Origin of the sequence: Bradyrhizobium cenepequi, from assembly GCF_020329485.1 — a bacterium.
In the GTDB taxonomy this organism is placed as follows: Bacteria; Pseudomonadota; Alphaproteobacteria; order Rhizobiales; family Xanthobacteraceae; genus Bradyrhizobium; species Bradyrhizobium cenepequi.
Genome location: NZ_JAGKJI010000038.1, coordinates 1 through 55,023, shown reverse-complemented (window position 1 = coordinate 55,023; position 55,023 = coordinate 1). Strand labels below are relative to the sequence as shown.

Here is a 55,023-nt window from a genome sequence, read left to right as displayed (position 1 = left end):
GGGCACACGGGTTCAAGGGAAAGGAGAGCATCGCTCGTCTTGCGTGTCTGTGTACGCCCTTACTCAGCGTTTCTGCATCTCAATAGCAACGTCCATGCCAGCGCCGTCTGCGCGCATTAAACACATGATTACGCTTTGAAAAACCCAAGGCGCCCCAGGCGACCAGTGTTTTGAACCTGACGGGCTTTGTGCTGCTGTCAGAAATTGGACACGAATTGTCCGCTTTGCGCCGCCAGACGAGCCGGTTTGATTTGTGAGCCACCGCACGGAAAATGTTAATCCCTCTCCGGCACGATTAAAGGCGAGCGACGATGTAGATCGGACTCGACACAGCCAAGGCCGTGGACCGCGACGCGTGTTCATGCGTCGATGACGATGAAATCATTCGTGGGGCACTGCAGCTCGTGCTGAATGAGGGGACCGAGACCCATAAGCTGGAGACCCGAATAGGCCTTTGATAAAGTGGTCGACTTGCTGAAAACCGGATGCGGTCTATTTCCGTTTTCAATAGTCTCATTCGGCCACGGTTGGCCGAACGTGCGGTTGATCCGGCTTGTTGCCGCGGCCCGGTTTCCGGTCGTGGACAGGCCGTTAAACGATATGCGAACGTCAGAAGCGCCCAGCACGTCCATATCGGCGCTGAAGACCGGATGCTGGCGCCGTTCTTCGCAACCAGCGCATGCAGCGAGCGGATCTGGTCGATCGACTGCTGCGGTAACTACATACTGTACTGCTCGTCCCTTCCCTCGCTCCAGCCCGTGCCGACGGTGATATGGATCGACCCGCGAGGGCGGCTCGCGCAATGGGCCGGAATCGACGAGCGCGGCGGTGCCATCGCGAGACAACCCTGGGCGCGATGCGCCGCGGTGCCGCTATACTTGCGTCATCACCGAGCCCGACGAGGTTATGCCCTGGTTGAGGTCCATTGAAGGGCTCCGTCCGTGATCGAAGTTCGAGGCAGGGGACGCTCATATTACATGGCGCGCGGAACCGGCACGACGTTAACGCGCGGCCACATTAACCAGGCCCAAGCAGCGATTTGAAGAACTCGACACCCAAATGCCGCCTGATTGGCGATGATCGAGTCGTGTGCGCCATAAGACAGCTAGTACTCGTCATCGCGCCAATCAGTTCCTGCACCACAAACTGGTACTCTGTTATCAATTTTGCCGTCCAGCCGCGTGACCCGGGGTGCCTTCCCCTAGCCTTCTAGTCCATCCGTCCGCGGCTTTGCTCGACGGCCTCTTCAGACCCGTTGCGACGGCTTCGTTGCGCTTCGCTAACGCTTCGCCGTCATGCGGCTGGATAGAGGCTTCCACTTTCAAGCTGTTGTTCATACTCGGCAACTCATGAAAAACCGCCCGGCAAACCGGGCGTTTCTTCCCCTCGTCTTACGGGGCAGCCTTTTCAGACGTTATTCCGGGGCGCCCGCGAAAAGCGGGCGAACCGGCAATCTGGAGGTCGAGGCGAGAGGTTTGCGGGTTTGTAATCCAAGTCCGCTGCTGCCGACTTGGACTACGAACACTTGCGAATTCGGGTACACCCGAGTTCGACGCGCCCCGGCATGCCGGATGGAAATGCAGCCGCCTACCCCGTCGTGTTCGCGGTCTCGCCGTCGGTGGAATCGATTTCCTGGTTGAGCCGCGCATGCAGAGTGGCCTGGTCGAGTTCGCCTTCCCACCAGGACACGAACACCGCGGCAATACCGTTGCCGGTGATATTGGTAAGGGCGCGCACCTCGCTCATGAATTTGTCGATCGAGAACACGATTGCCATGCCCGGCACCAGCGCCGGATTAACCACTGACAGCGTCGCCGCGAGCGTGATGAAGCCGGCCCCAGTGATACCGCTTGCGCCTTTCGAGGTCAGCATCGCCACGACGAGAATGGTCAGCTGCTGGCCGAAGCCGAGATCGACCCCGAGCCCCTGCGCGATAAACAGCGTTGCCAAGGTCATGTAGATGTTGGTGCCGTCGAGGTTGAAGGAGTACCCCGTCGGCACCACGAGGCCGACCACGGGTTTGGAGCAGCCCAGCCGCTCGAGCTTCACCATCAACTGCGGCAGCGCGCTTTCCGAGGACGAGGTGCCGAGCACGAGCAAAAGCTCGTCCTTTATATAGGCGAGGAACTTGAAGATCGAAAAGCCAACGAAGCGCGCGATCAGACCGAGCACGACCGCCACGAACAGCGCGGCCGTGGCATAGAACAGCGCGATGAGACCGATCAGATTGCCGAGCGCCGACGGTCCGAACTTACCGATCGTGAAGGCCATGGCGCCGAATGCGCCGATCGGCGCTGCCTTCATGACAATGGCGATGACACCGAACACAGCGTGCGCCGCGTCGTCGATCATGTCGCGCAACTTCTCGCCGCGCTCACCCAGCGCCATCAGCGAGAAGCCAAACAGGATCGCAAACAAGAGCACCTGCAGGATGTCGCCGCGCGCCAGCGCGCCGACCACGCTGTCGGGAATGATATTGAGGATGAAATCGACGGTTTTCGAGGCTTCCGCCTGCTTCACGTAGTTGGCGACGGCTGCGGCATCGGGCTTGGCCGCAAGGCCGTGGCCGATCTGGAAAAGATTGCCCATCAGCAGGCCGAGTACCAAGGCGAAGGTGGAGACGATCTCGAAATAGACCAGCGCCTTGAGGCCGACCCGGCCGACCTTTTTCGCATCCTGGATGTGCGCGATGCCCGAGACCACGGTGCAGAAGATGATCGGCGCGATCACCATCTTGATCAGCTTGATGAAGCCGTCACCGAGCGCCTTGACCCAGTCGTTGGTCGCGAGCGACGGCCACAGCCAACCGACTACGACGCCAATCAGGATCGCGATCAGCACCTGAACATAGAGGATTTTGTACCAAGTTTGCGGCGCCCGCGCGGGCGCCGCAGTTGCGATGGTGGTCATGACGTTCCTTCCCAATACGAACTCGAATACCCAGCCGCCGCGCGTTGAGAGGCGACGGCATCAGACGAGCCTGTCATGCCAGTCGTGTCCGATTGAAGACGACGATGTCGGAAATCCGACAGCCGGCAGCGTCATTCCAAAGGCAGCAGGCAGTTACGCTTATTTTTTCTCTCGTCAAGCAAGGCGCGGACCAGGCGCCGAACCCACGGCCGTTCAACCGGCCAGACGGTGGACCGACTGTCTCCTGACTACATCTGCCTGAATGCCAGAACCGCGTTCGTGCCGCCGAAGGCAGAGGCGTTGCTCGGCGTCACGCGCACCTTGCGCTCCGCGCGGCACATGGGCGTGACGTCGAGATCGACGAGCTGCTTGCGGTCGATGTCATGCTCCGGCAGCGCTTTGAGCTCGGCGCCGATCCGGACCTTAAGCTCATAAAGCTCGGAATTGATGATCGGGCCGATGGCGGAGCGACCTTCGCGCACCTCTTCCCAGGTGGAGGCGGCGGCGCCCAGCCCGTACAGCCCGCCCATTCCGGTAATGACGACGCGCCTCTCCATTCAGGCCTTCTTAGCGAGCAAGCTGCGGACAGCTTCCACCGTGTCGTCGAGATTCTTGAGATTCGACCAGGCGTCATCCGTATTCATCTCGATCTCGATACCGTAGGATTGCTCCAGGCCGCAGATAATGTCTGTCAACTCCAGCGATTGGATGCCACGCAAGGTCAGTTCCGTGGCGGTCGTTATCTCGCGGCCGCCTACGGCGTATTCCTTGATCTCGGCGATGATTTCCTTCGAGTTTGATCTGCCATCCTGTTGCTTCCATCAGGCGCTTCGACGCGAACGCGGCGCCATTCCTCAGCCGAGCCGCGTCGCGCGATAGAAGCAGTGACGTGATCGGTGCGCGTCAGGTGCTGTTGTCAATGCAACATTCCGTAACATTGGTAAAATTGATTTTTTGGATGGCAAGCATCCACGCTATGGACATGTGGAGACATGCTCTTCAAGGGCCTTGATATAACCTGCCCTCGACGTTATCCGGCCTCGGTTATTCGCATAGCTGCAAACGACAGCCCTCGATGTTCCTTACCAGACGATCTACGCCGAGCTCCAGCAGCGCCTGGACGAGACGTTTGCCTCAAAGTTCTCATCGAACCGACGCTTCGTAGCGGCAGACGTGAAAACAAACAATGCTGGTATTTCGACACGCCCAGGCCCGGCGGCGGTCGCCAAGAACGCCGTAACGTTGGGCCGGATTATCCGGAGATCACTCGGACGTCGAGGCGTTCAAAGATCAAACGGCGGATATCAAGGCGCGCCGCAGCCAACGTTGCACAGAGCATCTCCAGCATTTTTGCTCGAGAGGTGGAGATGTTTCCTTGAAGACGCCGAAGTCGGAAAGCTGACAAGGCGCTGCAGCCATTCCGCGGCAATTCAACAGTCCACGCTGGCACCTAAAACGTGTTTCGCTGCCGTGGCGCAAGGCGCGCATCATATCCGGCGAGCGGCACGCCGATTGCTGGGATCAGGCGCAAGGAGCCGCCGCGGCCAAAGTGGTCGCAAGCCGCGCCTATTCGAGGACTTCCCAATGAGGCTTGCCCGATTGATCCTGATCAATGTGACTCTGTTCCTGCTTCTGCTCGGAAACGCAGAAGTGGTGAACATCAGTGCGACGGTTGCCACGAACTTTCCCCCTGCCGGCCAAAGAGATTGCAGCGCCGTTCAATCAGACGACCCGGCTCGAGGCCGTGTTGAGCTTTGGCGCAAACGGACAGTCTTACAGCTAGATCACCGAACCCGCGCATTTTCAGATCAGTCTGTCGGCCGACCAGTCTCGCCCGAGCAAACAGATCGAGACGGTCTCCCGTTTTCGGAAGACCGCTTCACATTAAGAGCGGCGCGCTCGTGCTGTGGGTTTCGGATATGAAGTTGGCGAATCGCGCGGAGGCTCTTCAGATGCCCTCTGTCGCAAAATCATCGACCTGCAATCCGGCCGACGCACCTTATGGCGCAACGGCGGTGCAGGTAATGGAAGCGCTCGGCCTCCGTGAGGCGATTCAGCCGAAGCTGGTCGATGCGGCGAGCATCACACACGAATATCAATTCGAGATTAGCAATGCCGAGCTCGGCTTTGTCGCTCCGACGGAGCTCACAAACAGCGAAACCGGTTCGCGCTGGCTGATGGCGCCGGAGTTTTGTGGCCCGATCCGGCAAGACGCCGTTCTGTTGGAGACCGGCGCCGACAATCAACCGACGCGCGCCTTCGTCGATTTTCTCAAAGGGCCGAAAGTCCACGCGATTATCGCGCGGTATGGCAACGTGCAAGGCTAGAGTTGACGCGCATGGATAGCTTTTCGCCAGAGATCTGGCAGTCGCTCGGGCTCACGATCGAACTGGCGAGCGTGACGACGGTGATCCTGCTGATCGTTGGTACGCCGCTGGCGTGGTGGCTAGCACGCTCGAAGAGCCTTTGGACTGAGACGGTGGCCACGATCATCGCGCTGCCGCTGGTGCTGCCGGCACCAGTACTCGGGTTCTGTCTGCTGGGCCTGCTTGGCCCGAAGGGCCCGGGCAGCCTTCTCGCCTCTCTCTGGGGCGGGCGGACGCTCGCCTTCACCTTTGCCGGGATCGTGGTCGGATCGGTTTTGTCCGCGCTGCCTTTCGTGGTGCAGCCCATCCGCAACGCCTTCGCTGCCATGGGTGACCGCCCGCTGGAGGTCGCGGCCACTCTGCGCGCCTCACCGTTATATGCCTTCTTCACGGTCGCCCTGCCTCTGGCGCGACCAGGTTTTCTAACAGCCGCCGTGCTTGGCTTTGCGCACACGATCGGCACGTTCGGCGTCGTGCTGATGATCGGCGGCAACATTCCTGGGCGCACCAAGGTGCTGTCAGCCTTTCTTTTCGACTATGTCCAAGCGTCGCGCTGGCGCGAAGCAAGCTGGCTTGCCGGCGCCATGGTGATGTTCGCCTTTGCGGTAATCCTCACCTTAACCTTGATCGACAAATACAGCAGAAGGAGAAGCACGTGAGGCACGTGAGGCACGTGAGGACAGCCACAGCAGGCCGGATTGAAATTGCCTTCAGCGGCAGTATCGGTAGCTTTCCGCTCGATATGCAGTTCAGCGTACCGGCCAAAGGTGTGACGGCGATTTTCGGCCCCTCAGGCTGCGGCAAGACCACGGTGGCGCGCTGCATCGCCGGACTCGCGCGTTTGCCGAGCGGTTTCTGCGCCATCGATGGCGAGGTGTGGCAGGATAACACTACCTTCCGCCCACCGCATCTGCGTCCCATCGGCTATGTGTTCCAGGACGCGAGTCTTTTTCCCCATTTGTCGGTCAGGCGCAACTTGCTGTACGGCGTGCCCAAACCCAAACCGACGCCGATCGCGTTTGATGAGGTGGTCGAACTGCTCGAGATAGCGCCGCTGCTCGACCGCTCTCCCTCGCATCTCTCCGGCGGCGAGAGGCAGCGCGTCGCCATGGGTCGCGCGCTTCTGTCTCAGCCCAGACTGCTTGTGATGGACGAGCCGCTTGGCGCGCTCGACCGCTGCGCCAAACGTGAGATTCTGCCGTTCGTCGAGCGCTTGCCCGAGAAGCTAGCGCTGCCGATGATCTACATCGGCCATGACATGGCGGAGATCGAACGCCTTACCGATTATCTCGTCATGATGGAGCGCGGCATGGCAACTGCGGCTGGGCCATTGCATGTCTTGCAGAGCGATCCCACGCTGCCGCTTGCGGCGAGCCGTGAAGCCGCCGTCAGCCTTGATGCCGTTGTAAGCGGCTATGATGGACGCTATGGGCTGCTCATTCTCCGCCTCAAAGGTGCGCGCCTGTTGGTGCCGGCGCCGCCGCTTGCCCCCGGCGTGCACCAACGGCTGCGCATCGCGGCCAGCGACGTCAGCGTCGCGCGCGAAGCGCCGCGCGTAGGCTCCATCCTCAATGTCTTTCCGGCGCGCATCAGAGCCTGTTTGCCGCTCGGCGCGGCTGAGATCACACTGGTTCTTGCGCTCGGCGCCGGCGGCTCGGGCACGGAGATTTTGGCACGCATCACGCGTTTCTCCTTTGATTCGCTAGGGCTCAAGAATGGAATGGACGTGTTCGCCGAGCTCAAGCACGTCTCGCTGCTCTCGGCCTCTGAACCGCCACTGCAAACTATAGCGTCTTCCACGCCAACAGCGGATCCTGGAGAGGCAAGCGCCGCGGCGTGAAACGAGCAAGTTCGGCACGAGAGGCGAGCGGCATCACCTTAAGCCTCCACTCTTGTCGTACCACGCATGTCCAGTTGAAGACGCCGATATCGGAAGCCCGACAAGGCGACGCAGCCATTCGACAGGGCACGCTGGCACCTATGCGCGTTTCACTCTCGTCAAGCAAGGCGCGCACCATATTCCCGAACGGCACGCTGATTGCTGGGATGAGCAGCAAAGAGCCGCCTCGGCCAAAGCGGTAGCGACCCTATCCCAGGAATTCCCGATGAGGCTTGCCCGATTGATCTTGATCGATTCAATTCTGACGCTGCTTATGGTCGGAAATGCAGAAGCGGAGAACATCGATGTGGCGGTCGCCGCGAACTTCACCGTGCCGGCCCGGGAGATTGCAGCGTCGTTTAAGCAAAAGGCCGGACACGAGGCTGTGTTGAGCTTTGGCGCGAGCGGACAGCTTTACAGCCAGAGCACGCACGGGGCACCATTTAACGTGTTTCTCTCGGCCGACGACCCCCGTCCGAGCAAACTGGTCGAGAATGGTCTCGCGGTTCCGGAAAGCCGCTTCACCCTTGCGATCGGTAACCTCGTGCTGTGGAGTTCGACTCCGACGTTCGTGAACGACGCGGAGACTTTCGCAAAACTGTCGATCTACAATCCGGCCGCGGCACGTTGTGGCGCAGCCGCGGTGCACGCTATGAAAGCGCTCGGCGTCTGTGAGTCGACGCAGCCGACGCTGGTCGCGGGATTGTCGCCTTTCTCTGGGGCGGACGCACGCTCGCCTTCACCTTTGCTGGGCTCGTGGTCGGATCGGTTTTGTACGCGCTGTCTTTCGTGGTGCAGCCGCTCCGGAACGTCTCCGTTACCAAGCTGGCTTGCCGCCGGCATGGTGATGTTCGGCCTTGCGGTAGTCCTCGCCGCAGCGTTGATCGAAAAATGCAGCAAGGAGAGCACGTGAGGACAGCCACACTGGGCTGGATCGAAAATCGCCTTAAGCGGTGCGACGCGCTAGCCTTGTGATCGATGCGTAGTTCAGTGTATCGGCCAAAGGTGTGGCGGCGATCTCCAGCACGGGGCGTATGACGGGCCGCTCGTTATGCGCTAAAGCTCAACTACGGAATGGACGTATTCGCCCAGCTCAAGGCGTCTCACTGGTTCACGACCTCTGAACCGCCACAGCAGGGCATCGCATCTACGCCAGCAGTAAATGCTGGATAGGCAAGCGCCGCGGCGTGAAACAAACAGGAGCAAGCCGATGATCACCAACTTCGCCGAGATCGATCCCAAGCGCGTCGCGGCAATCCTCTACCAGCCGGAACACGACGCGGATACGCTGCTCGCCGACTTAGCCCAGGATCTCACGCGGCAAGGCGTGCGCGTCGGGGGGATCGTCCAGCGAAACTTCAATGATGCAAACGGCACGAAAACCATGCTCGCGCTCGACGTTGCGACGGGGCACCAGATCTCAATCTGCCAGCCACTCGGCAGCGGCGCCATGTCCTGCAAGCTCGATGCTAATGGGCTTGCCGACGCCGCAGTCGTCGTGTCCCGCGCGGTCAAGCGGCACGTCGATCTCCTCGTGATCAACAAATTCTCCAAGCAGGAGGCGTCCGGCCGGGGCCTGCGCGACGAATTTGCTGATGCGATCATCGCTGGCGTGCCGCTCCTCACGGCCGTCCCCGAAAAATGCCTCGCCGACTGGCGGACTTTCACCGGGGATGTCGGCATAACGCTGTTGTGCGAGCGCCAGGTCGTGGAGGGATGGTGGCGTGACATCGCCCGGCGCCTGTGGCGCATCCGCGCGCATTCAATCCCGGCAGCGGCTATTTAGCGATGAACACATCCGACAGCTTAATCACGGGCGGGAGCGCATCGACAATGTTGAGCCCGGGAACGTCCGCCGCCTCATTGGCATCGATCAAGACACCGTCAGTCCCGGTTCCCGCTTCACCTCGCATGAGCGGTTCGCGCGCGCGTCGTGAAGGCGATCAGTGGCTTGGCAGGAACATTGCCGCGCGCTGGTTTTCATCTATCGAGCGCCCAAGATTTATCGAGCGCCCAAGATTCTCCGGCATCATACCATCATAACATACAAGAACAGTTGACTTGGGGCTAATCGTTCAAAGGCGCGCAACCGGTCGCACGAGCAGGGCATCATGCTCAGTTATTGACGTAACGACGACAGGACCATTCGATCGACACCGTGGTTTTCAGATGCCTCCACGCCAAGCATCCGATTGTTGCATTTACAGTTGAACCGCGAGATCACCTGGCATATCGCTTGCTTCGCGTGAGGCCGGAATCATCGGTTTCCGCGCGAAGCAATCTTGTGAGGACAATATGCTTGGAATTGGAAGTAAGTTGCCGTCGTTCAAAATCACAGGCGTGAAGCCCGGTTTTCACCTGCACGAGGAGAACGGGCAGAGCGCGTTCGAGATGCTGACGGAAAACAGCTTCCCTGGGAAATGGAAAATCATCTTCTTCTACCCTAAGGATTTCACCTTCGTCTGCCCAACCGAGATCGCCGAGTTTGCCCGGCTGTCGAAAGATTTTGCCGATCGCGATGCGGTCGTGCTGGGCGGCTCGACCGACAACGAGTTCTGCAAGCTCGCTTGGCGGCGCTCGCACACCGACCTGCACCATCTGCCGATCTGGCAGTTTTCCGACACGGAGGGCGGCCTGGTCGATGGCCTCGACGTGCGTTCGCTCGACGGCGTCGCCCATCGCTACACATTCATCGTTGACCCCGACAATACGATCCAGCACGTCTACGCGACTAATCTCAATGTCGGCCGCAGCCCGAAGGACACGCTGCGCGTGCTGGATGCCCTGCAGACCGACGAGCTCTGCGCCTGCAACCGCGAGATCGGCGGCGAAACCCTGAAAGTTGCTTGAGGCATGATGGCGATTGAGCAGTTGAAGGACCAGATCCCCGATTTCGCCAAGGACGTCAGACTCAACTTGGCGTCGGCGATGTCGGATGAGACGCTATCACCGCAGAGCAAATACGGGCTGTTGCTAGCAGCTGCGATTGCGGCGCGCAATCCCGTGGTGATCGCCGCGATGGAATCTGCGGCGGCCGTCGTGATGACGCCGGCCGCGGTCGCGGCGGCGAAGTCCGCAGCCTCCGTGATGGCGATGAACAACGTCTACTACCGCTTTGTTCACCTCGCCTCGAACCCGGAATACAAGACGATGCCAGCGCGGCTGCGCATGAATGTGATCGGCGATCCCGGCGCGGACAGGGCCGATTTCGAGCTGTGGTCGCTGGCGGTAAGCGCCATCAACGGATGCGGTGCCTGCATGGACGCCCATGAAAAGGCGCTGCGGGAAGCCGGCGTCAGCTCGGCTACGATCCAGACCGCCGTGCGCTTTGCCGCGATCGTACAGTCGGTTGCGGTTGCGATCGGGGCGGCCGGGTACGGCGTGACCGAGGCGGTGGAGTGATCCACCCCTTCGCGCTCTTGTCGGGGAGGGGTGCTTCTGCAATCAAATTCCGCTGGGTCGTCCGTGAAGAACCCGGATTTCAGCGCGGGACGAACTGAAGTTGGAGGATGAGCTGGACGAGGATTTGACGGAAGTTGCAGCCGCCGGCAGCGAGGATGGCATTGATGGCGTCGCCCTGGCGGTGCCAGAGATAGTTCCGGCCCATCCGATGTTCGGACTTGAGATGTCCGATGACCGGCTCGATGGCCGAGCGGCGGCGCCGCTCGCGTTTGATCTCAGGCGTCACCCACCGCTTCTGACCTGATGTGATAAGACATATCAATTCCTCGATCGGGTATCCGCGGTAGGCGATCCGCCCCGGGGCAATCTCGCATATGGAGGTGCGCCATCAATGGGCGGCGTGCTCTCGCAGGTCTGTTTCGCTCATTCTGTTTTCCAATCTCGTCAGCCTCTATCCGGCTGACCGTCACTTGCGCGCAACTCCCTACCCGTCACGGAGCGCCATCCGCGCCCGGCGAACCAGGGGAAAATGCGCCTCTCCTTGGCGCGGCATTCCGGCGGCACGCGCCTAGCCCCGTTCTACAGCTTTACCGGGTGGCCCTCTATTGGTCCCGAACTACTTGCGCACCATGATCGAACGCACTGAAACCCATTGAGCTGGATTCCGAGCGCGTTGTCCCCGATAGGGCGTACTGGTCAGCGGAGATGCTTGGGTGATTGGCCGAGGAGTGGTCGATTCGAACCGCACATTCCAGTGTTCGATAAATCGGTCCGTACGGACGGCACCCTTCTCGCGCGAAGAATTCACTATGACCAACAAAGCGGCGTGTACATCTGCCCGGCTGGCAAGGTGCGGGCTTCCACTGGGACGCTGTGATCGATGAGCGACACTGCTCTCGAGACGAGTTGCTCCTGGCTGCCACGCCCAGAACCTACGCAAGCTCGCAAAGCTGATCCCGCTGCCTACGCTGCAGCCCATCTAAGCACATCAGAACCCACAGCGCCCATTGCTCTGTACCATCCACAAAGCGCTGGTTCATCGACTTGTTCAACAGACGCGTCGTTCTCATCAATCGCCTTTTTGGTAGAGCGTCGGCCTGCTCCAGCGTAGGCAGAACCTGGTCTATTCGCCGCACACCGAGTGCGGCGCCCGCTAAACAGCTCCGCCTGCTCCAGCTGCAAGCACTCTTCGCGCGTCGAGGGTGCCCGCGGCTGCGCTGGCGCGCAACTGCTGCCCGCCGGAGACGTTACCGTTGGCGATACCGGGTCCGAAGATCCCGAGAGCTGAGACGACGAACCACGCCGTCTTGTTGTCCTGGTTTGGACGATCAGTTGGTGTTCATCAAAAGATATTCTCGGGACCCTGCCATTTGTGCGGGACGCCGGTCGTCAGACCGCCATCGATGACGATCTCGGAACCGGTAAGGTAACTGGACTCGTCGCTGAGCAGGAACAAGACTGCCTGCGATACTTCCTGCGGCCAGCCTGCCCGTCCCAGTGGAATGGGGAAAAGGGAGGGATCGAAGCTCTCGGTCATCGGCGTGGTGATGAAGCCGGGATGGATCGAGTTGACGCGGACGCAGGAGGCCGCGGCCTCCAGCGCAGCAGATTTGGTTATGCCCCGCACGCCGAACTTGGAAGCGACATAGGCATGAAGCCCGGCAGCGCCCCGCAGCCCATCGACGGACGAGATGTTGACGATCGAACCTCCGCCCACGCGCCGGATTGCCGGCAGGGCCGCCTGCATTCCGAGAAACGCACCGGTTAAATTGACGGCAATGGTCTTGTTCCACTGATCGAGCGGGAACTGCTCGATCGGGGCCATGCTGGCGATGCCAGCATTGTTAACCAGCCCGTGCAGCGCGCCGAAGCTGCTCTCGGCGGTCGCGACCGCCCTGGCCCACTCCTCCGGCTGAGTGACGTCCTGACGCACATAGATGGCGGAACTGCCTAGTTCAGCCGCGAGAGTCTCTCCCTCTGTATGAAGAATATCAGTGATTACGACCCTGGCGCCCTCAGCTACCAGCAGGCGCGCATGAGCTGCACCCATCCCGCGAGCTCCGCCGGTCACCAGAATGACCTTTTCGTTCACACGTCCCATGACATGATCCTTGCTTCGCTCCGTTGATCAGTGGCGGTGCAGCGGGGCGATCAGCTCGAGCCCATCTTTCTCGCTCAAACGCAAACTGAACACCTTGACGATCTCGCCGCCCGAAACCAGGCGCGCCTTGTCGCCCGAGAAGAACTCCTGATGGTATTCCATCAGTTCGTCCTTCGCCGACTTGGCCGGACGCCTGATCGAGGGACATGGAGGCTGTCTCGATGCCGGGGGCCCCCCAAAGTTCGAGCCTTGCTCGAATTTCGGTCTCTCCGCGCAAGCGGTGCGAGGCGAACCGATCTGTCGTGAGATCGACTCAATCAACGGCGAACATACGCCGCCTTTCGTTCAGCCCTCACCCAAACTTGAACAACACCCCATATCCGCCACGCGGATAGCTCCATTCGATGTCGCCGGTGGGCTCGCCGATGACGCGGCAGGTGCCGCACTCGATACAGCCGTCGACGGTGACCTCGACCTGCCCCTTGTCGTTGAGCTCATAGCAACGTGCCGGGCAGACCTTCAAAAGTGCAAGCAGCTGCGGCGATGGCTTCGTGTGTGCGCGCACTTTGATGTGGGGACGACCGACGTCGACGAGATAGCGGTTATAGAACAGCTTGTCCTCGACGCGCACTGATGTCTCGACATTCATACTTCAGCTTCCTTGGCTTCGATTTTGGCCTGCTTAGCGCCAAGCGCGGGCGAGGCGGAACGCATCGCCAACTAAACCGGTCCATGACCGCGCATTGACAAAGGATTTCAATGTCACCTTCTCTTTCTCAGCCTTCGGCGTACCGTCGACGCGTACATAGTTCTGCATCGCCCTGGAGACGAGCTGGGGATACGTGAGAAAGAAGTTTTTCGAGTTGGTATGCATCAGCATTGGCATATCCTTGTGCTTCTTGAGATCCCTCATCACAAAGGAGTCGTCCAGCATCTTCTTGTAGAGCGACAGATTTGCCGCGGTCATGGGATGGCGCCGCGATTTCACCTGGACGATAGCTTCCGCCGCAATGCGGCCCGAGGTCATCGCGAGGTTAGAGCCCTCGCGATGAATGGCGTTGTTGAGCTGCGCCGCATCGCCCACCACCACCCAGCCCTCGCCATAGAGCTGCGGGATTGCCTTGTAGCCGCCTTCAGGGATGAGGTGCGCTGAGTACTCCTTGACTTCCGAGCCCTCTATCAGCGGCGCCACGGATGGGTGACGCTTGAAGCGATCGAGCAGCCCGTATGGCGTCTCTCCGGTGCGCTGAAAGTCCGCGACAAGACAGCCGATGCCGACCGAGATGCACTCCTTATTGGCATAGATGAAGCCCATTCCGGTCATGCCACGGGAAATCGTGCCGGCCGCTTCGATGACGACCCCTTCGTCGCCCTTGAGATTGAAATGGGCTTCGATGGTCTCACGCGGCAAAAAGTGCATTTCCTTAACCGCGAGTGCCACCTTGTCAGGCTCGGGCCGCTCGCGTAGGCGCCCACGCGTACCGAGCAGGCCATTAACGCCTTCGGCCAGCACCACAACATCTGCGTGGATTTCGCCGTCGCGGCGATCTGTACGAACACCGATGACTTTTCCATGGGCGTCCTGCGCGAGCTCAGTGACGGTGGTCTCGCACAGCACGGTCGCGCCGGCCTCGCGCACTTTCGAGGAGAACCATTTGTCGAACTGCGCGCGGATAATCGTGTACCGGTTCGGCCGTTCCTCGTTGAAGTCTTCGGAGCGGTAGTGCACGCCGACATGGGAGCGATCGTCCATCATCCAGAACCGTTGCTCGACCAGATGACGTTCGAGCGGCGCGTCATCGCGGAAGTCCGGTATCAGCTTTTCGAGCATGTCGGCATAGAGGATGGCGCCCTGGACATTCTTCGATCCGGCATATTCGCCGCGCTCGAGCTGCAGCACCTTCATGCCGCGTTTGGCCATGGCCAGCGCCGCCGCGTTGCCCGACATGCCGGCGCCGACCACGATTGCATCGAACTTCTCCTCGATCATAACAACCTCCTCTAGCTCGCGAGCCGGTCGCGCGAGTGCGGCGAAAGCCGTGCACGAAATGCGGCTGTCAGCGCCGGTAACAAGTGCATAGCGTCGTTGACGATGCCGATATGGGCAAAGTCAAAGATCGGCGCGTTCTTGTCGGTATTGATGGCGACGATCAGATCGGCGCCCTCCACCCCGACCCGATGCTGGATCGCGCCGGAAATGCCTGCGGCGATATAGAGCTTTGGCCGGATGGTCTTGCCCGTCTGGCCGATCTGCCGGTCGGAGGTGACCCAGCCCTTTTGCACCAGCGGACGCGAACAGCCATATTCGGCGCCGAGCACGGCGGCGAGCTGCCGTACCAGCTGGAAACTCTCCGGCGAGCCCAGCCCCAGCCCACCGGCGACGACGACGTCGGCATAGGCGAGATTGGATTTGGCGGAATCACGGTCCGGCACGAAGGACAGCACCTTGGTGACGATGTCTTCTTCGACCAGGTGGAGCGGATGGATGATGATGCGGGCGGCATCGCGCGCGACACGCTCTGGCATCGGCATCACGCGCGGGCGGACGGTTGCCATCTGCGGCCGGTAATTCAAGGTGTAGATCGTGCAAAGCAGTGATCCGCCAAAAGTTGGACGCGTGGCCGCAAGCGAACCATCCGCGTCGACGTCGAGCTCGGTGCAGTCGGCGGTGAGACCCGTCAGTAGCGTGGTGGCTACCGAGCCCGCAAGATCGCGACCGAGCGTGGTGGCGCCGAGCAGCAGGATCTCTGGCTTATAGGTGTTGACGAGATCGGTCAGCGCCTTGGTGTAGGACTCGTTGCGATACTCCGACAGCACATTATCGGTCACGAGATAGGTCAGGTCGGCGCCGTAGCAGAAGGATTCGAGCGCGGCGTTGCGCGTGGCCTCGCCCTCCGGGCCGATGACAACCGCGGCGAGATCAACCTTCAGCTTGTCGGCAAGCTTGCGGCCCGCACCCAGGAGTTCGAAGGAGACGGGATGCACCTGGCCGCGCTCCTGCTCGACGAAGACCCAGATATGCTTGTAGGCCTTAAAGTGCTCCGACAACTCTTTTTTAGCTCCTGCGCGGCCGCCCGCGGCCGGCGTGGGAGCTTTGGTGATGTTGCTCATAGCTTTGAATTCCCCTTAGAACCCGCGCGCCTGCGCCACAAGATCGGTCTCTAGCCTAGGTTGGCTATTCAAGATGGGTTTCATCAGCACCTTCGTCGGCTGTTCGGCGGCTTCCACCAGCCCCGCCTTCTCCGAGCCCGGCGACGGCGCAAAGACGCGCTTGACGATGGTCGGCGAGCCGGGCGCGCCGCATTTCGAGATGTCCTCGACCACCGCCTCCTGCGCGCTCCATTTCACAATCGGCGCCCGCCCCGCGGGCAGGACGTCGGTCACGACGCCACGCCGAGTCTGGTTGTTCGCTTCCAGCATGCTGATCAGGCAGGGCAGCTTTGTGCGCAACACCTGCACTCCGCCTTCGGCGCGGCACTCTGCTTCAATCGTGCGGGAGATGAGATCGAGCCCGACGATTTTGGCGACATAGGTGAGCTTCAACAAGCCGAGCCGCTTGGCGATGCCAGGCCCGACCTCGGCAGTCTCGCGGTCGATGCTCTCATTGCCAGTGATGATGATATCGGGCCTACAGAACGTCTCACCGATCTTCCGGATCGCGGTCGCGAGCACGTAAGTCGTGGCCAGCGTGTCGACGCCGGCAAAGAAGCTGTCGGTGAGTAGCACCGCGCGGTCGGCGCCGAAGGTGAGCGCCTTGCGCAGGGAGTCCTCGGCCGAAGGCGGCCCCATGGTGAGCACGGTGATCTCGCCGCCGAACTTGTCACGCAATTCGAGCGCGGCTCCCAGCGCGAACAGGTCGTAAGGGTTGATCTTGGTCGGCACGCCCTTACGCACGATTGTGTCGGTCACGGGGTGCACGCGGATCTGTGCGGGGTCGGGGACCTGCTTGATGCAGACGACACTGTGCATGCGCTCTCCAGAATTAGCGTGGACTTGTTGCGTGGACTGGCAGGATAACAGCAAGTGTCGTACCAGTTGGGGCGCCATTGAAAATCAGGCATCAAACCAATGATCTGAGAGAAATTGGCCAACATGACCGCTAAATCGCTGACAATACAATTCCGACATACGTCGGGAATGCGACAGCGCCGCCTCGCGCGTGGCTTTACAGAGTTGATCTGTATGAAGAGGAATATGGCGCAACGCGCCGCACCGACGTGGCTTGACCTGAACTGATACGTGAGGCTATTTCAGCGAGCTCAACGGCACGAAGGCCGCCGGTTTCTGGGGCTCCGCGACCGCATCCTTCAAGACCTTGAACACCCGCTGGTCGATCGGCGAGGACGCCACGAAATCGGCATAAGCCTGCTCCAGCACCGCCTTGCACCGCGCCGTGACCTCGGCCTCCGTGCTACCTTCGAATTGTTCCTTGGCGAGATATTGCCCCATGCGCTTTAAGATATGCAGGCGCGCGACATTGACGATCTTGGGGTCGTAATCGACGCCAAGCAGCGCAAAAAAATCTTCGGCCGAAGAGGCCTTGTTGAGCTGATCCAGGATGCCGGCTGCCGCCTGTGCGTTGCTCATCGAAGAATCTCCCTTGGGTTAGGCGGCCGACCTGTGGTCGGGACCCGGCACTGCCTGGTCATGTCCCCTGCGACGCCGTTTCGCGCAGGCGACGCTGTGTATGGCCCACACAGCCTATGTCTTTGCGGATCAGCGCGAGCAGCGAGGGATTCCGCGGCGCGGCGGCAGTTTGGTTCGCAGACATCCCGCCAGATCGCTACCACCGTCTCGCGCGCGACCGGCCGCTTGTGCTGGAGGGCATGTTTTCGCACCCGCGACAGGATGTGTTTTGCCTCCTCGGCGCTGGCGGCGAGCTGCAATTGGTCAAGCAGCGTCGTGATCGCGGACAGCCCGGAATGTTTGCCGATCACAATGCGGTTGGAGCGGCCAAGCAAATGGGGATCGAGCGACTGGTATGTGCGTTGATCCTTCAATAAACCATGGACATGAATGCCGGATTCGTGGGTGAACACATGCTCCCCAACGATCGCCTTGTTCAGAGGAATCGCACGTGCAGCCGCGGCTGCCACCACCGTGGCGACGTTCTGGAGCTCCGGCAGCACAATGCCCGTGTCGCGCCCGTAGAGCTGTTTGAGCGCGACCGCGACTTCTTCCAGCGGCGCATTGCCCGCCCGCTCTCCGAGCCCGATGACGGTCACCGAGGCGTGGCTCGCGCCACCCTTGATGGCGGCGAGCGTATTGGCGGTCGCGAGCCCGAGATCGTCATGGCCGTGAAATTCGAGCTCGAGATCGGTGGTCGCGCGCAAACGAGCGATCAGCGCATAGGTGGAGTCCGGATCGAGCACGCTGAGCGTATCGGCAATGCGAAAGCGCCGTGCGCCCACGGCTTTTGCGGTGGCGATCAGCGTGATGAGAAAATCGATATCAGCGCGGGAGGAGTCCTCGCCGCCGACGGCAACCTCAAGCCCCCGCTCGCGGGCATAACTGACCACCCGCCTCACCTGCTCCAGCGCCAGCTCGCGGTCACCGCCAAGCTTGGCGGCAATCTGCACGTCAGAGGCCGGGGTCGAGACATTGACCATCGACACCTTGGCCTCGATTGCCGCATCGACATCGGCTTCACGCATCCGGCACCAGCCGATGGTGGTGAGCGGGAGACCGGCCTCGACAATGGCGCGGATGGCAGCGATCTCTTCACGGCCCATCGCGGGCGTCCCCGCTTCGATCTCGGTGACGCCGGCCTGCGCCAGCGCTTGCGCGATCACCATCTTTTCGTCCGTGGTGAAGGCAACGCCAGGCGCCTGTTCGCCGTCGCGCAGCGTCGTGTCATTGAGCACGATCGGACTTCCCCATGCCGTCTCGGACCATGACGGATTTGCGCAGGTGGCGGCGACCATGGGAGCTCCTTGTCCTTGGCAAAGATAACGCCTTGAGCAACCCGCATGCCACCTCGGCACCCGCCTCAAGCTATTGAACAGGCGCCAGTTTTCGGCACAATCGGATTGTCGCAAACGCGACAGCGTGGCAAAGTCGACGCGCCGGCTTGCCGCGATGGGTTGGCATCAACTCGGCTTGCGGCTCAGATGGATGATCAGATCGACGCGGGAGACGTCGTGGCCCGGCAGCGGCTCGGGCACATTCACAAGGAGGAGATCCGCTTCGGGAATATCGAGCAAGATATCCTCTCGTTGCAGATAATAATGCGGATGCGGCGTGGTGTTGGTGTCGAAAAACGATCGCGACCCGTAGGGAGCGACCCGGCGCAACAGGCCCGCTTGCGTGAACCGATTCAAAATCTTGTAGACAGTAGTCTGCGAGACCGGAAAGCCGGCGTGGCGTGCCTCGCTAAACAGCATCTCTGCGGTGACATGCCGCTCGCCCCTGACAACCAACAGCTCGCTTAACATCACGCGCTGGCGCGTCGGGCGCAGCCCGGCTTTGAGCAACAGATTCTTGCAGCCGGCATCGGGACATTGCCCGCCGAAATGGGGATCGGCCGCATCCAGCTGCACCTCGTCGAAGCCAGCGCTACCTGCGCGGTCATCGGTCGGAAGTCTGGCCAACGGACGATTCATCAGGGGTCGCTCACATAGGCCGGCCGCCGGCCGCAACCGGCGCAGCCGCCTGCAATAGAACGCCGCGCCGGCGCTCGGCCATCCGGCTCTCGCCGCTTTCATCGCCAAAGCAGAGGTCGAAGTCGTTGCATTGCGTGCACACCGGCGTTGTGCACATCACGAGGCCGTCGTCCTCGCACAGCGTGCGATAGAAGAAGCGCTTCCAGCGCATATTGTTGACATTGCGCGCGGCGAGCGGTGCGAAATGGCGGCTTAGGAGCCGGGATAGTTCGCCACGATCGCGCAATCCGAGATCTTCCCACAAGTGATTTGGCTCGATCGCGCGACGTGCAATCATCGCAGCCAGCCACTTGCCGATGTTCCCTTCGGTCGATCGTTGCGCGAGCAAGAGATCGCGCAACATTGCGACCTCCTCGCTCTCATTGGGCTCGAAAGGCCAAAGCAACTGCTCGGCTTTGATCCGAATCGACGGGAAGTGCTGCTCCAGCAACGCCGCTAGCTCGTGGCTGGACAGGCCGGCTTTCTCGGAAACCAGACAACCATCCATCGTGGCGGCCGCCAGACTGGACGCTAGCACGTGGCGATCGAAATTGCTATCACTGGTTATGTCGGCATCTGCGGGGTGCGCTCCAGTGAGCAGGCGGTAGGTCGCAATTCCCCTATGCCGCTCGCCGTTCGCATCAGTCGCTCTGGCAGCCATAAGCGGAAAGAATTGCGCTTCGAACATGGATTGCCGACCTTTCCACCGTGATCAAGTATGCTCCGCTGCATCGTGATGTCGCGAGATCTTTCGCTGGAACGCCGGCCTTCCTTATTGAGCATGGGAAGGCCGGCCTTCATCGATGTGCCCTTTACTCGGCGGCGAGTTCGGCGGCGGTCTTGCCGATGATGGACTCGTCAACCGCCTTCATGATGCCGTGCTCCATCAGCATGTCCTCGAGCTCATCCATGGAGATCGGGGTCGGGATGATGCCCTTGCCGCCATTGTTGTGGATCTTGGTCGCGAGATTGCGATAGTGATCGGCCTGCTGGGAGTGCGGCGCATACTCCAGCACGGTCATGCGACGCAGCTCCGCATGCTGCACGACGTTGTCGCGCGGCACGAAATAGATCAGCTTGGTGCCGAGCTTCTTGGCCAGCGCCTCCGCCAGTTCCAGCTCCTTATCGGTCTGCCGCTCGTTGCAGATCAGGCCGCCGAGCCGCACGCCGCCAGAGCTGGCATATTTCAGGATGCCCTTGGAAATGTTGTTGGCGGCATACATTGCCATCATCTCGCCAGACATGACGATGTAGATCTCCTGCGCCTTGTTCTCGCGGATCGGCATCGCAAAACCGCCGCAGACGACATCGCCGAGCACATCGTAGGAGACGTAGTCTTTGTTTTCATAGGCGCCGTTCTCTTCCAGGAAGTTGATCGAGGTGATGACGCCGCGGCCGGCGCAGCCGACGCCCGGCTCCGGACCACCCGACTCAACACAGTGGATGTCTTTATAGCCGATCTTCATCACGTCCTCGATTTCGAGGTCCTCGACGCTGCCGGCACTCGCCGCCAGGCTCAAAATCGTGTCCTGCGCCTTGGCGTGCAGGATCAGGCGGGTCGAATCCGCCTTGGGATCGCAGCCTACGATCAGGATCTTGTGACCCATGTCGGCCAGCGCCGCCAGCGTGTTCTGCGAGGTGGTCGATTTGCCGATGCCGCCCTTGCCGTAGAACGCGATTTGTCTCAGTGAAGACATGTTGCTCTCCATCAACCGATTTGCCAAAGATTGCGCGCAACTCACGCGCGAGCTTGTTTCTCGCTCAGAAACGAGGCACGCGGGTTCAAGGGAAGGAGAGCATCGCTCGTCTTGCGCGTCAGCGTGCACTCAGCCCTCACTCAGTGTTGCTGCATCCTAAGAGCAACCGCCGTGCCAACCCTGTTTGCGCTCTTCTAAGCTTCTGATTACGCTTTGAAAAACTCGCAAGCCGGCGAATGAAACCAGGTGTTTTGAACGTGACAGGATTTGTGCCGCTGTCAGAAGCCGGACAAGGATCCCAAGCATCAAACGGGCAAAAGCCGGCTTGGCGCGGGCCATTTCGACGCGTTCATGCGCGGAACGGAAATTGCAAATCGCTCTTGCAAGCCGCTTTGTCGGCGCGATTTTCAGGAGAGCGACAGTGCAGATCGGTGTCGAAACGTCGAAAGCGGTGGACCTGCGACGGGTGTTCGTGGTCCATGATGACGACATCACCCGCGCGGCCCTGCAATTCATGCTGCACGACGAGATTGAGACGCACGAGCTTGCAACGCCGGAAGAGGCTTTTGCCAGGGGCGTCGATTGGTTGAAACCGCATGTGGTGCTGCTCGGCGCCTCCTTTTTGAAGCAAAAGGGGCCGACCCTGATCGGCGAATTGGCGGCTCATTTTTCCGACGTTCGGATCCTGATCGTCTGCGACAAATCCGACGAGGCCACCGCGGTCGAAGGCATCAAGGCCGGCGCGCACGGCGTGCTGGTCAAGCCGCTGACCTTGGAAGCCGTCGGCAAGAAGGTCGATACGATTCTCGAACGCGGCGGCGCCGCGCCGATCGTGCAGCTCAGCGTGCTCAAATAGGCGCGCCATGGCGACGATCGTCTTCTATCAAAAGCCCGGCTGCGCCACCAACGCGCGCCAGATGCAGGCGCTGAAGGCCGCGGGCCACCACGTGATAGCCAGGGATATCTTGAAGGAACCGTGGCGTGCGGAGGAACTGCGCCGCTTCTTCGGCAATACGCCGGTCGCATCCTGGTTCAACCGCGCCGCGCCCCGCATCAAGTCAGGCGAAATCAATCCCGACACAAGCAACGCGGCGAGCGCACTCGCGCTGATGCTGGGCGACCCGTTCCTGATAAGGCGCCCGCTGATCAACGCCGACAGCGCAAGATGCGCGGGATTCGATCATGAACCCGTGCTGTCGCTGCTTGGGCGGAGCATGCAACATGATCTCGAGGGATGCTCGCGCGAGGGAACTGGGAGGCACTGCCCGAGCGGGTGAGCTGCAGAACTCGTAGCTCCACCGAGAGGCAAGTTACCGAGAGGCAAGTTAACGAAGTTTTCCCCGCTCGTCGTTCTTCACGGGGCGCGAGGAGCAAAGCTCGCGCTGAAGACGGTCGGGGGCTCTACACGCGCGTGCATGAATGGCAGATTCAACGGCGCTTCGGGTGTCCCGCCGTCCGTCCACCAGAGGTCTTGACCCTTGAACGCGCGGCTCTCATGAGGCGGCAGCCCGGCTCACCGCGCAGCATCGAAGTGCCGGTCGCTCCTGAGCAGCTATCCCTTGCGTCAATCCATATATTGACACGATAGCGTCGTTCGCAAACTTATAAGTTGACAAAACTCTTCGGCAATACGCCGGTCGCATCCTGAACTGCGCCGCGTATTTGCGCTTCGCGCAAATACGATCTCTCCTGCGCATGCGCGGAGCATGACAGGCGGCGCAGCTTCGCAGGATGTTGGATCGCGCGTTCCGATGCGGCTGGATTGCATCAGAGCATGATCCTTCAAACGTGGAAACCGGTTCTTCCGAAAAGATCATGCTCAACAAGATATTGAGCGGATGACGATTCGAAGAAAAGTCATCACGCTCGAAGACCGTGATCCTTTTGCAACGCGGCGACTTAATCGCGCCATGACCCGCCCGATTTGATCCGCATCAGATCCTTCGCCATCCCGCTTGTGGTGTGACAGAGGCGTCGCGCGACTCCTCGCGCGGACTTGGGAATGGAGAACGTGATGAGAGCAAGAACAATTCTAATAACGGCGTCGCTGCTCGTGCTCGCGGCGGCGTTCGGTGGGGCCGCCATGTCGGTACAGGCTGCGGATCTGGCGGCGGCGCCGGTCTACAAGGCGAAGGCGCCGCCGCCGGTCGACCCCTTCAATCCCTGGATGATCCGCCTGCGCGTGCTTGGCGTATTGCCGGATGCCCGAGGCAGCTCGGTCAATGTCGCCGGTGTACCGCTCCTGTCGTCGTCGAATTCGGGCCTCTCGATCAGCGATCAAGTCATCCCGGAGCTCGACATCTCCTATTTCTTCACTCCGAACATCGCCGCCGAACTCATTCTCGGCGTGACCAGGCATCACATCAGCGGCACCGGGACGCTCGACGGGCTCGAGATCGGCAAAGCTTGGCTGTTGCCGCCGACGCTGACGCTGCAATATCACTTCACCGATTTCGGCGCGTTCAAGCCGTATATCGGCGCTGGCATCAACTACACCGTATTCTTCAACCAGTCTGCAGCCAATACGCCGTTTGCCGGCCTGGCGGTGACGGATTTGCACATCAGCAACCAGGTTGGCGCCGCGGTCCAATTCGGCTTCGACTACATGCTCGACCGTCACCGGGGGCTCAACGTTGACGTGAAGAAGTTGTGGCTGCGGCCCGATTATTCGGCGACCGTCAACAACGCGATTCCCGTCACCGGGCGCGCCAATATCGACCCATGGCTGGTCGGCGGTGGCATCACCTACAAGTTCTGACGCAAGAGCACGATCCGGAAAAGTGGAAACCGGTTTGCTCAAACAAAAAGATCGAGCGAGCTGACGATTCGAAGAAGCGTCATCTCTCTCGGCGCCGGAGCCGGGCCCGGCGCCGCATTCGCGGCGATATTCGCTTCGATCCCCTGGTGTCGGTCGGCGCGAAGCCGAACATCGAACTCGCCGGGCCCGGAAATTTGATCGTCCAGGCTGGGGGCAACGTCGATTTCCCATCGCAGCGTCTCGCGAGCTTTCCGGAAAGCGGCATCCGCACGCTTGGAAACGCGATCGACGCCTCCGCCAGTCTCTTCTCCCCGTATCAGCCGGCTGTGCAGTCGCCCGGCTTTGGAAATCCATTCCTTCCGACCGAGGGCGCTTCGGTCACCGTGTTGGCCGGGGTCGGCAAGGGCGTTAACTACGCCGCCTTCGCTGCGGCCTATCTCGACCCGGCCATGGCAAGCACCACCGAGTTTCTCGATGCGTTCGCGGCGGCGGTGCCTCTTACGAGCAGAGCATCGGCAAGGCGGCCGCGTTCACGCCTGACAGGGCTTGGGCAGCCTACCAGGATCTGCCGGAAGCGCGCCGCAACCTCATTGCCACACAGGTCTTCTTCGCGATCCTCGACCGCACCGGCAAGGACTACAACGACGCCGGCAGCGCCTACTACCATCAATACGCGCGCGGCTATCAGGCCATCAACACCCTCTTTCCAGCGGCTTATGGCTATACCGCAAACAGTCTCGAGGGCGGCGCCAACGGCGCCAACACGCTCGTAGCCACCGGCAATCTCGACATGCGCGGGTCCACGATCCAGACCCAGCGTGGCGGCGATATTTCGATCCTCGCGCCGGGCGGTCGCGTGCTCGTCGGCTCATCTGCCGCCGCGCCGGCCGTCGATCCGGCCTCGGAAGGCATCATCACGCTGGAACGCGGCAACATCGCAACCTTCACCGACTGCGACGTGCTGGTGGCGCAAAGCCGCATCTTCACCGAGCAGGGCGGCGATATCATCATGTGGAGCTCGAACGGCAATCTCGATGCCGGTCGCGGCGCCGGCATCGCGACCTTGCAGTCGCTGCCGGATGTTCCGCCTGGCCGGGGCAATCTGATGGCCCCGCGCGGCAGCGTCGATTTTGGCGCAGCAGGGGGACGGTTCTCGGGCGACCTCAATGTGGCAGCGCTGCTGGTGCTCAACACCTTCAACGTCCAGGTGCAGGGCGTCACGGTCGGCATTCCGACCGTCGCGGTCCCCAATGTCAACGCCGCGCTGACGGCGAACAACACCACCGGCGCCATCCAACAGGTCGCGACACCGGCGCAGCCGGAGGGCGGCGACCGGCCCTCGATCATCCTCGTCGAGTTTCTCGGCTTCGGCGGAGCCGGCGGAAGCGATGAACCAGCATCCAATGATCAGGGACAACAACGCAAAATGCCGGATCAGCACAGCTAAAACACCGATAGCCCACTTCAATTGGTTGGCAATGGTCCGCTGACGGATGCGCAAATGAAAGTGCTGACTGAAGAAGAAAGGAAGAATATCGGCTCGCCATAGAACCGGTCGGTGAGGCAAGGTTCCCCCCAGGAATAAAGGACTATGATCGTGCCCTCGAGGACCGGTGCCGCCCGGCTGCGCGCAATTCAGCATCCGGGAGGTCGCTGTCGGCTCCCTCAGTAAAGCCACCACGGCGGAACGATGTGAACGACAGTTCTCCTCGGAGACCGGCGGACCGGATGATTTCCTTCACCACATCACGAAGATAGCGGAGATCCTTCTTTTCGGTGATCCGGGGCGGTGGCGTACGAGATCTACCGTGCGCGTGGTCCCGCCGGAAAACGAGGCCTGAAACTGTCGTCTTCTTGATTTCGTCGAGTTCGGCCATCAGCTCCGGGAAGAGCGCTTCACCGGCCTCATCGAACAGCGGTCATCATGCTTCTTCGCCGTTTTTGGGGTGCACGGACCTTCTTCTCTTCTGTGCGCTGACCGACGCACCAAGCCCGCCGGCAGGCGACCATCGCGGCGTTCGCGAAGCGGCGGCGCTCTCGCCCTACGATGTTGCCATACGCGTCCTTTTCCTCGACGACGAGCAACTTCGCATAGACCGCGTCGACGAAACCTTTCGTGACATCTTTCGAAGCCGTGGAGGCAAGTCACGTCGGGGTCAGGGTTCAAAAACCAAGTGGTGAACCGCGGGACCAGGCAGAAATGGGCTCGGATCGCCACGCACCCATGCCTTGTGGCCAGCAAGGAAGAAAGGCGACAATGGATGTCCGCTCTGTCCACCGGGCATCTCAAAAATGCCGGTCTCCTCGTGACCCGCTGCCACCACCATTCGCTCGGATGCACCAAACTCCGGCGCCTGCACACGTGGCATATTGATGTCTCCCGGCAACGGGTCGGGCGGCACGGCTAGCCATAACCGGAGCGACGACAGAATGCGCGCCAACGGATGCGCGATCGCGGCCCGGTTTGTGAGGCCCCATTGCGCGTCCTGAAGCCGCGCTCCATTTCGTGTCATGCGCGCGATGGACGTGTCGATCCGATCGAGTACGAAAGCACGCCAATCGGTAAATTCGGGCGGGGCCCATGCGTGTTGTGCGGCCAACGTTTCCATCACGGCCTCTGTGCGTCCACTCGCCAAACGATAACTAGCAGTCGGATAGAGGCGACCTAGCTCGGCATCAAGGCCGCCAAACCATGCGTCATACATCGATCGATAGAAGCTGCGCACCAGTGCGTAGCCGACAGCATCCGCGTCAGCGCGGCCATTCCACTCCGCCACCAGCAGCTTCAACTCGGCGCGACGAGAATGATCCGCCAGCGCCGCCTCATCAAGTGTATCGAGCAGAAGCTGACGCCAGAAATTGGTCCACAACGCGCGATCGTCGAGTTGTATGGCCAAGAATGATCGTTCGTCAAAGCTATCGCTCGCGAGCAAATCATCGCGGATCTGGCTAGCCCGTGCGCCCAGATCCGCATCCTTGCCGCCGATCTTGTCCTGATCCGCATCGCTCAGTTGGCGGTTGTTGGCCGTCCACAAGCGTCCAAGGGGAGGATCGAGTTTTGCTGGATACTCGTCCTGTGTGAGATAGTCGGACCAAGTTCGATCGTAGCGACCGGAGACCGGAAGCCCGTCAGTCGGTGTCAGCCGCCTCGGCAACGGACCGGCAAGCGTCCAGCCGATGTGGCCACTGGCGTCGGCGGCGATGAGGTTCTGGGTTGGGATGCCGCTTGCTTGGCCGACCTTGATGGCGGCCATCGCGCTATCGGCATCTTCCATGCGCAGGAACCGGAGACTGATCGCATTCTGATCGTGAGCTATCCAATGGATGGCATAGGTTTTCTTAGCCAGCTGAGTGACCGGTCCCCAGCGCGTCTTGACAACAGGTAAATCGACCGCAGGGCCTCCTTTGACCGAGATCCTTTCCACCTCGCGGACCGCTTCCTCCGAGCCGCCGCCGAGAACATGATAGCGCAGACTTCCGATTGTATCGTCGTCGAGGGTGACTAAATCTAGGTGGTTTCCCGAGCTGTTGGTGAAACCCCAAGCAACTCGGCCGTTGCTACCAACAATTATGGCCGGCGTGCCCGGTAGACTGGCGCCCGTGACACGACGGAGCGTTCCATGCGCATCGGGATAAACGAGTGATAGACGGTACCAGATATTCGGCAGCCGCAGGCCAAGGTGCATATCGTTGGCTATCAAGCCCGCGCTTCCGCGACTGTGGGTGCCAGAGACAGCCCAGCTATTGCTGCCTGCAATCGCGCCGCTTTCGACACCAGAAGGCGCAAGAGGGACCTGCCAATCCGGGTTTGTTGCCGGCAACGCGGGCATTTCCATTGTTGGACTTGTCGCCTCATCCAGCGGCGCGTCCCAGTGACTGACGTCAGGTACCAGAAACGAAAATATATCGTTTGGTAACCGTTCACGCATAAGCGCGCGAGCCAGCGTGGACTCCAGTTCCCGGTACTGCAGCTCGAAATACATTGAATAGATGACCAGAATGGAATCTTCCGGCCGCCAATACGAAGGTGTGATCCGCAGCATAAGGTATTCGAATGGTTTGACGGACAGAGCGTGCAAGCCGTCATTGACACCGCGTGTATAACGCTCGACGAGACGACGATCGTCCGCAGACGCGGCTGCAAGCACGGCAGCTGCACGCTTTCGGAATTGATGCAATCGGTGGCGGCGATCCAGATCGAGTGCAGAAGACCCAAACAGCTCCGCCAGTTCACCTGCCGCCGTCCGGCGCAATAGATCCATTTGGAAGAAACGATCCTGGGCATGCACAAAGCCTGTTGCATAAGCCAAGTCGCCACGGTCGACACCGGCGATTGTGGGTACCCCAAGCGCATCGCGATCGACGGTCACCTTAGCAGACAATCCACTGCCTCGCACAACACCATCGAGGACCGGCAGACTTGCCCGCAGCATCATCCATCCAATTGCGGCGGCGATCGCAACCAGGCATACACAAGCCGCCCCGACGCTGACCACCCAACGGGGCAGTATTCCTCGTACCATTGCTCGTCTCTTCGCGCGCCAAACCGATCGAGTATGGCGGCGACTTGGTCTGAAACGCGATCCGTCCGCAACCAACGCGAGCTTCCGGACGGATGGCGTGGGGCCCATGCGTCCCCGCGAGCCATTCTAAGGATTAGGCGGCACGCGCTACCGAACGATGTCTCGTCAGACTGAAATGGTTACATCTGTAAGCTGAACCAAACTGGCTACGAACTATTGGCGGAGTCAGCATGAGGTGACGGACGCGATCGAATTGGGTTAGGAGTGATCGATTAAGTCATCTTCTCATCTCGGGCACGCGTCGCGGAAAGCGCCACATGGACATCAAGGTCACGGATTCGGCACGCCGCTAGGGTGACAGCGTAACGCTCGTCCACGGTGATCAAGCGCGGCACCGTGATCAGGAACATCCATCTCACGAAGATCACGATGAAATCGAAGGTCACACCGATAAGATCAAGGGCCTGGTGTTGCGCACGAATTCCTTGAAGAAGGGCGTGAGGTCACCACCACTCATCATCCTGGCGAAAGAGGGTAATCCAACATTCCGACAGACGTCAGTCGCTGGACGGATAAGCCGCGCCGTACTTGATAGCCCGCATAAGCGGTGCTCACCGAGCCTTTAGCTCCGCTTCAACACCATCACCAGGCGGTCGACACGTTTGCCTTCCTTGAGATGGGACTCGATGATTTCGTCGATGTCCTCAGGCGTGGTCGGGCGGTACCAGACGCCGTCGGGATAGACCACCATCAAGGGACCGGCGTTGCAAAAGCCGAGGCAGCCCGCCGCCGTGAAGCCGATATCGGTGAGCCCTTGCGCTTCGATCGCCTTGCTCATCCTGTCCCACAGGGCTTGTGCGCCGGAAGCGCCGCAGCTGCCGCGCGGATGAGTGCGCGGACGCTGGACGTGGCAGGCAAAGACGTGATGCCTGTAGAGTTGAGGAAGCTCGAATTCCGTTTCTGAGTTCATGCGCCTGCCACGCGATCGATTGGGTTCATCTGAAGAGAGAAAAGTCCGAGCGCATCGCCCCTGGGACGGCGGTCTTCAGCGCGAGCGCGTGAAGCTCATCACCCATTTTCCCATTGAGCGCCGCAAGACCATCTATGCTGCTTGCCCGGGCTCTTACCTGCGAAGACACGCGAAACGACCCGGGCGCGATAATGATCGCTGTCGCCGGCAAGATCAGTCATGGACAGCGTCCGGAAAGGCCTTCCTGATCAGGGCTTCAATGTCTGGTCTCATCATCGCGATTTTCGTTGCTCCCGCTTTGCTTGCTCCACCATCTTGCTTCTCCATGCAAGCTTCGAACCAAGATGCGCGCCGCGCGCTTCTGCGCCGATCCATCTCATTCTGCCGACGTGCAACTGCCAGTCATTGTCACGTTTGCTACAGCAACGGTCTGTTCTGTTGCGGACGTGACAAACATCAAGCCGGGCACGCGCGCCCTCCAGCTTTTCCGCAGCGAGATCCAAAATAGCCGAAGAATCCGGCCTCCTTCTGCATGGCCCGGCTCTTGCAACGTTATCTCGCGGAAGGATGTAGCGATCGTCATGACTGTCGTCTTCTTGGAGGAGCCCATCAATTTCGGCGATCCGCCTGATGAGATCGACGCCTTTGCTGCAGCAAGGGGTGATTGCCTACCGGCACCATCAGGCGCGAACCGACTGCATCTTTGGGTGAGCGGTCGACGCTGCGACGAGAGGCGCGTGATCACCGAGCGCGGCTTGCGCGAGGCAGCAAGCCAAGCCGGCTGGTACCCCCACTCGCGCCAATGGCAAACCGCAATCAGCGATGCCAGTGGCGCCAGCGCTTCGCGCTCTACACCTTGAAGGCGCTCGCCTTCAATCAGTTGATTCCCGGGGCGGAGACCTCGATTCCAAGGCTACGGTCAATGGATATACCCCTTGAATTGATGCGTGTGACTGGGATTTGTACTTCGCAGGATTGTTCCCCCTCCCTGCACGGCCAACTTGGTTCCAGCGAACCAAGAACTCCTGATACAGGATCGTTATCTCAATCCCCTAACGGTCCTGTTACGTCTGGGTCTACACCCCACCCCGCCCAGACGGAGCCCTCGGCGGTGTTGTGGCCGCCGGGGGCTTTCTTTGTCTCAAGAGCGCTTTGGATGTCACGAGCACCTGCTCGGTCTCGGCGCCTCCACAAGCGCAGTCTCATCGGAAGCGAAGCCCGCACCCGGCTTCACCCGTCCAAGCAGCGCTGAGGTCGATGTTCGCCCCCTTGCCGGCCTGCGTCACTCCATAGACGGCGTGAAGCCGTGCAGCTCGCGCTCGCCCGCACGCGATTCTGGATTTAGCAATGTGGAGAGGCAGCCGCCGATCCTCCTAAAGAACGCCGGCGTTTATCGCAGGCCAAGAGCGAACGGAAAGGAAAAGGCAAGCGGGAGGTTAGCGCCCCCACCTAGTCTTGCGGATGCGCCGCCGCCTTTCATCATACGGCTTGCCGGCCTGGTTGCGCCTGCAGTCGGCGAGCGTTGACAGCGCGAAATCGAGTTCGGCGCGCGCGATTTCGTTGGCGATCGTCTCCTGCGATGCCGCCGCACATGCCGGCGAGCCAGGCGTCGAGCTCAGCGCCGCCGACGAGAAAAACCGAGCTGGCGCAGCCGCTGGAATGGCCCTTCTCGGGCGTATAGAGCTTTGGCCCACCAGTCCATTCGCTGAGCCAGCGCTTGAACACCTCCTTGGTGCCCCCGCGATCAGCCGGATGCACGACGCGAATGATCTCCGTTTCGGGCAATGCGTCCTTACGCGATAAGAGCTGTCGACCGGCCGGTTGATCCTCGCAACGCCGCCAATGCGCTCGAACATCGAAATGGCTGCGCGTCTCGCTGTTCGAGTGTCCCCGTACCGTTCATTCATGCTGGGCTACAGGATGACTTCCGCCGGCGTGCCCCGGCCCTTGATCGCTCCAGTTCGAACGCAGCGACACGCCTGCACCGATGTTCATGAGAACGACGACGCTTTCCCGAAAGGGCTTCTGAGCCACGGGTCATGAGATCATGCCTGTTAATCCGGGTGGATCATGATGTCCATGGTTTCGTCGCTGTCTTCGAACGGATCGGGAAATCCGTTGTCCTCCACCAGCTTCACGCCACACAGGCAGACGTCGCCGCCGATTACGGCGAGCGCAACCGGCTCAAGGGCTTTTCCGTTGCAGGGGCCGTCGATGCAAAACCCGCTGTCGATCTCGAAGGTCGCACCGTGCCGGCCGCATCTGAGAAAGGCGCGGTCCGAGGAGAAAAATTCGCCGGAGCCGATGTTGAGCCAGACGCCGTCATGCGGGCAGCGGTTGACATAGCCGTGATAATCATTGTCGAAGGTCCGCACCACGACAATCGGAAACGGCCGGCTCTCGCCGCTCGCGTCGATCCGCGACAGGCTAAAACCCTGCGCGCCGCCCCGCTCGATTGCATCGGCGTGACAGACGGTGAACACCTCAATCTCTTGGCTGCCCATGTCGCGGTGCTCCCTTCGCTCATGCTGTCGTCGCGTTTTCCTGACTGAAAGGCATTGACAGCGGCACGGGTCAGCCGAAGCACGCCAAGTCCCCGGGCCAGCTCTGGTAGGCATCGACGCCGCTGAGAACATCAAGCCATTGGTGCGGCATGAGGCCGGCCGGGCGCTCACTAAGCTCGACCACTGTCCCGTTCAGGGAACAATGACCCGTTGCGCAATCCATTTGCCTTCCCCGCTATTTAACGCCGAGCCTGAAGAAGCCCGAGCCGAAGCCCAAGGGCTCGATCATCAAGTTTCCGGTTCCGAACACCTTGGCCTCGCGGGCGAGCCGCAACGTGGAGCCGACGTCTCCGATCGTATTGAGCTTCTCATTCTCTTCGCGCGCCACCCTCGAGAGTTCCTTGCGGTCTTGCTGAACGAAGATGTCGGAGGATCCGCGTTGGCTCTGCCCTTGCATTTGTCTGGAACTGCGATCTCCGGGTTCTGCAGCACCGCCAAGAGTGACGTGGCTTGAATGACCTCGATTATCTTGCCCCACGGCGAGACCGTGACTGTCGACATTCAAGCCTTCCTTTTGCGTCCGAATGATGATTCCTCGGTTCTAATAAATTGCTGCGCCAGCGCCGATGTTGATAGACGCGTCCTTCATCGTCTCCACGATGAACGCGACCTGGTCGTCGGTAAGGTGGGTGTGAAACGGCAGTGCCAGGGCGCGATCGGCGATCTTTTCCGTAACTAGGAAATCGCCATGACGATAGCCGAGTTCGAAATAATGCCGCTGCAAATGCAACGGATGGCAATAGGCGGCGGCCTCGACCTGCTCGATGCGCAGGTCATCGACAATGGCGTCGCGGCTGGATCGCGTGAAGCGGGTCCCGAGATGGACGAGATAGAGGAACCAGTTCACTTCGGTCACATCGGGGCCCACATAGGGCGGCTTGATACCCTCGAAGGATTGCATATGCGCATTGTAGAGCTGTTCGGCGAGCTGGCGCCGCTCCAGGATTTCGTCGAGGCGCTTCAGCTGCGCAAGGCCCAGCGCGGCTGCGAGATCGCTCATGCCGGCTTGGTGGGGCGCTGCGCTGCTGACGACAACGGAGGAGCGCTCATCCAGCCGATGCGCGCGATGGCGGCGCAAGCCAACGGCCACATCGATGTCGTCGGTCACCACCATGCCCCCTTCGCCGCAGGTCAGGGCCAATGGCTGGGCGAAGTCGAACACGGCGATATCGCCAAAGCGGCCGACGAGTTCGCCCTTATATCGCGATCCGATCGCCTCGGTTGAATCCTCCAGGAGCGGCAGCTGATGGCGCTGCGCGATCGCCCGCAGCTCCGACCATGGCGCCGGATGGCCATTGGGATTGCCACCAACAATAGCCCGCGTGTTGGCCGTGATACGCTCTTCGATCTTCGAAGGAGCCAAGGCTCCCGACCAATAGTCGACGTCGGCAAATACGGCCCGCGCGCCCACGAGACTGATAGCATGCACCGTTTCGCGAAACGAATAAGGCGAGGCGATCACCTCCTGCCCGGGTCCGATGCCGAGCGCTTTTAGCGCAAGCAGAAGCCCGATCGTGCCACTGGGGACGGCAACGGCATATTCGCGGCCAAGATAGGCGGCGAAGGCTTTCTCGAAGGCGTCAGTGATCGGCCCATTGGAGATTCGCGGCGAACACAGCAGTGCTTCCACGGCAGAGAGCTCGGCCGAGGTGATATCGGGATCGGAGAGCGGAATGAAGGATACATCGGCATCGACCGCGTCCGCGCCATGTTCGCGATGCCCTGTGAGTTCCACGCCGGTCACCGCTCAGTACTCCTTGCCGCCAGCAGGATACCAATCGCTCGTGCCGGATCGGCCGTGATCTGCACGCAGCGATCGCAGCCATCGATCAGATGCAGGTCGAAACGCGGAAAGCTTCGGAACGGCTGCTCGGCCACATCAGACGCATCACAGCGCGTCAAGGCGAGGTGCGGAAAACGGCGCCGCAGCCCGAGGAATGGGCTTGCATCGGCCTCCGCCGCCGCAAGCACCCGTTCGATTTCGATCAGTTCGTCTGTGCCAAGCGCCATCGCGGCTCCCATATAACTGCTCCTCAAATCAGCTTCATTGCCAGAACAGCCGCTCGGGATCCGTGTTCAAATCCTCGATCGCTGAGGTCAGTCGGTGGTAGATGCTGTAAAATTCCCAAATTCCATGCGCGTGGTCCTTGCGAAACAGCTTCCACATCCCGTTCACCATGTCATAGTGGATCAGCGCGACATCGATCAGCTCGCCGTCCTTGTCGATATTGCGAGAGCAGCAGGGACTCTCAATTAGATAGCCACCCCTCACCGGCTTCACATTCGGCAAGACATAGCGATAGCGCTTGCGCGAGCTCAAAGCGCGCTCGATCCGCTTGCGATCGAGCTCGTTCGGGTGAGGGATCAGTCCGATTGCTACTTTTCTCATCACCGCAGCATTCATCCCGCCCCCCTCAAAGCACTGTAATTTCTTCTTCAAGACAGCCGACGACCAGCCGCTCGCCGAACTCGACGAGATAGATTGGCACGTTCGCTTCGGTATGCCTGCCGACCTGCACGATCTCGCCGAGCCCTCCGGCGCCGATCAAGAGTCCATCGGCCGGTGCTTCGGGAAAGGAGCCGTCGTTAATGAGGTCGACCGCCGCCTTGACGCGCTGGCCCCATTGGTATTTCGGCAGCCTCGGGTCGATCATGGCGCGGCCTCTTCCGGCAACGGCAGGTCCTCAAGCTCCTCGCGCGCCACCTCCGGCTCGAGCTCCTTGCGCTTCATGCCGACCCGGTTACCGCTTTCGAGAAATTCCACGCCATAGATGTAGAACTGCTGCAGGAAAGTGCCGATTGAAACGACGTAACCCACCTCCCCCTTTTTGGCGAGGATCTCGCCAATTTCCTTACCGGCATAGGTTCCGTCATTGCGGATGGTGCGGTTGGCCCGCACCTTTTCGCCAAAGCTGAAGAAAGGCGGCCCCGTCAGCTCGACCACCTCGCTGTCGCGAACGATGTTGCTCATGTCCCACTCCCTCTCGGTCGTTCGGGCCGGACTGCCACGCGCGCGCGGGCGACTTCCTGCACCATCGAGTCCTCGTCCTCGGTCAACTCCGCCAGCTCGGCCGCCGTAACGCGGCTTGCCACCTCATGGCGGACGCGCCAATCCGGATCGCGGCGCAGCACGCTGAGCGAATCCGGAGACAGCCGCCGTGCGATCTCGAGCCGCACGATCGGATCGCGATCCTTGACCATGGCGAGCAGCCAGTCATAGGGAATGCGGAGCGCAACCACGCGGCGCACATCGGGCTCGTCATCGTTCATGAGACGCCCAAGCAGCGTCGGCGCGATCCGGCTCGCCACCACCAGGCGGACGTAATAGTCCTGATCCGACATCATCGGCGCCAGCTCCGCGCCATCCAGCAAGGTCGCAACCCGCATCCTCACCTCCCGATGCGGGTCGCTACGCAGTCGCAGCACAAAGCGCTTGGGCAGGCGGCGCGCCGTGTTCCAGCGCACGATTTCCTCAGCATCGTCGAGCAGCATCGGCAGCAGGAACAGGTTGGCGTGTTTGGCCGCGATCGCGCGCACCTCGAAATGCGGATGTGTGAGGTAAGCGTCGGCCAGCACCGGATTCCAGTTGAAGAAGCGGTCGATGCGGCGGGCGTAGCGGTCGTTGACGCAGGCATGCATCAAGCGGCAGCCGCCACTGGCCCTGAGTCCGAGATGCGTGCAGGTGCCGCAGTCGACCTCGTTACCCAGCCAGTCGCGGGCCACATCGATGTCATCCGTCATCGTCCTGCCCCATCCGCTCCAGCACGTCCAAGAGCACCTTGGCGCCGATTTTGTCGGTCGGGTCGAGCTCCATGAGCTCGCTGGCGGCCGCGTGCCCTTCATCCAGATCCCCGAGCCGCATCTGCAGGTAGGCGTAGGCCTTCAGCGAAAATAGATAGAAGCGCGGCAGGATGTTCTCGTAGCGATCGAAAGCAGCGTCGGCAGCGCTGACCCGCCGCCAGTCGTCTGCGAGACCGTTTTCACGCGCTGCCGTGGAAATACAGAGCTTTGCGACCTCCAACGCCTCGGCCAAGCGACCTTTGTAGAAATAGAAGCGGTAGAGTCCGATCAGGACGGCGGCGTGACCTGGCGCCAGCGCCTGCGCTTCGCGCAGGTGTTTTTCTGCGATCTCGTCCAGGCGATAGGACAGCCCGGCCTGCCACAGATGATCCTCAGCTTCGCGAGGCAGGCCTTCGCCGAGTAGCGTGTGCGCGATCAGCGCCTCCTCGCTCCCGGACAGCGCGTTGCCTGCCACATCCAGGTTCATCGGCAGCTTTCCTCTTCTAATGGGCAGCCTTTTTCTAATGGACAGCCTTTGCGGTCTCGCTGGAGCAGCGCATCTGCTTCTGGGAAGATCAGCCCAGTCTGCGCAGCGGTGTCGGTCAAATCGATGGTTATACCGCCAAGCATTAGCTGGCTCTCGGCATTGAGAAGTAACTTTAGGCGATTGCGCTCGACGCCTTGCTGACCGGGCGGCGGTGCCGGCGCAACACCTGTATCAGCGGACAATCCCGAGCAACCACCGGCCGTGACGGCGAGCCGGAAGCTGGGGCCAGCGGTGCCATCGGCGCGCAGCACGGAACTCGTGACTTTTTCCCCGGCGGCCGTCAGCGTGAAGGTCATGGGCTCGCCCCTTTACGCCCGCGCCTGGTAGCGCGGCAATGAGGTGTCTACGACGCAGGTGTTGTCGACCGGACAGACCGCAACGCATTGCGGCTCATCGAAATAGCCGATGCATTCGCTGCACTTCTTCGGATCAATCACGAACGTTCCGCCCTTCTCCGAAATTGCGACATTCGGGCATTCGGGTTCGCAAGCCGAGCAGCTCGTGCATTGCGAGGCGATGATCTTGAACGGCATCGATATTTTCCTTACGCCGCTGAACTCAGCGCGCCCTGGCGGATCGCCGCATCGCCCCGCTGGGTATGCTGGGTCTCGCCGCTTTGCATCTTGTCGAGATAGGACTTGAACCAGGCAATCGCTGATTTTTCGATGAACTCATGGGCGTATTGGTCGACCGGCTCGATTCCGGCTTTCAACAGATTGCTCTTTGGACAGCCGCCGATCTTGGCCACGAACACCGCATGGCAGTCGTTGATGGCGCGGATGACGCTGGCAAGGCGCCCCTCCTCGCCATAACCCCCCTGGCAATAGTGATCGACGCGGCGATGGCCGACGAATTTGGCACCCGCCATGGAGAGCTCGTACACCTGGAACTCCTTGGCGTGACCGAAATGCTCGTTGATCAGGCCCGAGCCCTTCGTCGCCACCGCAACCATGAGCTTGATGTCGCTCATCTCGCTGGCAAGCTCGGCGACCTCTTCCTGCTTGGCAGCAACCTTGGCAACGCGCTCCTCCTCGACCTTGGCCTGATAGGCCTTGCGCATCTGCAGGTCATATTTGACGTCCATGGCCATAACCTTCTCGCTAGTGAACTCTGCGCTGCGGTCCTCGCCGAGCAGGCCGACAGCGTCGGCGCGGCACTGCCGGCAGTGCCGCATCACGTTCATCTCGCCTTCGCAGGCATCCTGCAGTGCCTTCAATTCCTGCGCGGTCGGTCCCCGTTGTCCGTTGAGGCCGAACACGGTGCCGTGCTCGGGCGCGGAGATCAGCGGCATGATGTTGTGGAGGAACGCGCCGCGCGATTTGACCGCCCTGTTGACCTCGACCAGATGCTGGTCGTTGGTACCCGGGATCATCACCGAATTGATCTTGCACAGGATGCCCCGCTCGGTGAGCATCTCGAGGCCTTGCAGCTGGCGGTCAGTGAGGATCTTTGCGGCTTCGACGCCGGTGTAGCGCTTGTGGTTGTAGAAAATCCAGGGATAGATCTTGGCGCCGATTTCGGGGTCGACCATGTTGATGGTGATGGTGACATGGTCGATCTTGAAGCGCGCGATCGTGTCGACATGGTCGGGCAGCATCAGGCCGTTGGTCGACAGGCACAGCTTGATGTCGGGAGCGGCCTTGGCCACCAGCTCGAAGGTCTTGAACGTCTTTTTCGGATTGGCCAGCGGATCGCCGGGCCCCGCGATGCCGAGCACGGTCATCTGTGGGATGGTGGAGGCGACCGCCAGCACCTTTTTCGCCGCCTGCTCCGGCGTTAGTTTTTCGCTCACCACGCCCGGGCGCGATTCATTGGCGCAATCATATTTGCGATTGCAGTAATTGCACTGGATGTTACAGGCGGGCGCGACTGCAACATGCATGCGGGCGTAGTGATGATGCGCTTCTTCGCTGTAGCAGGGGTGGTTCTTGACCTTGTCCCAGATCTCGGTCGGCAGATCACCCTGGCCGGCTTGCGAGCCGCAGCTCGCCTTGCCGCTGCCGCCGGACGTGCCGCAGCCCTTGTGCTCGGCGATCGCCTGCATGATCTCGCCGATGCCGACGGCGTTCCCTGCCGAGCTTGCTTCGTCCAGCGCTGATACGTCCATCCTTCCATTCTCCCTGCAGGCGGAAACTGAAAATAAGATTAGCAACTCGCGTGCCACGGTTGGAATTGCGAGCAATTTTGATCTAAGCCAAAAAGCGAGCCGCCTGCCGCGGTTTACCGTGGAAGCAAAGGCTTCTGCACGACATTAGAAATGTTTGAAGTGTGACAGGCGTCTCGATCCTGACATAGAGATGAGCGCAGTCATTCCCTGGCGCGAAACGCAAGACACTCGCGTGCGCCGGCAGGCGAGCAATATCGACCCATCGACAGGATCTGTCAGCCGGCGAGCAGGATCTCGATCGCGCGCGGGAGCGGGATCGCAAGCGGCGTCAGGCCCTGTTCGACCAGAAAACGCAGCTCATTCCTGGACAGCACATCCGGCTCCACGATGGCGTAATGAACACCGGCCGAGCGCTTGGTGAGCTGCCGCGCATAGGTTCGCAGCAGCTGATCATTGAATCGGCAGCCGATGAAGAGAAAGCTTCGGCCACTGCGCCGCTCTTTCACCACATCGGGGATCGGCGTCTGAATGTCGATCTCGGTCAGCACCTCGACATAGTCGGCGTCAGAGATCAGGAAGTTCCTGGCAGGCAACACGCCGCCGTGCGGCTTGTAGAGGACCGTGGTCCAGCTCTGTGACGCAGCGCGATCGACCTCTCTGCCCTCCGCATCATAGAAGCGATACCAGCGGTCCTCGCCGATGCCGGCGCGGGTGATGCCCTGCACCTCGCCCCACCCCTGGTGCTTGCCAAGCGCCGCACGCATCGCGCCGTCATACCAGGCATCGACGATGACAGGCAGGGGTAGCGCGGCGAGATGATGATGCAGTGGCGTCGGCTCGACCGGCGCAGCAAAGGCCTGCGCCAGCAATGCCGTCACGGTGGAGCGATGTTTGTTGCTCTCGATGTGCTGCGCCGAGGCCCAGACATTGCCCCTGGCCCGGCGGGGCAGCGCGACCTTGTTGGCGAAAAAGGCAGCCAAGGTCTCCGGCGTCATCGGCGCATCCGGTTTGGACAACTCGGCGAGGCCAGGTCCGAGATAGGGAACAATGCTGCCGGCACGCAGCCTAGTCGCGACGTCAGTGAGAACCGCGTCCGCATCGGCCGCGTTGACAAAATCGATTTGCGCCATCGCCTTCATCGGTCGTCCCCGTGCTCGCCACGCTTCCTGGCATTGATCGTGATCGGCAGCGGCGTGTCACTCGCCATCTCGGGGAGATCGAGCACCCAGCCATTGGCTATTCTGATCCAGCCGCCCCACAGCGCCTCGTGCTCCGATTCGACGATCGGCTCCTCGAGATCTTTTTTCGGCACGTAAATCGACAGGCCCGCCTCCGGAGAGCGGCGAATCATGACTTTCATGAGATCAACTCGTGCATCGGGGCGAATTGCTGGCAGGATTGGGATGCTCTCGTGACATGGCGCGCAGGTGAGCCACGATGCCGGACAGTACGCGGACGACCTGATCGACTTCTTCGACGGTGGTTTCACGCGACAAGGAAAAGCGCACCGCGCCGCGCAGGCTCCTCGCCGGCACGTTCATGGCGCGCAGCACATGCGACGGCTCCATTGAGCTGGAGCTGCAAGCTGATCCGAGCGAAGCGGCAATGCCCGCACGATGGAGATGGTGGACGATTGCTTCGCCTTCGAGATCTTCGAAGGCGATGTTGGCCGTGTTCGGCAGCCGGTTGCTGACGTCGCCGAGCGCCAAGCAGTGGCCGTTGTGCAAAATCGCCTGTTCCAGGCGATCGCGCAACGCACCAATACGAACGCGCTCCGGCTCGAACCGCTCGGCCGCAAGCTCTGCAGCTTTTCCAAGGCCGACGATGCCGGGGATGTTCTCGGTTCCGGCGCGGCGCCATCGTTCCTGTGCCCCGCCCCAGATCAGCGGCCTAAATTTCGTGCCTTGGCGCAAATAGAGCGCGCCGATTCCCTTGGGGCCGTGCAGCTTGTGCGCGGATAGCGACAGCATGTCGATAGCACTGTCCTTCAGGTCGATGGGCATCCTGCCTATGGCCTGCACCGCATCGGCGTGAAACAGCGCACCTGCCGCACGCGCCAACCCGGCCAGAGGCTCCATCGGGAAAATCGTGCCGGTCTCGTTGTTGGCCCACATAACCGACGCAATCGCCGTGCGTGGTCCAAGCGCCCAGCGAAACGCCTCGACGTCGAGCCGTCCGCGCGAATCCACCGGGATCACATGTGCCTTGATGCCCCTTGTCGCCAAGTGCTCGACCAGTGTGAGGATGGCGGAATGCTCGACGGAGGTGGTGACGATCTCGTCGCGCCCTTCCTGGGTTGCAAGCGCAGAAAGGATGGCGGCGTTGTTGGACTCGGTCCCGCCAGAGGTGAAGACGATCTCATAATCGTGGGCGGCTCCCAGCAAGCCCTGCAGGCTGCGGCGCGCCTTCGCCACCGCGCCCGCGACCTCGCTGCCGTAGGCATGGGTGGACGAGGCATTGCCGAACCGCTCCGTGAAGAACGGCAACATGGCTTGCAATACACACGGATCCGTCCGCGTGGTCGCATTGTTGTCGAGATAGATCGGCACAAACGCCTCGTTCAATGCCGCGCATTGGCGGCGCCGGCGACGGGGATCAGGCGAACGAGTTCGCCGAGCCTTTCGACCAGCCGCGCCTGAATGTTTTCTAGCGTCGCGCTTGAAAGCTTGCAGAACACGCAGGCACCAGTCAGCTTGACCATGATCTTGCTGCCGTCCGTCCCGACCAGCTGACAGTCGCCGCCGTCGCGTTGCAGATTGGGCCGAATCTCCTCGATCACGGCGCGAATGAGTTGCTCCCGATCGGTCTCAATGACCGACGGTTGCTTCAGTTGTTCCGGTTCGACCAGCATGCTTTGATTTCTCCTTTTATCTGCTGAAGGATTTACCACAGGAGCAGCTTGAGCTGGCGTTTGGGTTGTCGAAGGTGAAGCCCGTGCCCTCCAGCGCCACCACGAAATCGATCGTCGAGCCGGCGAGGTGCTCATGGCTCATATTGTCGACGAACACCTTGATGCCGTCGCGCTCGATGACGGTGTCGTCGGGTTTTGCCTCGTCGGCGAGGCCCATCTTGTATTTGAATCCGTCGCAGCCGCCGGCCTCGACCATGATGCGCAGGCCGCTCGTCGGCTGCGCCGAAGCCGAGATCGCGCTCTTGAGCGCATTGACTGCGCTATCCGTCAGATTGATCATGGCACCTTTCATTTGCCGAATCGTTTGCATGGGGATTGGCAAGTCGCATGCCAGCGCGCACGAGCTTGACAATGCTCACCTTTTTCGAAATCGCACCTGTTGGCTTTATGACGCACGTCGGGTTGCTGACAAAGGTCTTCGAGGGATCGCGGCGGCTTTGCGTGTTTTCTTTATGGATTCCGCCGATCAAGCGTCACGTACGCGGCGGCAAACATTTTGCATTGCCTCTCGCGCCGCCGGCGTCCGGCGCCTGTCTTGGATCGAGGGATGATTTTTCATGACTGCAATCGAGAACACCGCGCTCAGCCGGTTGGAGAAGGAGGGGCGCCTGCTCAATGCCATATTCAAGGGCGGGACCACCAAGCGGGGTCGGTTCGGCTTTCGCGGCGATATCGCACTGAAATTCCAGGCCCAGGTCGCGGACGAGAAGCGGCCGCCCCACTATTCGATCGAGCAGGTGCTGACGGTCGTGCAGGAAGGCGAAAGCACCATTCCGGTGCTGGCCGGCTATCTGCACTGCTTCGCTTATCTTGCCGATGTTGCAAACGTTCTTGAGGGCGCGCTAAGTCCTGATGGCAGCTACTTCATGTTTTGCAACAACATAGACCTGTTGGCGAAATACCGAATCAAGCTCGATGGTATCACCTTCAACGTGTTGCCGTGCGATGAATCCACCGTTTGGAAGGAGATGATGGAGCTGGTCGGGGTCGACAAGAATGACATCAAGAAGCTCGATGCGCCAGGCAAGCTCGACTACCTGCTCGACGCGGCCAAGGATGTGGATGCGTCCTATGACGAGATCTCTTACGAGGACGGGCTGAAGAGGATGGAGCCCGTGAGAAACCGCAACGAGAACCGGCCGATCTGAGCGCCGGCTTCAGCTTTCGCCGGAGGGATCCTCCTCCTCCACAAGCCGCACGCCGGTCACGCAGATGTCGCCGTCCAGCACCGTCAACGCGACCGGCGTGAGCCTGCTGCCCTTGCATGGGCCGTCGACACAGCGGCCGGTGCTGAGCTCGAAGGTCGAGCCGTGCTTGCTGCACATCAGCCGGATGCCGCGGGGATCGAAAAACTGGTTGCGTTCCCAGTCCAGCTTGACGCCGTTGTGCGGGCATTTGTTGAGGTAGCCAAACACCCGCTTGCCCCAGCGCACCACGACAATGAGCCACGGCCTGTGGCTGCCGTCTTCGTCGACGATCATGAGGTGGAAGCCCATGGCGCGCTGGCTTGGAATATCGTTGAAGCCGCAGATCGCATAGGCGGTATTCGGCTGCGTCCGCTGCTCGTTCATGCCAAACAACTTTCAATTGATCATCCTGCGATCAGCCTTGCAAAAATCGCGCAAAGTACCGATCGCCTCACCTTTCTTGGGAGTCCGGCGCGCGGCGTCGCAAGCGAGACAACAACTAATTGCGACCGGTGGCTGACGACGCCGTTCTCGGTCTTGAAGCGCGCGTCGCCGAACCATGCGAAGGTCTTCCCCATGGGGTCGTCGACGAGGATATTGCGATCAGCGAGGAAGAGGATCCTTGGTTTACGGAAGTCGCCGCGCTTGTTCCATCCGGCGTTCCAAAGCCGCCAGGCAATTTGAAACGCCACCGCGGTCTTGTCGACTCCGGTGCACAAGGTTAGAAGCACGCGGCGCCGTCCGGTCAGAATGGCTTGCAGCGCTTGATTGACGGCGTTCTCCTGATAGTAGCGAAGCGGCTTGCCAGGGTCGGGAAATCCTGGCGTGAGAAGGCGATCCGCCGCGGTATCGTCGGACAGGCCGAGGCCCGCGCGCTGGCGCGCCGTAATTCGGCCGGCGCCGGAAAATCGGCGCGCAGGGTCTCGCTACCCGTGAAGAAGTCGAACTCCACGATATCTGCGCCGTTGTTGGCGAAGGCGAATTTCAACCCCAGAATCTCGGCGTAGTCCCTCGCTTGCTGCTGACCGTTGCCGGCAGACTTGGAGCTGGCTTTCGCTTCTACGACAGCGATCGGATAGTCGGCGCTGAAACGCAGAATATAATCGGCGCGCTTCTGTCGGCCGCGCCTAGCCCGTCCCCCAACAAAGGTCACCCGACCGTCGGTGAAGGTGCACTGTTCGTTGATCGCGGGTGGCGCGTCATCCCATCCCGCGGCCCGCAGCCGCGGCACGACAAATTTTCGACAGGTATCGGCCTCTATTCACACTCCTGCCCCCGGCCTCAGCTTGCGGCGGCTGACTTCGCCCCGGTGTCATTGATACGCGCCTCGAGCTCGCTAATCCCGCCGAGAACATCCTCCAGCGCCAGCGCGTTTCCGAAGATCATCCCGACCATCGCCGCGTAGTCGCACGAAAGCTCGACCGCCATCTGGCGATTTGGCGACAGCGTGAACGATCCGGGAGCCGCGGTAGCGAGATTCAAATCCGGGCAGTTGAAAACCATGCGGGCGTGTCGCACGCAATCAGCGGCAAGAGCGAGATTCCCGAAGGCGACGCGACCAGTATCGGAGTCCAACAACCGGTAGACGTCGTAATAGTGCCGGGAAATCCGCTGCCCTCCGCCGCGCCCCTCGAACTATTGGCGCAGGCCGTGAAGATCACCACCTTGTCCCAGAAGGTGCGTTCAGCATCGACGGTGGTGATGTTGGGCACACTGAGCTCAAGCTCGGCGAGTACGTCGCCGCGATAGGGGCCGGACGATGGCGGGTTGGTTCGGATCAAGCGCAGACTTGGCACCGGACTCGATCTTCACCGCCGGCCTGACGTATCCCTCGTCGGCCGCCGTGACTTTCGGATACCAGATCAGCAGACTTTGCTGATCCGGGTCGTCCGCATCAGACTAGACCCGTCCGGCCGTCGGTTCAGCTTCGTTCGCGCCGATAACCCGAGGTCGCATGCCCCGAAACTGGACCAGCAAAATCATCGATAACTGGTAGTTTCAAGCATACCAGGCTCGGTTTATCTCAGGCGCGAGAACGGAGAACCGCCATGTATGTGCCCCCCGCCTTCAAAAATGACGATCGCGAAAACATCCGAGCGACCATCGGCTCCGCTCGCCTGGCCAATCTGGTCACGGCTACGGCAGAAGGGCCGATCGCCACACCCTTGCCGCTCTTCCTCGATGAGACCGAAGGAAAGCACGGAGTGCTGTATGGGCACTTGGCGAAGACCAATCCACAATGGCGTTCGGCTCCGACCGGCGAAGCTCTCGCGATCTTCGTGGGTCCGGAAGCCTACGTGACACCCTCATGGTAGGCCACCAAGCACGAAACCGGGAAGGTGGTGCCGACATGGAATTACATCGCCGTCCACGCGTACGGGCCGGTCGAGTTCTTGCAGGAGCCCGAACGTGCGATGTGGCAGATACGTCGAGACATCGCTGACCTGTTTTACAGTCGGTTCATTGAACTAGCCCCCGATGCAAGAGACCTGTTCGCAGGCGACATAGAGCGGCAGCGGATCACGCTGATGGACATGATGGCGGCGCTGGTCGGCTCGCTCGACGAGCGTCTGCTGTTCCGATCGCGACCCACGAATTACGCAGTTGTGTGACGAGAGCGAGAAATGGCACCCGTGCCTATTGTCCGCAGAGGTGTCAACGCGGCCTCGCTTTGGGTTTTGCTCACCGCCTGTCCAACTGCGTTACAGGCTGAAGGCGTGGATACTTGCAACGCCATATTGTCAGATGCGCTATTAACAAAGCGGATTGGGACAAACGACCGAAGTTATCAGGCCGCAGAGCATTATTGGGCGTGCAGCGCAAACAGCAGCGAAATTCAGCGCCACTTTCAAATGTCAAAAACCCAGCAGACTGGGGCTAGCGGAGGCGATGGGTACGCGGGTGTCACTATACAAGGCTCTCACAGCACTCTCGGCGCCGATCATAATAGCACCGACGAAATCGATGCCTGGAAACGGCTGAACTGCTCAAGAACCGATCGCCAGCAGAACGAAACGGCAGCAGGTTTTCTTTCCGAGCAGTATCTCGGTCCGGGAGTCGCCGAAGACTGGGCAAAATGTATAGCAAGCCGCGACGGGTTGCAGTGCACCGGCCGTCGTCAAAGAGCTGGAATAAGTCTCATCGTAAGCTATCACAGCTACGAAGTCGCTCTCCCCGTGATAACGGAATTCACGGTTCGCCGCGGCAGGACCTTAGAAAACATCACTCACGACGCGACAGTATTAATTGGGACCCAAACATCTTTTATCAGACGAGATCCGAGCACTGACACAATCATTACCCTGAATGCGGTACGGGGCGGTCGCACTGCTATTTCCTGCCAAGTCTTCCTGCCAAAAGATCAACCGCCGCCCACCCCGCCCCCGCCGGCAAAGCCGAGTCAAGTGCAGTAGAATTCGAAGTTGCTGGACCCGCTACTGTCTTGGTCGGAATGGTGTGGTGGCACCAACGGCACGGAGCGAAGAGCGGTACGGCGTTGAGGTTTAGGAGAGAACGGCAGGCGATCATACTCACCCGGTTGGGGGTGAGCGTGGCTGAGGAAGAAAACGGCATGACCTTTAGGAGCAAAACGGATCTTGGCGAGACAAGATTTAAGCTCTTGTGGTTTCCTGGCAAACGCTAGGCTGGATTAGTTTCTGAGGTTGGCGGCTATTCAGGGCCAAATGAACACTGGGTTCTCATCATTGAGCCTGTAGAGTCATGGACAGTTAAGGCCTGGGAGATGGCGAAGGTAGCGACCGGATTGACTTTAGAGCAAGCAGAGACGGTTCGTTCGCGACAGCGGAATATTGAGGATCGCCGGTATCCGATCCCATAGTGGCGCAGACATTTTGAGCCATCCGAACCGGCATTTTCGCAGAATTCGAATTCCGATACTTGCGCCCGATGAGGGCATGATTCTACCTGGGGACGGGTGACTCGGCGCCAGCAAGCTGGTGGGGATGGTCGGCGCCGAGGGGCTCTATCCCCGAGCGCAGCACATGGAGAGTCCCTCAGCCGAGGCTTCGCCGTCCAACTCCTGCTTGCTTGCGGGGAAAGGCGGACAGAGGCGCTCTCAAGCGGCTTCCGTTGCAGCGGGCTGGTGGGTCTGGCAGTTGGTCGGGCAAACCCGGGCGCAGGCGCCGCAGCCGATACAAGCGCCCTGGTCATTCATCACCATAATCTTCTTCTCGATCTCATCATCTTCGTCATCGTCGAGATCGACAAGATCGCCCTCCTCGTTGATACCCTTCAGCGTCATGACGTCTCGACCGCAGACCTTGAAACAGCGGCCACAGCCGATGCACTTCTTGGCATCAATCGAGATCAGGTAGTCTGGCGTCCAGTCACGGCCGTCGTGCGTTGCAAATGACATGATCGGATACCCTTTAGGCCTTTTCCAGCGCCTTGAGGTCCTCGCGCTTGCGCTCGAGTTCGGCAAAGGCATCGTGCGCCTGCTGCGCCACCGCCATGATCGAGGTCCAGTTGACGGGCAATTCCTCCGAAAGGTCGTGCAGATCCATCTTGGCCTGCGTCGCCTTGACAGACAGCTTTCTTATTTCTGCTTTCAGGTTTTCAAGGTCGCTCATGAGCTACCCTCAATAGTTCGCCACGTCGGGAAATTTTCGGATCATCTTGATGCCGCCTCTGACGCATTTGCCACCCTCCGCTGCGAGCTTTGCGAGATTGTCAAAGCCGAAGCGATGCACATCGCGCAGCTGCTTATTCAGCACGATCAGCCGCCCGCCGATCAGCACCATGCGGCCAAAGCCTTCATGGTGCATCTTCAGCATCGGCTGGATCATCACACCCGTCGCCTTCTCGATCGAGAGCGCGACCGCATTGAAGAACAGCTCCATCCGCCAAACCGTATCCGGATCGGGATCACCGACGATCGGCAGCGCGCGTCGCTTTTCCTTGTCTAGAACATAGGGTTCGAGCAGATCGAGATCGCTCTTGCCGTCCCAGGCGCCATGAATGTCCTGGGCGCGCCAGATCTTGACCAGTTCCCTCACGAATGGCGCATCGAGCGCGCTGTCGGTTTGTACGATGTCCGCGGCCTCAGTCATGTCGTCCTCATTCTTCGAAATCGAGCGTTCGCTCCTGGTCCTTTGCCAGCGCCTTGCGCAGCCAGGGCGGCGGCGTACCCTTCAGCACGCGCTCGAGCTTCTCGACCAGCGCCAGGATGGTCTCGGGCTTATTCACCTTGATGGGATGTATATTGTTCGCCACCACCCGCGCGGCACCGGAGCCGCCGATGGCAGCAACATAGAGGATGGCGCAGTCCTTGATCGCCTCGATCTTGGGCGCGAGCTTGTCCTCGTTGCCGTCTTCCTTGAGATCGCCGTCGAACTGGACCGCCTTCAGAAACACGTGCCCGCCCGGCCCAACATCATAGATGGCGATGTTCTTCGCCCAGCCAAAATGCGCATCGACGCACCTCAAGTCTTGGGTAGCGAATGCGATCTTCATGCAATCGACCTCTCGGTTGCGTCGATGAAGCTGCGGCCGCCGGGCCTTAAGGGCGTCGAGGCCCGCCAGCTATCGGGTGTAGGCTGATGATTTTCGTCGCGGTCGGCGATCACGAGATTGGCGATACTGAAGATCGCATCGCGCGTGCCGCGATAGCCGACGGATAGCTGGTGTCCCGCGCCGATCCGATCGAACATCGGAAATCCCGCGCGATAAAACGGAATCTTCAGCCGCGCCGCCGCTTGGCGGCCATGCGAATGCGTAATCAGCAGATCGCAATCCCTCGTCCTAGCAAGCTCTTCCAGATCCTCGAGATCGCCGATCAGCACCTCCTTGGTCCCTATCCGCTCCAGCACCGGCGACTGCGTGGTCGTCACGGCCGCGGTGACCTGCGCACCCAACTCGTGCAGCATACTGGACAGGTCGAACAAGAGGTCAGGCTCAGCACCGATCGCAAGCTTGCGGCCGCCGATATGAAAATGCGCGTCCAGCATCGCATCGGCCAGCTGCCCGCGCTGGCGGCGATATTTTGCTGGCACAGGGCGGCCGCTGATCTCGCTTAGGAAGGCAATGAATTCATCATTGGGGATGAGGCCGCACAGCCGCTCGAACAGGCGAAACGGCACCCCAGTCTTGGCCTGCATGGCTTCTGCCGCCCGCCGCATCTGCGCACCGATGGCAATGGTCCAGCTGGACTGGCCCATGCTCGCGACTTCGTCAACCCCGATGCCGCCAATGGTCGTCGGCGTAAACTCGTCCGGGATATGCCCGTCCAGCGATCCCGCGAGATCAGGCAGGAAGGATGGCTTCAGGCCGAAATCCTCCAGGATGGTCCGCAGTTCGTCGAGGTCACCCGGCGTCAGGTGACATCCGGGGAGGACATTCACCCGCGCGGGATCACGCTCCGCCTCGAGCGCCGGCGCCTCCACCAGCACCTCGACGATGCGTGCCACCGTCTTTTCCCAGCCGTTCTGGAAGGCGTCCTTGAAATCGGGCGTCGAGACAAAGACTAGAGGAAACTTGGCGAGCTGCGGATGCTGCTCGCGGATCAGCTTGATGTAGGCGTCGACATCATCGCCATTGGTTTCGGTCACCCCGGTCGAGCAGATCCCGATGATCTCCGGCTTGGTGCGATTGTAGATGTTGAGGATGGCCTGCTCGACATTTTCATAACCGCCGAGCACGATCGCCACCTCGCTCATCGCAGTCGTCTGCAGCGGCACCGCCTCCTTGAAATGCCGCACGAACAGCGTGAGCCCGAAGGATGTGCAACCTTGCGAGCCGTGCAGAAGCGGCATCGCCCCACGCAGGCCCATAAAGGCTAATGCGCCGCCGATCGGCTGACTCATCTTCAGCGGGTTGACCGCGCAGGCCTTCTTCGGCGTGGTGACGATGGCCATGATCCCGCCCTATTCCGCGGCCTGCTGCATGGCAGGCGGCGAGGAGACCGGTATGGTCGCTAGGATGTCCTCGATACGCCTCTTGCAGCAGCCACCGAACGCGTTGGTGTGCTGTCTGACTGCCTCGACGCTGGTCAGGCCGTGCGAGCGGATCGCATCCTCGATGGTGCCAAGATCGGCTTCCTTGCAGAAGCAGACCTTTTTCGCGCGCCGGGTCGTCTCCGGATCGCCGGTGATCTCGGCGGCCTGCGCGTCCATCTGCGTGATCGCCTTGGTCTGCCGATTCTTGGCCACCTCGTCCCACGGCACCGGTCGACGCAGCTGCTCCCAGATCGGATTGAACAGCGCCTTGTCGATCTCCTCGACCAGCTTCACCATACCGACATAGCCCATGTAGGCGTGGCAGCGCTCCTGGTTGATGTCGAGCCAGGGCATCGCCGCCTTCAGCGCAACAAACTGCGATTTGCCACCCGAGAGCATGATGTCCGCTTTCGCGTCCTTCAGCATTTTGTATATCTCGCGCGGCGTCATGTCCTCGATCATGTGGGCATCCTGCCCCATCCGCTTCTTGATGCGCTCCTTGTCCTGCTTGGTGGATTTCTTGACGCTGGTGCCGACCAGCTCGAGCCCTGCCTCCTGCAGCGCCGCCACCACGGACCAGGACTTGACGCCGCCGGTGATCAGTAACGCCCTCTTGCCCGCAAAGCGCGGCTTGTACGGCTCGATCGCGGCCCAGGCGCGCGCCTCCTCCCGCGCGATCACGGCCTGGGTGCGCTCGATCAGTTCGGAGGGCGCGCCGCGCTCCACCAACAGCCGGGCTATCTCGCGCAGCGAATCGCTGGAATCCTGGATGCCATAGAACGACCCCTCGAAAAACGGGATGCCGTAACGCTCCTCCATCTTGCGCGCGACATTGATCATCGCCTTCGAACATACCAACATGGCAGCGCGCGCCCGGTGCGAAGAGGCGACTTGGCGATATTTGCCGTCCCCCGAGATGCAGGAGAGGATGCGGAGACCGAGCTCGTCAAGCAGCGGCTTGACCTGCCAAAGCTCGCCGGACAGGTTGTATTCGCCAATCAGGTTGATGTCGTAGGGCGTGGTGTAGTCCGGCTCTTGCGTGCCGATGACATGCTCGAGCAAGGCCTCGCCGGCGAGCTTGTTGCCGAGGTTCTTGGGGCCGACGAAGCCCGGCGAATTTATGGGAATGACCGGCTTGCCGAACTTTTGCGAAGCCGCCTTGCAGACCGCATTTATGTCGTCGCCGATCATGGCGGGGACGCAGGTCTGATAGACGAAGATGGCCGGTGGGTTGTACTTGTTGATGATCTCCTTGATTGCCTTGTAGAGACGCTTCTCGCCCCCAAATACGATGTCGGTTTCGTTCAGGTCAGTGGTGAAGCCGGTGCGCCAGATGCTGGCACCAGACGAAGCCGCACCGCGGTTGTCCCAGGAATTACCCTCACAGGCGATCGGACCGTGCACCAGATGGGCGACGTCGGTAAAAGGCTGCAGCGCGATCTTGGCGCCGTCGAAGGTACAGCCGCCCGCGGTGCCGCCCGGCTGCAGCTGCTTGGTGCAGCCCTTCTTGCGCTCGGCATCCGACTTGTTGGCGTTCTTGGCGCAGCCCGGCTCGTTGAAGATCTCCTGGATCGCGGCCGATAGCGAACTCATCCGTCTTTCCTCTCAACCGAGTTTGCGCGCGAAGATCAGCCCATCGTGCGCTTAGGCCATCGCCGATGTTTACCGGCGATGGCGCGCCTCGCTCGTCATCAACGAATGATGTCGAAGCTATAGTCGGTCCTGCCGGCAACGTTGGTCTTCTTGTCGATCTCGTCAAAGATCTTGTCGAGAATCTTCACCAGCACGTTCATGCCGCCCTGATACCCCCACACCGGAGAGCGGTGATGGTGATGCCGATCGAAGATCGGGAAGCCGATGCGGATCAGCGGCGTACCGGTGTCGCGTTCCAGATACTTGCCATAGGTGTTGCCAATCAGGAAGTCGACCGGCTCGCTGAACAAGAGCGAGCGCATATGCCAGAGGTCTCGCCCGGGATAGGCATGGCAGTTCTGCCCAAACGGCGAGCTCGCAAACAATGTCTGCATTTTCGCCTCCCAGGCCTTGTTGCCGTTCGTGGACAGCACATGGATCGGCTCGGCGCCCCCTTCGAGCAGGAAGGCAGCCAAGCCATAGCAGAGGTCTGGATCGCCATAGATCGCGAATTTCTTGCCGTGGATGTGCGCGCTGGAGTCAGCCATCGCGTCGACCAAGCGGCCGCGCTCTCGCGCCAGTTCCTCCGGGATATCCATACCAGTGATGCGCGACAGCGCCATGAGGAACTCATCCGTTGCGGACACGCCGACCGGATAATTGAACGCCACGACCTCCTGGCCATGGTCGGCGATGAACGGCAGCGTCTTTTCAGTGCACCACTGCTGCATGGAGATCGTCGCCCTAGCGTGAACCGCGTTCGCGGCGTCTTCCAGCGTGGTGCCGCCGTCATACATCCGGAACTCGCCGTCGGTCGGTGTATCGAACACGTCAGAATTGTCGGCAAGAATGGTGTACTGGATGCCCATCAATTCAAAGATGCGCTTGATCTCGCGGATATTACCGACGGTGTAGCCGTCAAAGCCGCCGATGAAATTGACCTTCTCGTTGGGCGCGCGCTCGCGCTTCGGCGCTGTTCCGGCCTTGCCGTCCCAGAAATGCTCCAGGATGCCCTTGAGCGCATTATCGTAGCCGGTGACGTGGCTGCCTACGAAGGCTGGCGTGTGCGCGAACGGCACATCGAAATCCGCCGGAACCGAGCCTTTTTCCTTGGAGGTTTTGATGAAGGCGTTGAGGTCGTCTCCGATCACCTCCGCCATACAGGTGGTGGAGACCGCGATCATCTTGGGATTGTACATATTGTAGCTGTTGGCGAGCCCATCGATCATGTTGTTCAGCCCGCCAAATACAGCAGCATCCTCCGTCATCGACGAGGAGACGCAGGAGCTTGGCTCCTTGAAATGCCGCGACAGATGGCTGCGGTAATAGGCCACGCAGCCCTGGGAGCCGTGCACGAAGGGCAGCGTGCCCTCGAAGCCAACGGAGGCGAACACCGCGCCCAGCGGCTGGCAGGCCTTGGCTGGGTTTACCGTCAGCGCTTCCCGCGCAAAATTCTTGTCGCGATATTCGGGCGTCTTCGCCCATTCCCTGATGCGTTCGACCTCCGCGGGATCGCGGGGATTCTCGAACATCTTCTTGTTGGCCAGCATCTGCTGGTATTCCGGACCGCGGAACAGCTCGATGTGATCGAGCACGTGTTCTGCACTCTGCGCCATTGGTGGGATCCTTTCGAAAATCGTGATCAATGTCGGCTCCGGCACTCAGCGGAGCGCCGGGCCATTTACGTTATTCGGCAGCCAACAGCTTCGCCTTGGGGATGTCCTTCCATGGCGCCTTGGTCTTCTTCCAGATCGGTGAGTTGATGGCCATGTCCATGTCGCGCGCGAAGATCGCAAATCCGTCATAGCCATGATACGGACCCGAATAGTCCCAGGAGTGCATTTGCCGGAACGGCACGCCCATCTTCTGGAAGACATATTTTTCCTTGATGCCCGAGCCGACCAGGTCAGGCTGGATCTTCTCGACGAAGCGTTCGAACTCGTAGCCGGTGACGTCGTCGTAGATGAGCGTGCCATCCTTGACGTAGTGCTGGGCGGTGCGCTGGTAGTCGTCATTGTGGCCGAACTCGTAGCCGGTGCCGACGACCTCCATGCCGAGGTCCTCGTAGGCGCCGATCACGTGGCGCGGACGCAGTCCGCCAACGAACAGCATCACGCTCTTGCCTTCCAGGCGTGGGCGATATTTAGCGATCACCGCGTCCACCAGCGGCTGATATTTTGCAATTACTCGCTCGGCACCCTCCTTGATCTTGTCGTCAAAATAGCCGGCGATCTTGCGCAGCGACTCCACGATCTTGGAGGGCCCGAAGAAGTTGTATTCGCACCACGGAATGCCAAACTTCTCCTCCATGTGGCGCGAGATGTAGTTCATCGAGCGGTAGCAATGCAGCACGTTAAGCTTCGCCTTCGGCGTTGTCTCGAGCTCGGCTAGGGAACCGTCGCCGGACCACTGCGCGATCACGCGCAGGCCCATTTCCTCCAGCAGGATTCGGGATGACCAGGCGTCGCCGCCGATATTGTAGTCGCCAATGATCGCGACATCGTAGGGGGTCGACTCGAACGTCGGCTTGCTCTCCGGCGTGGCCTTGTCGAACACCCAATCGCGTACCGCGTCGTTGGCAATATGGTGGCCGAGCGACTGTGACACGCCGCGGAAGCCCTCGCAGCGGACCGGCACGATGGTCTTGCCGTCATATTCCTTCGACTTCGCCTTGGAGACCGCCTCGATGTCGTCGCCGATTAAGCCGATCGGGCATTCCGACTGGATGGTGATGCCGTTGTTGAGCGGGAACAGCTCCTGGATCTCGTCAATGATTTTGGCGAGCTTCTTATCGCCGCCGAACACGATATCCTTTTCCTGGAAGTCGGAGGTGAACTGCAAAGTCACGAAACTATCGATGCCTGTCGTGCCGACGTAGTAATTACGCCGCGAGCCCCACGAGTACTGTCCACAGCCGACCGGACCGTGGCTGATATGGATCATGTCCTTGATTGGTCCCCAGACCACACCCTTGGAGCCCGCGTAGGCGCAACCGCGGATCGTCATCACGCCGGGGATGGATTTGAGGTTGGACTTGACTCCGCAGTCCGACTTGCCGACCTCGTGAACATTGAGGTGCTTGGCGCGCCGTTTCGCGGTCTTCTCCGGATAGACCTTCAGCACCTCCTGAATCAGCTCTTTGTTGCGGGCTTTGATTTCTGCAATGCTCTGGGTCGTGGCGAGACTCATGCTGATATCCTTCAAAGGCTTCCTGTTACGATGGCGGGTCTCGGCCAAGAGTTTGCAACGACCGTGCCAGCCGCGGCGTGAGCGCAAAAATCGGCGCAGTTGGAAGTAGATAGCCACGTTCGCGCGGGTAACCGGATTGTTGTTGCAAACCCGACATCGAGCGTGTCCACAGACGTGCTCGTTTGATCCTGTTTGAAACAAAACAAGGGCGGGCGCGCGTGATATTGCACCGCGGATTTTCACAACAAAGCCGCGAGAATATTGCGATACTTGGCGGGCCCGCGGCCGGACGCCGCACGTAACGAGGCGACCAGCTACAACGCTGCGTCAGCCAGTCTGGCTCACCATCGTCGCGAAGCCCAGCCGGTGCTCACCTCATCGGCGATGGTGGTGCGCACATTGTGCGTGGCCTCGTCGCCATCCTGATTCCAATGCTATTGGGCCGACCAGCCAGAGAGATCGTCGCGGCCGACCCGCAGGTGTTGTTCGCGTGCCCGAGCATCTCAAGCCATAGCGGCCCGAACGATCTCCGCTCCATGGTCCTTCTCATGCGCGCCGACGCCCAGGCCGCCCTAGTGTTGTGACTCTAACGCTTGTTTCGCGCGGGCGACTTTTTCGAGGATTTCACCCGCGGATTTGGTCCAGATAAAGGGCTTTGGGGCGGCGTTGTGGTTTTCCAGGTATTCCATGATCGCACGCTTGAGCTCGGCGACGCTCTCGAAGGCGCCGCGGCGGATGCGGTTTCGGGTGATCTCGGCAAAGAAGCGCTCGACCATGTTGAGCCAAGAGGCCGAGGTCGGCGTGAAGTGCAAATGGAAGCGTGGGTGTGCCTTGAGCCAACGCTTTACGGCTGGTGTCTTATGGGTGGCATAGTTGTCAACGACCAGATGGAGATCGAGGCCAGGC

The 55,023-nt window shown here is 60.7% G+C and carries 61 protein-coding genes and 6 pseudogenes; 18 read left to right on the top strand and 49 right to left on the bottom strand.

From position 1 onward, the window contains the following. Window positions 1–1,587 precede the first annotated feature (1,587 nt). The 3 genes and pseudogenes from dctA to J6497_RS30090 form a co-directional block, all read right to left on the bottom strand. Window positions 1,588–2,910 carry a C4-dicarboxylate transporter DctA gene (gene dctA, locus J6497_RS30100; protein WP_225707865.1) on the bottom strand — a complete coding sequence of 441 codons (1,323 nt, stop codon included), beginning with the start codon at window positions 2,908–2,910 and terminating at the stop codon, window positions 1,588–1,590. 353 nt (window positions 2,911–3,263) lie between these two features. Continuing rightward, window positions 3,264–3,467 (bottom strand): annotated as a pseudogene (locus J6497_RS30095) (beta-ketoacyl synthase N-terminal-like domain-containing protein); the annotation flags it as partial. Then, window positions 3,468–3,695 carry an acyl carrier protein gene (locus J6497_RS30090; RefSeq protein WP_225707880.1) on the bottom strand — a complete coding sequence of 76 codons (228 nt, stop codon included), beginning with the start codon at window positions 3,693–3,695 and terminating at the stop codon, window positions 3,468–3,470. Between the two features lie 1,134 nt (window positions 3,696–4,829). Here J6497_RS30090 and modA (J6497_RS30085) point away from each other — a divergent pair. The 8 genes and pseudogenes from modA (J6497_RS30085) to ahpD all read left to right on the top strand — a co-directional run bounded on the left by modA (J6497_RS30085) (window position 4,830) and on the right by ahpD (window position 10,557). Beyond that, on the top strand, window positions 4,830–5,237 hold the full coding sequence (gene modA / locus J6497_RS30085; protein ID WP_249793801.1) for a molybdate ABC transporter substrate-binding protein: 408 nt from the start codon (window positions 4,830–4,832) through the stop codon (window positions 5,235–5,237). Between the two features lie 11 nt (window positions 5,238–5,248). After that, the gene (modB, locus tag J6497_RS30080; RefSeq protein WP_225707863.1) at window positions 5,249–5,935 is read left to right on the top strand and encodes a molybdate ABC transporter permease subunit; all 687 of its coding nucleotides are present in this window, start codon (window positions 5,249–5,251) and stop codon (window positions 5,933–5,935) included. Between the two features lie 14 nt (window positions 5,936–5,949). Beyond that, window positions 5,950–7,116 (top strand): molybdenum ABC transporter ATP-binding protein, encoded by a 1,167-nt coding sequence (gene modC / locus J6497_RS30075; RefSeq protein ID WP_225707862.1) that lies wholly within the window; start codon window positions 5,950–5,952, stop codon window positions 7,114–7,116. A 265-nt stretch (window positions 7,117–7,381) separates the two neighbouring features. Then, a pseudogene (modA, locus tag J6497_RS30070) lies at window positions 7,382–7,840 on the top strand (molybdate ABC transporter substrate-binding protein); the annotation flags it as partial. A gap of 20 nt (window positions 7,841–7,860) precedes the next feature. Next, window positions 7,861–7,965 (top strand): annotated as a pseudogene (locus J6497_RS30065) (molybdate ABC transporter permease subunit); the annotation flags it as partial. Between the two features lie 400 nt (window positions 7,966–8,365). Next, window positions 8,366–8,941, top strand: coding sequence for a DUF2478 domain-containing protein (locus J6497_RS30060; RefSeq protein WP_225707861.1), 576 nt, complete (start codon window positions 8,366–8,368; stop codon window positions 8,939–8,941). 509 nt (window positions 8,942–9,450) lie between these two features. Then, window positions 9,451–10,005: a peroxiredoxin gene (locus tag J6497_RS30055; RefSeq protein WP_225707860.1), complete on the top strand. Its 555-nt coding sequence runs from the start codon at window positions 9,451–9,453 to the stop codon at window positions 10,003–10,005. Between the two features lie 3 nt (window positions 10,006–10,008). Next, entirely contained in the window at window positions 10,009–10,557 is a 549-nt protein-coding gene (ahpD, locus tag J6497_RS30050; RefSeq protein ID WP_225707859.1) for an alkylhydroperoxidase, AhpD family, read from the top strand. Between the two features lie 79 nt (window positions 10,558–10,636). Here ahpD and J6497_RS30045 read toward each other — a convergent pair. The 12 genes and pseudogenes from J6497_RS30045 to nifH all read right to left on the bottom strand — a co-directional run. Then, a pseudogene (locus J6497_RS30045) lies at window positions 10,637–10,903 on the bottom strand (IS5/IS1182 family transposase); the annotation flags it as partial. Between the two features lie 996 nt (window positions 10,904–11,899). After that, window positions 11,900–12,658, bottom strand: a complete 759-nt coding sequence (locus J6497_RS30040; protein ID WP_225707858.1) for a glucose 1-dehydrogenase — start codon at window positions 12,656–12,658, stop codon at window positions 11,900–11,902. 27 nt (window positions 12,659–12,685) lie between these two features. Next, window positions 12,686–12,820 (bottom strand): hypothetical protein, encoded by a 135-nt coding sequence (locus tag J6497_RS41335; RefSeq protein ID WP_283845317.1) that lies wholly within the window; start codon window positions 12,818–12,820, stop codon window positions 12,686–12,688. A 190-nt stretch (window positions 12,821–13,010) separates the two neighbouring features. Further along, entirely contained in the window at window positions 13,011–13,307 is a 297-nt protein-coding gene (locus tag J6497_RS30035; protein ID WP_028350609.1) for a ferredoxin family protein, read from the bottom strand. A gap of 33 nt (window positions 13,308–13,340) precedes the next feature. Continuing rightward, entirely contained in the window at window positions 13,341–14,648 is a 1,308-nt protein-coding gene (locus J6497_RS30030) for an FAD-dependent oxidoreductase (protein WP_225707857.1), read from the bottom strand. 11 nt (window positions 14,649–14,659) lie between these two features. Then, complete coding sequence (locus tag J6497_RS30025; protein ID WP_225707856.1) at window positions 14,660–15,769, bottom strand: electron transfer flavoprotein subunit alpha/FixB family protein; 1,110 nt, start codon at window positions 15,767–15,769, stop codon at window positions 14,660–14,662. Between the two features lie 15 nt (window positions 15,770–15,784). Further along, on the bottom strand, window positions 15,785–16,627 hold the full coding sequence (locus J6497_RS30020) for an electron transfer flavoprotein subunit beta/FixA family protein (RefSeq protein WP_225707855.1): 843 nt from the start codon (window positions 16,625–16,627) through the stop codon (window positions 15,785–15,787). A 276-nt stretch (window positions 16,628–16,903) separates the two neighbouring features. Then, window positions 16,904–17,245, bottom strand: a complete 342-nt coding sequence (gene nifW, locus J6497_RS30015; protein WP_225707854.1) for a nitrogenase stabilizing/protective protein NifW — start codon at window positions 17,243–17,245, stop codon at window positions 16,904–16,906. Then, window positions 17,242–18,582 (bottom strand): homocitrate synthase, encoded by a 1,341-nt coding sequence (gene nifV / locus J6497_RS30010; protein WP_225707853.1) that lies wholly within the window; start codon window positions 18,580–18,582, stop codon window positions 17,242–17,244. The genes nifW and nifV overlap by 4 nt, the downstream gene beginning before the upstream one ends. A gap of 165 nt (window positions 18,583–18,747) precedes the next feature. Then, a complete protein-coding gene (gene irrA, locus J6497_RS30005; protein ID WP_225707852.1) occupies window positions 18,748–19,197 on the bottom strand; it encodes an iron response transcriptional regulator IrrA in 450 nt (149 codons plus the stop codon). 73 nt (window positions 19,198–19,270) lie between these two features. Then, entirely contained in the window at window positions 19,271–19,987 is a 717-nt protein-coding gene (locus tag J6497_RS30000) for a nitrogen fixation protein NifQ (RefSeq protein WP_225707851.1), read from the bottom strand. A 124-nt stretch (window positions 19,988–20,111) separates the two neighbouring features. After that, entirely contained in the window at window positions 20,112–20,996 is an 885-nt protein-coding gene (gene nifH, locus J6497_RS29995) for a nitrogenase iron protein (RefSeq protein ID WP_225707850.1), read from the bottom strand. A 421-nt stretch (window positions 20,997–21,417) separates the two neighbouring features. On the opposite strand from nifH, the gene J6497_RS29990 reads away from it, so the two are divergent. The 4 genes from J6497_RS29990 (at window position 21,418) to J6497_RS29975 (ending at window position 25,201) form a co-directional block, all read left to right on the top strand. Further along, window positions 21,418–21,852 carry a response regulator gene (locus J6497_RS29990; protein WP_225707849.1) on the top strand — a complete coding sequence of 145 codons (435 nt, stop codon included), beginning with the start codon at window positions 21,418–21,420 and terminating at the stop codon, window positions 21,850–21,852. Between the two features lie 7 nt (window positions 21,853–21,859). Beyond that, a complete protein-coding gene (locus tag J6497_RS29985) occupies window positions 21,860–22,273 on the top strand; it encodes an ArsC/Spx/MgsR family protein (protein ID WP_225707848.1) in 414 nt (137 codons plus the stop codon). A 737-nt stretch (window positions 22,274–23,010) separates the two neighbouring features. Further along, window positions 23,011–23,754, top strand: coding sequence for an OmpW/AlkL family protein (locus J6497_RS29980; RefSeq protein WP_225707847.1), 744 nt, complete (start codon window positions 23,011–23,013; stop codon window positions 23,752–23,754). A gap of 790 nt (window positions 23,755–24,544) precedes the next feature. Beyond that, a complete protein-coding gene (locus J6497_RS29975; RefSeq protein ID WP_225707846.1) occupies window positions 24,545–25,201 on the top strand; it encodes a filamentous hemagglutinin family protein in 657 nt (218 codons plus the stop codon). Between the two features lie 709 nt (window positions 25,202–25,910). On the opposite strand, the gene J6497_RS29970 is transcribed toward J6497_RS29975, so the two are convergent. The 3 genes from J6497_RS29970 to J6497_RS29960 form a co-directional block, all read right to left on the bottom strand. Continuing rightward, window positions 25,911–28,277, bottom strand: coding sequence for a penicillin acylase family protein (locus tag J6497_RS29970; RefSeq protein ID WP_225707845.1), 2,367 nt, complete (start codon window positions 28,275–28,277; stop codon window positions 25,911–25,913). A gap of 272 nt (window positions 28,278–28,549) precedes the next feature. Beyond that, window positions 28,550–28,723 carry a hypothetical protein gene (locus tag J6497_RS29965; protein ID WP_225707844.1) on the bottom strand — a complete coding sequence of 58 codons (174 nt, stop codon included), beginning with the start codon at window positions 28,721–28,723 and terminating at the stop codon, window positions 28,550–28,552. Window positions 28,724–28,899: 176 nt separating this feature from the next. Beyond that, on the bottom strand, window positions 28,900–29,247 hold the full coding sequence (locus tag J6497_RS29960) for a (2Fe-2S) ferredoxin domain-containing protein (RefSeq protein WP_225707843.1): 348 nt from the start codon (window positions 29,245–29,247) through the stop codon (window positions 28,900–28,902). Window positions 29,248–29,591: 344 nt separating this feature from the next. Here J6497_RS29960 and J6497_RS29950 point away from each other — a divergent pair, with 344 nt between their 5' ends. Beyond that, a complete protein-coding gene (locus J6497_RS29950; protein WP_225707842.1) occupies window positions 29,592–30,107 on the top strand; it encodes a hypothetical protein in 516 nt (171 codons plus the stop codon). A 619-nt stretch (window positions 30,108–30,726) separates the two neighbouring features. Here J6497_RS29950 and J6497_RS41665 read toward each other — a convergent pair. The 18 genes from J6497_RS41665 to J6497_RS29860 all read right to left on the bottom strand — a co-directional run bounded on the left by J6497_RS41665 (window position 30,727) and on the right by J6497_RS29860 (window position 41,436). Further along, window positions 30,727–31,032: a globin domain-containing protein gene (locus tag J6497_RS41665; protein WP_312010388.1), complete on the bottom strand. Its 306-nt coding sequence runs from the start codon at window positions 31,030–31,032 to the stop codon at window positions 30,727–30,729. A 269-nt stretch (window positions 31,033–31,301) separates the two neighbouring features. Next, window positions 31,302–31,751 (bottom strand): Rieske (2Fe-2S) protein, encoded by a 450-nt coding sequence (locus J6497_RS29940; protein ID WP_225707841.1) that lies wholly within the window; start codon window positions 31,749–31,751, stop codon window positions 31,302–31,304. A gap of 235 nt (window positions 31,752–31,986) precedes the next feature. Then, the gene (locus J6497_RS29935) at window positions 31,987–32,316 is read right to left on the bottom strand and encodes a hypothetical protein (RefSeq protein WP_225707840.1); all 330 of its coding nucleotides are present in this window, start codon (window positions 32,314–32,316) and stop codon (window positions 31,987–31,989) included. Between the two features lie 36 nt (window positions 32,317–32,352). After that, window positions 32,353–33,546, bottom strand: coding sequence for a DegT/DnrJ/EryC1/StrS family aminotransferase (locus J6497_RS29930; protein ID WP_225707879.1), 1,194 nt, complete (start codon window positions 33,544–33,546; stop codon window positions 32,353–32,355). A 5-nt stretch (window positions 33,547–33,551) separates the two neighbouring features. Next, complete coding sequence (locus J6497_RS29925; protein ID WP_225707839.1) at window positions 33,552–33,821, bottom strand: DUF6129 family protein; 270 nt, start codon at window positions 33,819–33,821, stop codon at window positions 33,552–33,554. Between the two features lie 34 nt (window positions 33,822–33,855). Next, on the bottom strand, window positions 33,856–34,215 hold the full coding sequence (locus tag J6497_RS29920) for a DUF3024 domain-containing protein (RefSeq protein ID WP_225707838.1): 360 nt from the start codon (window positions 34,213–34,215) through the stop codon (window positions 33,856–33,858). Window positions 34,216–34,225: 10 nt separating this feature from the next. Next, on the bottom strand, window positions 34,226–34,465 hold the full coding sequence (locus J6497_RS29915; RefSeq protein WP_225707837.1) for a nitrogen fixation protein NifZ: 240 nt from the start codon (window positions 34,463–34,465) through the stop codon (window positions 34,226–34,228). Beyond that, a complete protein-coding gene (locus J6497_RS29910) occupies window positions 34,462–34,782 on the bottom strand; it encodes a nitrogen fixation protein NifZ (RefSeq protein ID WP_225707836.1) in 321 nt (106 codons plus the stop codon). Before J6497_RS29910 ends, J6497_RS29915 begins: the two co-directional genes overlap by 4 nt. Then, window positions 34,779–35,552 carry a 4Fe4S-binding leucine-rich repeat protein gene (locus tag J6497_RS29905; protein ID WP_225707835.1) on the bottom strand — a complete coding sequence of 258 codons (774 nt, stop codon included), beginning with the start codon at window positions 35,550–35,552 and terminating at the stop codon, window positions 34,779–34,781. Before J6497_RS29905 ends, J6497_RS29910 begins: the two co-directional genes overlap by 4 nt. Next, window positions 35,542–36,078 carry a tetratricopeptide repeat protein gene (locus tag J6497_RS29900; protein WP_376708291.1) on the bottom strand — a complete coding sequence of 179 codons (537 nt, stop codon included), beginning with the start codon at window positions 36,076–36,078 and terminating at the stop codon, window positions 35,542–35,544. The genes J6497_RS29905 and J6497_RS29900 overlap by 11 nt, the downstream gene beginning before the upstream one ends. Then, window positions 36,075–36,434: a HesB/IscA family protein gene (locus J6497_RS29895; RefSeq protein WP_225707833.1), complete on the bottom strand. Its 360-nt coding sequence runs from the start codon at window positions 36,432–36,434 to the stop codon at window positions 36,075–36,077. The genes J6497_RS29900 and J6497_RS29895 overlap by 4 nt, the downstream gene beginning before the upstream one ends. 12 nt (window positions 36,435–36,446) lie before the next feature. After that, on the bottom strand, window positions 36,447–36,671 hold the full coding sequence (locus tag J6497_RS29890) for a 4Fe-4S binding protein (protein WP_225707832.1): 225 nt from the start codon (window positions 36,669–36,671) through the stop codon (window positions 36,447–36,449). A gap of 11 nt (window positions 36,672–36,682) precedes the next feature. Further along, window positions 36,683–38,182, bottom strand: coding sequence for a nitrogenase cofactor biosynthesis protein NifB (gene nifB / locus J6497_RS29885; protein ID WP_376708292.1), 1,500 nt, complete (start codon window positions 38,180–38,182; stop codon window positions 36,683–36,685). Between the two features lie 338 nt (window positions 38,183–38,520). Beyond that, window positions 38,521–39,384, bottom strand: coding sequence for an SIR2 family NAD-dependent protein deacylase (locus J6497_RS29880; protein WP_225707830.1), 864 nt, complete (start codon window positions 39,382–39,384; stop codon window positions 38,521–38,523). Continuing rightward, window positions 39,381–39,605: a putative nitrogen fixation protein NifT gene (gene nifT, locus J6497_RS29875; RefSeq protein WP_225707829.1), complete on the bottom strand. Its 225-nt coding sequence runs from the start codon at window positions 39,603–39,605 to the stop codon at window positions 39,381–39,383. The genes J6497_RS29880 and nifT overlap by 4 nt, the downstream gene beginning before the upstream one ends. Window positions 39,606–39,609: 4 nt before the next feature. Further along, window positions 39,610–40,809 (bottom strand): cysteine desulfurase NifS, encoded by a 1,200-nt coding sequence (nifS, locus tag J6497_RS29870; protein ID WP_225707828.1) that lies wholly within the window; start codon window positions 40,807–40,809, stop codon window positions 39,610–39,612. Further along, window positions 40,806–41,096: a NifU family protein gene (locus tag J6497_RS29865; protein ID WP_225707827.1), complete on the bottom strand. Its 291-nt coding sequence runs from the start codon at window positions 41,094–41,096 to the stop codon at window positions 40,806–40,808. Before J6497_RS29865 ends, nifS begins: the two co-directional genes overlap by 4 nt. 16 nt (window positions 41,097–41,112) lie before the next feature. Next, window positions 41,113–41,436 (bottom strand): HesB/IscA family protein, encoded by a 324-nt coding sequence (locus tag J6497_RS29860; RefSeq protein ID WP_225707826.1) that lies wholly within the window; start codon window positions 41,434–41,436, stop codon window positions 41,113–41,115. Window positions 41,437–41,507: 71 nt separating this feature from the next. On the opposite strand from J6497_RS29860, the gene J6497_RS29855 reads away from it, so the two are divergent. Together J6497_RS29855 and J6497_RS29850 are read left to right on the top strand one after the other, a co-directional pair. Then, complete coding sequence (locus J6497_RS29855; protein ID WP_225707825.1) at window positions 41,508–41,717, top strand: hypothetical protein; 210 nt, start codon at window positions 41,508–41,510, stop codon at window positions 41,715–41,717. Next, window positions 41,714–42,304: a hypothetical protein gene (locus J6497_RS29850; RefSeq protein WP_225707824.1), complete on the top strand. Its 591-nt coding sequence runs from the start codon at window positions 41,714–41,716 to the stop codon at window positions 42,302–42,304. Before J6497_RS29855 ends, J6497_RS29850 begins: the two co-directional genes overlap by 4 nt. Window positions 42,305–42,313: 9 nt before the next feature. Here the strand turns inward: J6497_RS29850 and J6497_RS29845 are convergent, their stop codons facing one another. The 4 genes and pseudogenes from J6497_RS29845 to J6497_RS29825 all read right to left on the bottom strand — a co-directional run bounded on the left by J6497_RS29845 (window position 42,314) and on the right by J6497_RS29825 (window position 44,139). Then, window positions 42,314–42,727: a Rieske (2Fe-2S) protein gene (locus J6497_RS29845; protein WP_225707823.1), complete on the bottom strand. Its 414-nt coding sequence runs from the start codon at window positions 42,725–42,727 to the stop codon at window positions 42,314–42,316. Window positions 42,728–42,858: 131 nt separating this feature from the next. Then, window positions 42,859–43,604: pseudogene (locus tag J6497_RS29835) on the bottom strand (DEAD/DEAH box helicase family protein); the annotation flags it as partial. A 20-nt stretch (window positions 43,605–43,624) separates the two neighbouring features. Continuing rightward, window positions 43,625–43,771: a hypothetical protein gene (locus J6497_RS42155; protein WP_376708290.1), complete on the bottom strand. Its 147-nt coding sequence runs from the start codon at window positions 43,769–43,771 to the stop codon at window positions 43,625–43,627. A 50-nt stretch (window positions 43,772–43,821) separates the two neighbouring features. Then, the gene (locus J6497_RS29825) at window positions 43,822–44,139 is read right to left on the bottom strand and encodes a hypothetical protein (RefSeq protein ID WP_225707881.1); all 318 of its coding nucleotides are present in this window, start codon (window positions 44,137–44,139) and stop codon (window positions 43,822–43,824) included. A 252-nt stretch (window positions 44,140–44,391) separates the two neighbouring features. Between J6497_RS29825 and J6497_RS29820 the strand changes: the two are divergent. Both J6497_RS29820 and J6497_RS29815 read left to right on the top strand, forming a co-directional pair. Further along, window positions 44,392–44,775, top strand: a pseudogene (locus J6497_RS29820) (FMN-binding negative transcriptional regulator); the annotation flags it as partial. 192 nt (window positions 44,776–44,967) lie between these two features. Beyond that, window positions 44,968–45,756 carry a hypothetical protein gene (locus J6497_RS29815; protein WP_225707820.1) on the top strand — a complete coding sequence of 263 codons (789 nt, stop codon included), beginning with the start codon at window positions 44,968–44,970 and terminating at the stop codon, window positions 45,754–45,756. Between the two features lie 662 nt (window positions 45,757–46,418). On the opposite strand, the gene fdxB is transcribed toward J6497_RS29815, so the two are convergent. From fdxB to nifD, 8 genes are all read right to left on the bottom strand, one after another. Continuing rightward, a complete protein-coding gene (gene fdxB, locus J6497_RS29810; RefSeq protein WP_225707819.1) occupies window positions 46,419–46,718 on the bottom strand; it encodes a ferredoxin III, nif-specific in 300 nt (99 codons plus the stop codon). 13 nt (window positions 46,719–46,731) lie between these two features. Next, complete coding sequence (locus J6497_RS29805) at window positions 46,732–46,932, bottom strand: CCE_0567 family metalloprotein (protein ID WP_225707818.1); 201 nt, start codon at window positions 46,930–46,932, stop codon at window positions 46,732–46,734. 9 nt (window positions 46,933–46,941) lie between these two features. Further along, on the bottom strand, window positions 46,942–47,412 hold the full coding sequence (locus tag J6497_RS29800) for a NifX-associated nitrogen fixation protein (protein WP_225707817.1): 471 nt from the start codon (window positions 47,410–47,412) through the stop codon (window positions 46,942–46,944). A 7-nt stretch (window positions 47,413–47,419) separates the two neighbouring features. Continuing rightward, on the bottom strand, window positions 47,420–47,815 hold the full coding sequence (gene nifX / locus J6497_RS29795) for a nitrogen fixation protein NifX (RefSeq protein ID WP_225707816.1): 396 nt from the start codon (window positions 47,813–47,815) through the stop codon (window positions 47,420–47,422). Further along, entirely contained in the window at window positions 47,812–49,215 is a 1,404-nt protein-coding gene (gene nifN / locus J6497_RS29790) for a nitrogenase iron-molybdenum cofactor biosynthesis protein NifN (protein WP_225707815.1), read from the bottom strand. The genes nifX and nifN overlap by 4 nt, the downstream gene beginning before the upstream one ends. Before the next feature lie 9 nt (window positions 49,216–49,224). Then, window positions 49,225–50,889: a nitrogenase iron-molybdenum cofactor biosynthesis protein NifE gene (nifE, locus tag J6497_RS29785; protein WP_225707814.1), complete on the bottom strand. Its 1,665-nt coding sequence runs from the start codon at window positions 50,887–50,889 to the stop codon at window positions 49,225–49,227. A 98-nt stretch (window positions 50,890–50,987) separates the two neighbouring features. Then, window positions 50,988–52,544, bottom strand: coding sequence for a nitrogenase molybdenum-iron protein subunit beta (nifK, locus tag J6497_RS29780; protein ID WP_225707813.1), 1,557 nt, complete (start codon window positions 52,542–52,544; stop codon window positions 50,988–50,990). 70 nt (window positions 52,545–52,614) lie between these two features. Continuing rightward, on the bottom strand, window positions 52,615–54,117 hold the full coding sequence (gene nifD / locus J6497_RS29775) for a nitrogenase molybdenum-iron protein alpha chain (RefSeq protein ID WP_225707812.1): 1,503 nt from the start codon (window positions 54,115–54,117) through the stop codon (window positions 52,615–52,617). A 377-nt stretch (window positions 54,118–54,494) separates the two neighbouring features. On the opposite strand from nifD, the gene J6497_RS29770 reads away from it, so the two are divergent. Next, window positions 54,495–54,701: a SufE family protein gene (locus tag J6497_RS29770; protein ID WP_225707877.1), complete on the top strand. Its 207-nt coding sequence runs from the start codon at window positions 54,495–54,497 to the stop codon at window positions 54,699–54,701. Here the strand turns inward: J6497_RS29770 and J6497_RS29765 are convergent. Beyond that, a partial coding sequence (locus J6497_RS29765; protein ID WP_225707811.1) for a transposase occupies window positions 54,690–55,023 on the bottom strand: 334 nt, incomplete at its 5' end. The genes J6497_RS29770 and J6497_RS29765 overlap by 12 nt on opposite strands.

Excerpts from the sequence above, each read along its gene's own strand:
- dctA (WP_225707865.1), bottom strand. The coding sequence starts at position 2,910 with ATGACCACCATCGCAACTGCGGCGCCCGCGCGGGCGCCGCAAACTTGG.
- modA (WP_249793801.1), top strand. The coding sequence starts at position 4,830 with ATGAAGTTGGCGAATCGCGCGGAGGCTCTTCAGATGCCCTCTGTCGCA.
- modB (WP_225707863.1), top strand. The coding sequence starts at position 5,249 with ATGGATAGCTTTTCGCCAGAGATCTGGCAGTCGCTCGGGCTCACGATC.
- J6497_RS30060 (WP_225707861.1), top strand. The coding sequence starts at position 8,366 with ATGATCACCAACTTCGCCGAGATCGATCCCAAGCGCGTCGCGGCAATC.
- J6497_RS30055 (WP_225707860.1), top strand. The coding sequence starts at position 9,451 with ATGCTTGGAATTGGAAGTAAGTTGCCGTCGTTCAAAATCACAGGCGTG.
- ahpD (WP_225707859.1), top strand. The coding sequence starts at position 10,009 with ATGATGGCGATTGAGCAGTTGAAGGACCAGATCCCCGATTTCGCCAAG.
- J6497_RS30040 (WP_225707858.1), bottom strand. The coding sequence starts at position 12,658 with ATGGGACGTGTGAACGAAAAGGTCATTCTGGTGACCGGCGGAGCTCGC.
- J6497_RS41335 (WP_283845317.1), bottom strand. The coding sequence starts at position 12,820 with ATGGAATACCATCAGGAGTTCTTCTCGGGCGACAAGGCGCGCCTGGTT.
- J6497_RS30035 (WP_028350609.1), bottom strand. The coding sequence starts at position 13,307 with ATGAATGTCGAGACATCAGTGCGCGTCGAGGACAAGCTGTTCTATAAC.
- J6497_RS30030 (WP_225707857.1), bottom strand. The coding sequence starts at position 14,648 with ATGATCGAGGAGAAGTTCGATGCAATCGTGGTCGGCGCCGGCATGTCG.
- J6497_RS30025 (WP_225707856.1), bottom strand. The coding sequence starts at position 15,769 with ATGAGCAACATCACCAAAGCTCCCACGCCGGCCGCGGGCGGCCGCGCA.
- J6497_RS30020 (WP_225707855.1), bottom strand. The coding sequence starts at position 16,627 with ATGCACAGTGTCGTCTGCATCAAGCAGGTCCCCGACCCCGCACAGATC.
- nifW (WP_225707854.1), bottom strand. The coding sequence starts at position 17,245 with ATGAGCAACGCACAGGCGGCAGCCGGCATCCTGGATCAGCTCAACAAG.
- nifV (WP_225707853.1), bottom strand. The coding sequence starts at position 18,582 with ATGGTCGCCGCCACCTGCGCAAATCCGTCATGGTCCGAGACGGCATGG.
- J6497_RS30000 (WP_225707851.1), bottom strand. The coding sequence starts at position 19,987 with ATGTTCGAAGCGCAATTCTTTCCGCTTATGGCTGCCAGAGCGACTGAT.
- nifH (WP_225707850.1), bottom strand. The coding sequence starts at position 20,996 with ATGTCTTCACTGAGACAAATCGCGTTCTACGGCAAGGGCGGCATCGGC.
- J6497_RS29985 (WP_225707848.1), top strand. The coding sequence starts at position 21,860 with ATGGCGACGATCGTCTTCTATCAAAAGCCCGGCTGCGCCACCAACGCG.
- J6497_RS29980 (WP_225707847.1), top strand. The coding sequence starts at position 23,011 with ATGAGAGCAAGAACAATTCTAATAACGGCGTCGCTGCTCGTGCTCGCG.
- J6497_RS29975 (WP_225707846.1), top strand. The coding sequence starts at position 24,545 with ATGCGCGGGTCCACGATCCAGACCCAGCGTGGCGGCGATATTTCGATC.
- J6497_RS29970 (WP_225707845.1), bottom strand. The coding sequence starts at position 28,277 with ATGGTACGAGGAATACTGCCCCGTTGGGTGGTCAGCGTCGGGGCGGCT.
- J6497_RS29960 (WP_225707843.1), bottom strand. The coding sequence starts at position 29,247 with ATGAACTCAGAAACGGAATTCGAGCTTCCTCAACTCTACAGGCATCAC.
- J6497_RS29950 (WP_225707842.1), top strand. The coding sequence starts at position 29,592 with ATGCGCGCCGCGCGCTTCTGCGCCGATCCATCTCATTCTGCCGACGTG.
- J6497_RS29940 (WP_225707841.1), bottom strand. The coding sequence starts at position 31,751 with ATGGGCAGCCAAGAGATTGAGGTGTTCACCGTCTGTCACGCCGATGCA.
- J6497_RS29925 (WP_225707839.1), bottom strand. The coding sequence starts at position 33,821 with ATGGCGCTTGGCACAGACGAACTGATCGAAATCGAACGGGTGCTTGCG.
- J6497_RS29920 (WP_225707838.1), bottom strand. The coding sequence starts at position 34,215 with ATGAATGCTGCGGTGATGAGAAAAGTAGCAATCGGACTGATCCCTCAC.
- J6497_RS29915 (WP_225707837.1), bottom strand. The coding sequence starts at position 34,465 with ATGATCGACCCGAGGCTGCCGAAATACCAATGGGGCCAGCGCGTCAAG.
- J6497_RS29910 (WP_225707836.1), bottom strand. The coding sequence starts at position 34,782 with ATGAGCAACATCGTTCGCGACAGCGAGGTGGTCGAGCTGACGGGGCCG.
- J6497_RS29905 (WP_225707835.1), bottom strand. The coding sequence starts at position 35,552 with ATGACGGATGACATCGATGTGGCCCGCGACTGGCTGGGTAACGAGGTC.
- J6497_RS29900 (WP_376708291.1), bottom strand. The coding sequence starts at position 36,078 with ATGAACCTGGATGTGGCAGGCAACGCGCTGTCCGGGAGCGAGGAGGCG.
- J6497_RS29895 (WP_225707833.1), bottom strand. The coding sequence starts at position 36,434 with ATGACCTTCACGCTGACGGCCGCCGGGGAAAAAGTCACGAGTTCCGTG.
- J6497_RS29890 (WP_225707832.1), bottom strand. The coding sequence starts at position 36,671 with ATGCCGTTCAAGATCATCGCCTCGCAATGCACGAGCTGCTCGGCTTGC.
- nifB (WP_376708292.1), bottom strand. The coding sequence starts at position 38,182 with ATGCAGGCGATCGCCGAGCACAAGGGCTGCGGCACGTCCGGCGGCAGC.
- J6497_RS29880 (WP_225707830.1), bottom strand. The coding sequence starts at position 39,384 with ATGAAGGCGATGGCGCAAATCGATTTTGTCAACGCGGCCGATGCGGAC.
- nifT (WP_225707829.1), bottom strand. The coding sequence starts at position 39,605 with ATGAAAGTCATGATTCGCCGCTCTCCGGAGGCGGGCCTGTCGATTTAC.
- J6497_RS29865 (WP_225707827.1), bottom strand. The coding sequence starts at position 41,096 with ATGCTGGTCGAACCGGAACAACTGAAGCAACCGTCGGTCATTGAGACC.
- J6497_RS29860 (WP_225707826.1), bottom strand. The coding sequence starts at position 41,436 with ATGATCAATCTGACGGATAGCGCAGTCAATGCGCTCAAGAGCGCGATC.
- J6497_RS29855 (WP_225707825.1), top strand. The coding sequence starts at position 41,508 with ATGCTCACCTTTTTCGAAATCGCACCTGTTGGCTTTATGACGCACGTC.
- J6497_RS29850 (WP_225707824.1), top strand. The coding sequence starts at position 41,714 with ATGACTGCAATCGAGAACACCGCGCTCAGCCGGTTGGAGAAGGAGGGG.
- J6497_RS29845 (WP_225707823.1), bottom strand. The coding sequence starts at position 42,727 with ATGAACGAGCAGCGGACGCAGCCGAATACCGCCTATGCGATCTGCGGC.
- J6497_RS42155 (WP_376708290.1), bottom strand. The coding sequence starts at position 43,771 with ATGGCGGTCGAGCTTTCGTGCGACTACGCGGCGATGGTCGGGATGATC.
- J6497_RS29815 (WP_225707820.1), top strand. The coding sequence starts at position 44,968 with ATGGCACCCGTGCCTATTGTCCGCAGAGGTGTCAACGCGGCCTCGCTT.
- fdxB (WP_225707819.1), bottom strand. The coding sequence starts at position 46,718 with ATGTCATTTGCAACGCACGACGGCCGTGACTGGACGCCAGACTACCTG.
- J6497_RS29805 (WP_225707818.1), bottom strand. The coding sequence starts at position 46,932 with ATGAGCGACCTTGAAAACCTGAAAGCAGAAATAAGAAAGCTGTCTGTC.
- J6497_RS29800 (WP_225707817.1), bottom strand. The coding sequence starts at position 47,412 with ATGACTGAGGCCGCGGACATCGTACAAACCGACAGCGCGCTCGATGCG.
- nifX (WP_225707816.1), bottom strand. The coding sequence starts at position 47,815 with ATGAAGATCGCATTCGCTACCCAAGACTTGAGGTGCGTCGATGCGCAT.
- nifN (WP_225707815.1), bottom strand. The coding sequence starts at position 49,215 with ATGGCCATCGTCACCACGCCGAAGAAGGCCTGCGCGGTCAACCCGCTG.
- nifE (WP_225707814.1), bottom strand. The coding sequence starts at position 50,889 with ATGAGTTCGCTATCGGCCGCGATCCAGGAGATCTTCAACGAGCCGGGC.
- nifK (WP_225707813.1), bottom strand. The coding sequence starts at position 52,544 with ATGGCGCAGAGTGCAGAACACGTGCTCGATCACATCGAGCTGTTCCGC.
- nifD (WP_225707812.1), bottom strand. The coding sequence starts at position 54,117 with ATGAGTCTCGCCACGACCCAGAGCATTGCAGAAATCAAAGCCCGCAAC.